The 57,671-nt window shown below is 67.0% G+C and carries 49 protein-coding genes and 6 pseudogenes (2 of these 55 running past the window's edge); 41 read left to right on the forward strand and 14 right to left on the reverse strand.

Annotation, left to right across the window (positions count from 1 at the left end):
• The 7 genes from ABLE53_RS13545 to ABLE53_RS13575 all read left to right on the forward strand — a co-directional run.
• Positions 1 to 484, forward strand: partial view of a helicase-related protein gene (locus ABLE53_RS13545; RefSeq protein WP_348859481.1) — the 3' end only. It extends 2,927 nt beyond the left edge of the window; the window shows 484 of its 3,411 coding nt (coding positions 2,928–3,411); its start codon lies beyond the left edge, outside the window; the stop codon is at positions 482 to 484.
• A 135-nt stretch (positions 485 to 619) separates the two neighbouring features.
• On the forward strand, positions 620 to 3,391 hold the full coding sequence (locus tag ABLE53_RS13550; RefSeq protein ID WP_348859482.1) for a DUF1156 domain-containing protein: 2,772 nt from the start codon (positions 620 to 622) through the stop codon (positions 3,389 to 3,391).
• Positions 3,391 to 5,067: a DUF262 domain-containing protein gene (locus ABLE53_RS13555; protein WP_348859483.1), complete on the forward strand. Its 1,677-nt coding sequence runs from the start codon at positions 3,391 to 3,393 to the stop codon at positions 5,065 to 5,067. Before ABLE53_RS13550 ends, ABLE53_RS13555 begins: the two co-directional genes overlap by 1 nt.
• A gap of 1 nt (position 5,068) precedes the next feature.
• A complete protein-coding gene (locus ABLE53_RS13560; protein WP_348859484.1) occupies positions 5,069 to 8,428 on the forward strand; it encodes a Swt1 family HEPN domain-containing protein in 3,360 nt (1,119 codons plus the stop codon).
• A 69-nt stretch (positions 8,429 to 8,497) separates the two neighbouring features.
• Complete coding sequence (locus ABLE53_RS13565) at positions 8,498 to 9,886, forward strand: hypothetical protein (RefSeq protein WP_348859485.1); 1,389 nt, start codon at positions 8,498 to 8,500, stop codon at positions 9,884 to 9,886.
• Positions 9,887 to 9,944: 58 nt separating this feature from the next.
• Positions 9,945 to 10,127, forward strand: a complete 183-nt coding sequence (locus ABLE53_RS13570) for a hypothetical protein (RefSeq protein WP_348859487.1) — start codon at positions 9,945 to 9,947, stop codon at positions 10,125 to 10,127.
• Complete coding sequence (locus tag ABLE53_RS13575) at positions 10,112 to 10,678, forward strand: plasmid pRiA4b ORF-3 family protein (RefSeq protein ID WP_348859488.1); 567 nt, start codon at positions 10,112 to 10,114, stop codon at positions 10,676 to 10,678. Before ABLE53_RS13570 ends, ABLE53_RS13575 begins: the two co-directional genes overlap by 16 nt.
• Before the next feature lie 7 nt (positions 10,679 to 10,685).
• Here ABLE53_RS13575 and ABLE53_RS13580 read toward each other — a convergent pair.
• Positions 10,686 to 12,007, reverse strand: a pseudogene (locus ABLE53_RS13580) (ISL3 family transposase).
• Between the two features lie 233 nt (positions 12,008 to 12,240).
• Between ABLE53_RS13580 and ABLE53_RS13585 the strand changes: the two are divergent.
• The 3 genes and pseudogenes from ABLE53_RS13585 (at position 12,241) to ABLE53_RS13595 (ending at position 13,683) form a co-directional block, all read left to right on the forward strand.
• On the forward strand, positions 12,241 to 12,699 hold the full coding sequence (locus ABLE53_RS13585; protein ID WP_348859490.1) for an AMP-binding protein: 459 nt from the start codon (positions 12,241 to 12,243) through the stop codon (positions 12,697 to 12,699).
• Positions 12,700 to 12,824: 125 nt separating this feature from the next.
• A pseudogene (locus ABLE53_RS13590) lies at positions 12,825 to 13,175 on the forward strand (transposase); the annotation flags it as partial.
• A gap of 361 nt (positions 13,176 to 13,536) precedes the next feature.
• Positions 13,537 to 13,683, forward strand: a complete 147-nt coding sequence (locus tag ABLE53_RS13595; RefSeq protein ID WP_348859491.1) for a hypothetical protein — start codon at positions 13,537 to 13,539, stop codon at positions 13,681 to 13,683.
• Between the two features lie 11 nt (positions 13,684 to 13,694).
• Here ABLE53_RS13595 and ABLE53_RS13600 read toward each other — a convergent pair.
• The 3 genes and pseudogenes from ABLE53_RS13600 to ABLE53_RS13610 form a co-directional block, all read right to left on the reverse strand.
• Positions 13,695 to 13,835, reverse strand: a pseudogene (locus ABLE53_RS13600) (transposase); the annotation flags it as partial.
• A 21-nt stretch (positions 13,836 to 13,856) separates the two neighbouring features.
• Positions 13,857 to 14,018 (reverse strand): hypothetical protein, encoded by a 162-nt coding sequence (locus ABLE53_RS13605; RefSeq protein WP_348859492.1) that lies wholly within the window; start codon positions 14,016 to 14,018, stop codon positions 13,857 to 13,859.
• A gap of 108 nt (positions 14,019 to 14,126) precedes the next feature.
• Positions 14,127 to 14,498 carry a cytochrome P450 family protein gene (locus ABLE53_RS13610; protein ID WP_348859493.1) on the reverse strand — a complete coding sequence of 124 codons (372 nt, stop codon included), beginning with the start codon at positions 14,496 to 14,498 and terminating at the stop codon, positions 14,127 to 14,129.
• Positions 14,499 to 14,655: 157 nt separating this feature from the next.
• On the opposite strand from ABLE53_RS13610, the gene ABLE53_RS13615 reads away from it, so the two are divergent.
• From ABLE53_RS13615 to ABLE53_RS13655, 10 genes and pseudogenes are all read left to right on the forward strand, one after another.
• Positions 14,656 to 14,877, forward strand: coding sequence for a helix-turn-helix domain-containing protein (locus ABLE53_RS13615; RefSeq protein WP_348859494.1), 222 nt, complete (start codon positions 14,656 to 14,658; stop codon positions 14,875 to 14,877).
• Between the two features lie 413 nt (positions 14,878 to 15,290).
• Positions 15,291 to 15,446, forward strand: a pseudogene (locus ABLE53_RS24840) (acyl-CoA dehydrogenase family protein); the annotation flags it as partial.
• The gene (locus tag ABLE53_RS13620; RefSeq protein WP_348859795.1) at positions 15,440 to 15,760 is read left to right on the forward strand and encodes an acyl-CoA dehydrogenase family protein; all 321 of its coding nucleotides are present in this window, start codon (positions 15,440 to 15,442) and stop codon (positions 15,758 to 15,760) included. The pseudogene ABLE53_RS24840 and the gene ABLE53_RS13620, both read left to right, overlap by 7 nt.
• Before the next feature lie 79 nt (positions 15,761 to 15,839).
• Positions 15,840 to 17,654 carry an acyclic terpene utilization AtuA family protein gene (locus ABLE53_RS13625; RefSeq protein WP_348859495.1) on the forward strand — a complete coding sequence of 605 codons (1,815 nt, stop codon included), beginning with the start codon at positions 15,840 to 15,842 and terminating at the stop codon, positions 17,652 to 17,654.
• Positions 17,651 to 19,231 carry an acyl-CoA carboxylase subunit beta gene (locus ABLE53_RS13630; protein ID WP_348859496.1) on the forward strand — a complete coding sequence of 527 codons (1,581 nt, stop codon included), beginning with the start codon at positions 17,651 to 17,653 and terminating at the stop codon, positions 19,229 to 19,231. Before ABLE53_RS13625 ends, ABLE53_RS13630 begins: the two co-directional genes overlap by 4 nt.
• The gene (locus ABLE53_RS13635; RefSeq protein WP_348859497.1) at positions 19,228 to 21,264 is read left to right on the forward strand and encodes an acetyl/propionyl/methylcrotonyl-CoA carboxylase subunit alpha; all 2,037 of its coding nucleotides are present in this window, start codon (positions 19,228 to 19,230) and stop codon (positions 21,262 to 21,264) included. Before ABLE53_RS13630 ends, ABLE53_RS13635 begins: the two co-directional genes overlap by 4 nt.
• Before the next feature lie 58 nt (positions 21,265 to 21,322).
• Positions 21,323 to 22,852, forward strand: a complete 1,530-nt coding sequence (locus ABLE53_RS13640) for a class I adenylate-forming enzyme family protein (RefSeq protein WP_348859796.1) — start codon at positions 21,323 to 21,325, stop codon at positions 22,850 to 22,852.
• Complete coding sequence (locus ABLE53_RS13645; protein WP_348859498.1) at positions 22,845 to 23,642, forward strand: enoyl-CoA hydratase-related protein; 798 nt, start codon at positions 22,845 to 22,847, stop codon at positions 23,640 to 23,642. Before ABLE53_RS13640 ends, ABLE53_RS13645 begins: the two co-directional genes overlap by 8 nt.
• Entirely contained in the window at positions 23,639 to 24,808 is a 1,170-nt protein-coding gene (locus tag ABLE53_RS13650; protein WP_348859499.1) for an acyl-CoA dehydrogenase family protein, read from the forward strand. The genes ABLE53_RS13645 and ABLE53_RS13650 overlap by 4 nt, the downstream gene beginning before the upstream one ends.
• Positions 24,805 to 25,869 carry an MBL fold metallo-hydrolase gene (locus ABLE53_RS13655; RefSeq protein ID WP_348859500.1) on the forward strand — a complete coding sequence of 355 codons (1,065 nt, stop codon included), beginning with the start codon at positions 24,805 to 24,807 and terminating at the stop codon, positions 25,867 to 25,869. The genes ABLE53_RS13650 and ABLE53_RS13655 overlap by 4 nt, the downstream gene beginning before the upstream one ends.
• Positions 25,870 to 25,892: 23 nt before the next feature.
• Here the strand turns inward: ABLE53_RS13655 and ABLE53_RS13660 are convergent, their stop codons facing one another.
• Positions 25,893 to 26,570: a TetR/AcrR family transcriptional regulator gene (locus ABLE53_RS13660; protein WP_348859502.1), complete on the reverse strand. Its 678-nt coding sequence runs from the start codon at positions 26,568 to 26,570 to the stop codon at positions 25,893 to 25,895.
• 120 nt (positions 26,571 to 26,690) lie between these two features.
• On the opposite strand from ABLE53_RS13660, the gene ABLE53_RS13665 reads away from it, so the two are divergent.
• Positions 26,691 to 28,238: an acyl-CoA synthetase gene (locus ABLE53_RS13665; RefSeq protein ID WP_348859504.1), complete on the forward strand. Its 1,548-nt coding sequence runs from the start codon at positions 26,691 to 26,693 to the stop codon at positions 28,236 to 28,238.
• Between the two features lie 29 nt (positions 28,239 to 28,267).
• On the opposite strand, the gene ABLE53_RS13670 is transcribed toward ABLE53_RS13665, so the two are convergent.
• Both ABLE53_RS13670 and ABLE53_RS24845 read right to left on the reverse strand, forming a co-directional pair.
• On the reverse strand, positions 28,268 to 28,588 hold the full coding sequence (locus ABLE53_RS13670) for an SDR family NAD(P)-dependent oxidoreductase (RefSeq protein WP_425474881.1): 321 nt from the start codon (positions 28,586 to 28,588) through the stop codon (positions 28,268 to 28,270).
• Positions 28,567 to 28,638, reverse strand: a pseudogene (locus ABLE53_RS24845) (hypothetical protein); the annotation flags it as partial. The gene ABLE53_RS13670 and the pseudogene ABLE53_RS24845, both read right to left, overlap by 22 nt.
• 454 nt (positions 28,639 to 29,092) lie before the next feature.
• Here ABLE53_RS24845 and ABLE53_RS13675 point away from each other — a divergent pair.
• The 11 genes from ABLE53_RS13675 (at position 29,093) to ABLE53_RS13725 (ending at position 41,637) form a co-directional block, all read left to right on the forward strand.
• Positions 29,093 to 30,769 carry an AMP-binding protein gene (locus ABLE53_RS13675; protein WP_348859505.1) on the forward strand — a complete coding sequence of 559 codons (1,677 nt, stop codon included), beginning with the start codon at positions 29,093 to 29,095 and terminating at the stop codon, positions 30,767 to 30,769.
• A gap of 70 nt (positions 30,770 to 30,839) precedes the next feature.
• Positions 30,840 to 31,796 carry a phosphate acyltransferase gene (locus tag ABLE53_RS13680; protein ID WP_348859506.1) on the forward strand — a complete coding sequence of 319 codons (957 nt, stop codon included), beginning with the start codon at positions 30,840 to 30,842 and terminating at the stop codon, positions 31,794 to 31,796.
• Between the two features lie 10 nt (positions 31,797 to 31,806).
• A complete protein-coding gene (locus tag ABLE53_RS13685; protein WP_348859507.1) occupies positions 31,807 to 33,159 on the forward strand; it encodes an acyclic terpene utilization AtuA family protein in 1,353 nt (450 codons plus the stop codon).
• Positions 33,156 to 33,461: an AtuA-related protein gene (locus ABLE53_RS13690; protein ID WP_348859509.1), complete on the forward strand. Its 306-nt coding sequence runs from the start codon at positions 33,156 to 33,158 to the stop codon at positions 33,459 to 33,461. The genes ABLE53_RS13685 and ABLE53_RS13690 overlap by 4 nt, the downstream gene beginning before the upstream one ends.
• A gap of 78 nt (positions 33,462 to 33,539) precedes the next feature.
• Positions 33,540 to 34,169 (forward strand): TetR/AcrR family transcriptional regulator, encoded by a 630-nt coding sequence (locus tag ABLE53_RS13695; protein WP_348859510.1) that lies wholly within the window; start codon positions 33,540 to 33,542, stop codon positions 34,167 to 34,169.
• Positions 34,170 to 34,277: 108 nt separating this feature from the next.
• A complete protein-coding gene (locus ABLE53_RS13700) occupies positions 34,278 to 35,831 on the forward strand; it encodes an acyl-CoA carboxylase subunit beta (protein ID WP_348859511.1) in 1,554 nt (517 codons plus the stop codon).
• Between the two features lie 5 nt (positions 35,832 to 35,836).
• Positions 35,837 to 37,831 carry an acetyl/propionyl/methylcrotonyl-CoA carboxylase subunit alpha gene (locus tag ABLE53_RS13705; protein ID WP_348859512.1) on the forward strand — a complete coding sequence of 665 codons (1,995 nt, stop codon included), beginning with the start codon at positions 35,837 to 35,839 and terminating at the stop codon, positions 37,829 to 37,831.
• Between the two features lie 74 nt (positions 37,832 to 37,905).
• Positions 37,906 to 39,060 (forward strand): acyl-CoA dehydrogenase family protein, encoded by a 1,155-nt coding sequence (locus ABLE53_RS13710; RefSeq protein WP_425474874.1) that lies wholly within the window; start codon positions 37,906 to 37,908, stop codon positions 39,058 to 39,060.
• Positions 39,061 to 39,068: 8 nt separating this feature from the next.
• On the forward strand, positions 39,069 to 39,851 hold the full coding sequence (locus ABLE53_RS13715) for an enoyl-CoA hydratase/isomerase family protein (RefSeq protein ID WP_348859513.1): 783 nt from the start codon (positions 39,069 to 39,071) through the stop codon (positions 39,849 to 39,851).
• Between the two features lie 47 nt (positions 39,852 to 39,898).
• Positions 39,899 to 40,684: a TIGR03084 family metal-binding protein gene (locus ABLE53_RS13720; protein ID WP_348859514.1), complete on the forward strand. Its 786-nt coding sequence runs from the start codon at positions 39,899 to 39,901 to the stop codon at positions 40,682 to 40,684.
• 89 nt (positions 40,685 to 40,773) lie between these two features.
• Positions 40,774 to 41,637, forward strand: coding sequence for an alpha/beta fold hydrolase (locus tag ABLE53_RS13725; RefSeq protein ID WP_348859515.1), 864 nt, complete (start codon positions 40,774 to 40,776; stop codon positions 41,635 to 41,637).
• Positions 41,638 to 41,867: 230 nt separating this feature from the next.
• Here ABLE53_RS13725 and ABLE53_RS13730 read toward each other — a convergent pair whose 3' ends face one another.
• Entirely contained in the window at positions 41,868 to 42,914 is a 1,047-nt protein-coding gene (locus ABLE53_RS13730; protein ID WP_348859516.1) for a helix-turn-helix domain-containing protein, read from the reverse strand.
• Between the two features lie 104 nt (positions 42,915 to 43,018).
• Here ABLE53_RS13730 and ABLE53_RS13735 point away from each other — a divergent pair, with 104 nt between their 5' ends.
• The 4 genes and pseudogenes from ABLE53_RS13735 (at position 43,019) to ABLE53_RS13750 (ending at position 47,647) form a co-directional block, all read left to right on the forward strand.
• The gene (locus ABLE53_RS13735) at positions 43,019 to 43,339 is read left to right on the forward strand and encodes a 2Fe-2S iron-sulfur cluster-binding protein (RefSeq protein ID WP_348859517.1); all 321 of its coding nucleotides are present in this window, start codon (positions 43,019 to 43,021) and stop codon (positions 43,337 to 43,339) included.
• 19 nt (positions 43,340 to 43,358) lie between these two features.
• A pseudogene (locus tag ABLE53_RS13740) lies at positions 43,359 to 44,738 on the forward strand (cytochrome P450); the annotation flags it as partial.
• Between the two features lie 11 nt (positions 44,739 to 44,749).
• Positions 44,750 to 46,006, forward strand: coding sequence for an NAD(P)/FAD-dependent oxidoreductase (locus ABLE53_RS13745; RefSeq protein WP_348859519.1), 1,257 nt, complete (start codon positions 44,750 to 44,752; stop codon positions 46,004 to 46,006).
• 96 nt (positions 46,007 to 46,102) lie between these two features.
• On the forward strand, positions 46,103 to 47,647 hold the full coding sequence (locus ABLE53_RS13750) for a GMC family oxidoreductase (RefSeq protein ID WP_348859520.1): 1,545 nt from the start codon (positions 46,103 to 46,105) through the stop codon (positions 47,645 to 47,647).
• A gap of 160 nt (positions 47,648 to 47,807) precedes the next feature.
• On the opposite strand, the gene ABLE53_RS13755 is transcribed toward ABLE53_RS13750, so the two are convergent.
• Positions 47,808 to 48,953, reverse strand: coding sequence for an acyl-CoA dehydrogenase family protein (locus ABLE53_RS13755; protein WP_348859521.1), 1,146 nt, complete (start codon positions 48,951 to 48,953; stop codon positions 47,808 to 47,810).
• 237 nt (positions 48,954 to 49,190) lie between these two features.
• Here ABLE53_RS13755 and ABLE53_RS13760 point away from each other — a divergent pair, with 237 nt between their 5' ends.
• Entirely contained in the window at positions 49,191 to 49,781 is a 591-nt protein-coding gene (locus ABLE53_RS13760; protein ID WP_348859522.1) for a TetR/AcrR family transcriptional regulator, read from the forward strand.
• Between the two features lie 5 nt (positions 49,782 to 49,786).
• Here ABLE53_RS13760 and ABLE53_RS13765 read toward each other — a convergent pair whose 3' ends face one another.
• The gene (locus tag ABLE53_RS13765; protein WP_348859523.1) at positions 49,787 to 50,248 is read right to left on the reverse strand and encodes a PaaI family thioesterase; all 462 of its coding nucleotides are present in this window, start codon (positions 50,246 to 50,248) and stop codon (positions 49,787 to 49,789) included.
• Between the two features lie 215 nt (positions 50,249 to 50,463).
• Between ABLE53_RS13765 and ABLE53_RS13770 the strand changes: the two genes are divergently transcribed.
• The gene (locus ABLE53_RS13770; RefSeq protein ID WP_348859524.1) at positions 50,464 to 51,168 is read left to right on the forward strand and encodes a lysophospholipid acyltransferase family protein; all 705 of its coding nucleotides are present in this window, start codon (positions 50,464 to 50,466) and stop codon (positions 51,166 to 51,168) included.
• Positions 51,169 to 51,272: 104 nt separating this feature from the next.
• Here the strand turns inward: ABLE53_RS13770 and ABLE53_RS13775 are convergent, their stop codons facing one another.
• Both ABLE53_RS13775 and ABLE53_RS13780 read right to left on the reverse strand, forming a co-directional pair.
• Positions 51,273 to 51,893, reverse strand: a complete 621-nt coding sequence (locus tag ABLE53_RS13775) for a transglutaminase-like domain-containing protein (RefSeq protein ID WP_348859525.1) — start codon at positions 51,891 to 51,893, stop codon at positions 51,273 to 51,275.
• Positions 51,890 to 52,972: a BtrH N-terminal domain-containing protein gene (locus ABLE53_RS13780; RefSeq protein WP_348859526.1), complete on the reverse strand. Its 1,083-nt coding sequence runs from the start codon at positions 52,970 to 52,972 to the stop codon at positions 51,890 to 51,892. The genes ABLE53_RS13775 and ABLE53_RS13780 overlap by 4 nt, the downstream gene beginning before the upstream one ends.
• Positions 52,973 to 53,097: 125 nt before the next feature.
• Here ABLE53_RS13780 and ABLE53_RS13785 point away from each other — a divergent pair, with 125 nt between their 5' ends.
• Positions 53,098 to 53,757, forward strand: coding sequence for a TetR/AcrR family transcriptional regulator (locus ABLE53_RS13785; RefSeq protein ID WP_348859527.1), 660 nt, complete (start codon positions 53,098 to 53,100; stop codon positions 53,755 to 53,757).
• 42 nt (positions 53,758 to 53,799) lie between these two features.
• Here ABLE53_RS13785 and ABLE53_RS13790 read toward each other — a convergent pair whose 3' ends face one another.
• On the reverse strand, positions 53,800 to 55,143 hold the full coding sequence (locus tag ABLE53_RS13790; RefSeq protein WP_348859528.1) for a tyrosine-type recombinase/integrase: 1,344 nt from the start codon (positions 55,141 to 55,143) through the stop codon (positions 53,800 to 53,802).
• Positions 55,140 to 55,520, reverse strand: coding sequence for an excisionase family DNA-binding protein (locus ABLE53_RS13795; protein ID WP_348859529.1), 381 nt, complete (start codon positions 55,518 to 55,520; stop codon positions 55,140 to 55,142). Before ABLE53_RS13795 ends, ABLE53_RS13790 begins: the two co-directional genes overlap by 4 nt.
• A gap of 61 nt (positions 55,521 to 55,581) precedes the next feature.
• Between ABLE53_RS13795 and ABLE53_RS13800 the strand changes: the two genes are divergently transcribed.
• Both ABLE53_RS13800 and ABLE53_RS13805 read left to right on the forward strand, forming a co-directional pair.
• Positions 55,582 to 56,223: an HAD family hydrolase gene (locus tag ABLE53_RS13800; protein ID WP_348859530.1), complete on the forward strand. Its 642-nt coding sequence runs from the start codon at positions 55,582 to 55,584 to the stop codon at positions 56,221 to 56,223.
• A gap of 160 nt (positions 56,224 to 56,383) precedes the next feature.
• On the forward strand, positions 56,384 to 57,671 hold the 5' portion of the coding sequence (locus ABLE53_RS13805) for an ABC transporter substrate-binding protein (RefSeq protein ID WP_348859531.1). Its footprint extends 329 nt past the window's final position; only the first 1,288 of its 1,617 coding nucleotides appear in the window; the start codon lies at positions 56,384 to 56,386; its stop codon lies beyond the right edge, outside the window.

A 57,671-nucleotide genomic window follows, 5' to 3' on the forward strand; every position in this document is an offset into this window, starting at 1 on the left:
GACCAAGCCGCCTCACATCGTCACTGCGGCACTCGTGCTGCCCATCGGCATGCTTGAAGGCGAGATCCCGCCGACCGCACCGATCCACGCGAAGGAGACCAAGGAGGTCGAGCGCCGCGGTGTCGACTTGGTTATGGCGCGCGAACGCGAACTCGGCCGCAAGCCCGTCGAGCAAGCCTTCAACAACAAGGGCTTCGACGTCCTGTCGACCGACGCCAACGGCGACACTTACCGAATCGAGGTCAAGGCTCGGATCGAGGGCTCGAAGGACTTCTTCGTGACCCATAACGAGGTCATGACCGGTAAGAACGCCGTCCCGCGCTACCGGCTCGCGCTTGTCAGGGTCGACCCGCGCGGCGCCCAGTACGACGAAGTCCGCTACCTCGACGACCCGTTCGCTACCACGGACCTCGGCGACTTCGAGGCAACCGGCATCCGCGGGGACTGGGCCAGGACGTGGGCCAAGGGAACGAGCCCTTTCTGACCTCGGGCGGTCCCCGGGTTCACTTCCGTTTCGGCCCATCTGTCGGGCCCCGACGGTAGGTTTCTGTACGCATCATCACGCGCCGCATCTGCGGCGAGGTACGCCCGTTCTCGGGCACGGAGGGTCGAGGAACTAGTGCACAAGCGCAAGCTGATCGAGGTGGCTCTGCCGCTGGAAGCCATCAACCGGGAGTCCGCCCGGGAGAAGTCGATCCGGCATGGGCACCCGTCGACGCTGCACCTGTGGTGGGCGCGCCGGCCGCTTGCCGCTGCCCGGGCCGTCCTGTTCGCCCAACTCATTGATGACCCGTCGTCGCGTCCCGACGAGTTTCCGACAGAGGATCTGCAGCGCCAGGAGCGCGAGCGCCTCCACTCGATCATCGAGCGGCTCGTCGTCTGGGAGAACGTCAGCGATGCCGGATTGCTGGCCGAGGCGCGCGCCGAGATTGTGCGCGCGACAGGTGGTAACCCGCCGCCAGTACTCGATCCCTTCGCTGGCGGCGGAACAATTCCGCTAGAAGCGCAGCGGCTCGGACTCGAGGCGCACGCGTCGGACCTGAATCCGGTGGCGGTGCTGATCAACAAGGCTCTGGTTGAGATTCCGCCGCTCGTTAGCGGACGACCCCCCGTTTTCCCGGGTCTCGCCGACTCGCGAATGGGCTGGTCTGGAACGGACGGGCTCGCGGCGGATGTCCGCGCGTACGGCGACTGGATGCTTGAGCAGGCTCGTTCGCGCCTCTCGGACCTGTACCCGACGGCGGTCACGAGCGACGGTCGATCGGCGCGAGTCATCGCCTGGATTTGGACGCGGACCGTGTCGTGCCCGAACCCGGCCTGCGCGATCGACCTACCGCTTGTTCGGTCATGGTGGCTTGGTAAGAAGAAGGGGAAGGAGGCGTACGCGGTTCCATCGGTTGTATCCGACCCGACTCATCCGAGTGGGAAGCGTGTGGCCTTTTCAATCGGCCATGGCCTCGCAGGCGGTCCGAAGGCGGCCACCGACGGGACGGTTGGCCGCACGGGTGCGACTTGCGTCGCCTGTCAATCCTCGGTTCCCTTGAGCTATATCCGTGACCAGGGACGCGCTCGGCAGATCGGCCAGCAGTTGATGGCAATCTGCGTCGAGGGTAATCGGCGTCGCGAATATCTCCCGCCGACGGAGGATCAGGAGCGACTGGCGCTGGGTGTTGTCGTTCCCGACGACACGATCAGCGGCTCGCTGGGCTTCTACCCGCGAGACCTCAAGGCGCCTACGTATGGCCTGACGGAGTTCGCTGACCTGTTCACCAAGCGGCAGTTGGTCACCCTCACGACGTTCAGCGACCTGGTGGTCGAGGCGCGTCAGCGCGTGGTCGCCGATGGTGGCTCCGATGAGTATGCCGACGCCGTCGGCACCTACTTGGGCATGACGGTCAGCCGCCTCGCCGACCTTGGCAATGCCTTGTGTCGGTGGGAGCCGAATGCCGAGTGCCCAAGGCAGCTGTTCGCGCGGCAGGCCATTCCGATGGTTTGGGACTTTGGCGAGGGCAACCCCCTCGGCGAATCGTCGGGGTCCTGGAAGGTGCTCCTGGATGGCGCTACTCGCGCATTCAAGAGCCAAGCGTTCAGCCGCGGAGACGTCCTGGCCGGGCCCATCGCACAAGCCAGCGCACTCGACAGGCCGCTCGATGGACTGGTGATCAGTACGGATCCGCCGTACTACGACAACATCGGCTACTCCGACCTGTCTGACTTCTTCTACGTCTGGCTCCGCCGATCCCTGCGTACCATTCACCCAGAATTGCTTTCGACGCTTTTGGTGCCGAAGGCTGAGGAGCTGGTCGCAAATCCGTACCGTCACGACGGCAACGGGAATGCCAAGGACTTCTTTGAGCAGGGTTTTCGACGAGTGTTTGAGCGCGCCCGTGAGGTCGCCTCTACAGAGTTCCCAATCACGGTCTACTACGCGTTCAAGCAGAGCGAGTCGGACGATACAGGCGAGGCGTCTACTGGTTGGGAGACGCTGCTCGAGGGCATGATCCGATCGGGCTGGGAGATTACGTCTACCTGGCCTCTCAGGACTGAGACCAGCTCCCGGATGACCGCGCAGGGACAGAACGCGCTCGCATCGTCCATCGTTCTGTCGCTGCGCCCGAGATCCAGAGACGCCGGGTCGATGGACAGGCGGGGATTCGTGGCGGCGCTGGCCGCAGAACTGCCAGATGCGCTGAGGAAGCTTCAGCAGGGGCAGATCGCTCCGGTCGACCTTCCACAGGCCGCGATTGGGCCTGGCATGGCCGTTTTCAGTAGGTACAGCGCCGTTCTGGAGCCCGACGGATCCAAGATGACCGTGCGCGCGGCGCTCGCGCGTATCAACGAGATCCTCGACCAGGTGCTCAACGAGCAGGAGGGCGATTTCGACTCCACTTCGCGATTCGCTATCGCCTGGTACCGCCAGCATGGCTACGGCGTCGGCAAGTTCGGGGACGCAGACAATCTCGCGCGTGCGCGGAACACGAGCGTTGAGGTAATGGATCGCGACGAGATCCTGACCAGCCGAGCAGGGAACGTCCAGTTGATCAAGCCTGCCGATCTGTCGTGGGACTACGACGTCCTCAAAGACCTGCACACCAGCAATTGGGAGGCGCTCCATCATCTTGTCAAGACTCTGGAGCGGGACGGCATCGCGCCAGCTGGTGACTTCCTGCAAGCTGCGCTGAGCCGGACGGATGGCGCCGTCGATGCTGACCTGGTCAAAGAGCTCGCCCACCTCTTGTTCCGGATCGCCGAGGGCAACGGCTGGACGAAGGACGCGCTGAGCTTCAACAACCTCGTCACCAGTTGGCCCGAGATTGTGGAGGTGGCGCGTAGCGCAAAGAAGCCGATTGTCCAGCAGGGGGCCTTCGAGTTCGACGAAGGAGACGAATGATGAAGCTGCTCGACGCAGGCGAGGTCCAGGTCGGCAAGGTCTTCTCCGCCGAGTATGACTTCACGATTCCGGACTATCAGCGCCCCTACGCCTGGGGAAAGGACCAGACCCTCCAACTCCTCGACGACCTCAAGGACGCTCTCGCGAACACGAACGACGAGCCGTACTTCCTCGGCTCCATAGTCTTGGTCAAGCAGAAGGGAAACCCGGCCGCCGAGGTGATCGACGGACAGCAGCGGCTGACGACCCTCACCATCCTCTGCGCGGTGCTGCGCGACCTCACCGCGAATGCGTCTTTGCGCTCGGACATTCATAAGTTCATCGAGGAACCGGAGGTGGTCTGGGACGACAAGCCGGCACGCCCTCGTCTACGACTGCGCGCGCGGGACGCCGCTTTCTTCCGCGAGCACGTCCAGACCGACGGCGCCATCGGCGGCCTCATCGCGCTTCCCGAGCAGGCGCTTGGAACCGACGCTCAGACGGCGATCCGCGACAATGCGAAGCATCTCCACGATGCGCTCACGGAGTGGAGCGAGGACGAGCGGACAGCGTTGTTCAAGATGCTTGGCGGTCGGACGTACCTGGTCGTCGTCAGCACGCCTGACCTGACAAGCGCGTTCCGGATCTTCAGCGTCATGAACTCCCGCGGACTGCCGCTGACCGCGCCCGACATCTTCAAGTCCATGGTCATCGGAGATATCCCGGAGGCCGACCGTTCGTCGTACGCCAACAAGTGGGAGCAAGAGGAGCAGGACCTCGGGCGCGACGGCTTCGCGGAGCTGTTCGGCCACGTCCGGATGATCTATGCGAAGGAGCGCGCCCGGAAGGAGTTGCTGCAGGAGTTCGACGAGCAGGTGCTGAGGGGCTACCTGCCAGGGAAGGGCAAGGCGTTCGTTGATGACGTCCTGATCCCCTACTCCGACGCCTATGAGCACCTCATCACCCAGAACCTGCCGGCTGCTGGGGGGTGGGGCGCCGTCAACAACTGGCTCGCGCGACTCACCCAGCTCGACAACAACGACTGGCGTCCGCCTGCGCTCTGGGCGATGCGGCATCACGCCAGCGACCCGGAGTTCCTGACTGAATTCCTTCGTCGCCTCGAGCGGCTCGCGGCCAGCCTGCTCATCCGGCGCACTTACTCGACGCCGCGAACCACCCGCTACGGCGACCTGCTCAAGCAGCTCGAGGCCGGGGACGGCCTCCACGCATCCGCCTTCGCGCTCAGCAACGAGGAAAAGGAAGCGACCCGGACACGGCTCGACGGCGACATCTACCTGGTCAACCCGGTGCGTAAGTACGTGCTGTTGCGCCTCGACGAGCTTCTGGCCAATCAACCGGGTGTGAGCTATCAGCACAAGATGATCACTGTCGAGCATGTGCTTCCTCAGAACCCGAAGCCCGATAGTGACTGGGTCGCCAACTTCACGGAAGAGGAGCGGGCGAAGTGGACGCACCGGCTCGGAAACCTCGCGCTCCTGAACCGGGCGAAGAACAGCGAGGCGCAACGCTATGACTTCGAGAAGAAGAAGTCGAAGTACTTCACCACCGCCAACGGGGTGGCAATCTTCGCGCTGACGACTCAAGTGCTCGGACAGGACGCGTGGACACCGAGCGTCGTCCAAGCGCGTCACGAGGAACTCCTCGGGAGACTCATCAAGGAATGGGAGCTCGACTGACATGGCCCTGAGCAACCGCGACCGCATCGACCGCATGTTCCAGGTGCTGGCACCAGCGCTGGACGACTTCATCTCCACGGTCGTTGGTCAAGGCGACCCGTCGCTCGGTGCGGTCTGGACCAAGCTCGTCCAAGCGAAAGACAGCAAGAACGGCGCGCCGTCGACCAAGACCTACGACGCACTCGATCCCCAAGTGCAGTTCAGGATCCTCACCGAGGGCAACATCACTGCGGGGTTCAAGCCGGGCTGGTACCCCTTCAACGAGGCCATTGGCCGCACCGGTGAGACGTTCGCCAGTGAGCTTCGGGAGGTGCGAAACGAGTGGGCGCATAACGGGACCTTTACCGATGATGACGCCTACCGAGCCCTCGACACGGGTGAACGACTTCTCAAGCTGATCGGCGCCGCTAAGGAGGCGGACGAGGTCCGTGCCATCCGGTTGAACCTGCGCCGGGTGACGGCCGACAAGGACGACAAGAAGGTTCTCAAGGCCGCCGTCGATAACCCGGAAGCCGCAGGGCTCCGCCCCTGGCGAGAGGTGCTCCAGCCGCACGACGACGTGGCCACCGGCAACTTCCACGCCTCCGAGTTCGCCGCCGACCTCTACAAGGTCGCGACCGGGGGAGAGGTCGATTCCGATTACGCCGACCCGGTCGAGTTCTTCCGCCGTACCTACCTGACCGAAGGTCTCCGTGACCTCATCGGTCGCGCGGTCCGCCGCCTCTCAGGCGACGACAACGCCTCGCCGGTCATCAACCTTCAGACCAACTTCGGTGGCGGCAAGACCCACTCGATGCTCTCGCTGTGGCACGTGGCCGCCGGCCTGCCCGTCGGCAGCTTCCCTCAGGAGACCCAGGAACTCCTCACCGCCAACGGCTACGCGGCCACCTCGGTCAACCGTGTCGCGATCGTCGGCAACCACTTCAGCCCGTCCGGCGTGACCAAAGACGACGGCACCCACGTCAACACCATCTGGGGCGAGCTCGCCTGGCAGCTCGGCGGACCGCAGGCGTACGCCGTGGTGGCCAAGGCCGACCGGGACCGCACCCACCCCGGCGACGCCCTGCACGAGCTGCTCGCCAAGTACGCGCCCGCGGTCATCCTCATCGACGAGTGGGTCGCCTACGCGCGCTCCCTCGTCGGTCGCGACGACCTCGCCGGCGGCACCTTCGACGACCAGTTCACCTTCGCCCAGTCCCTCACCGAGGCAGCCAAGGGCACCAAGGGCGTCCTGCTCGCCATCTCCATCCCGGCCTCGGAGACCGGGGACGCGAGCGACAAGATCGTCGCCGGAAACGCTGAGGAGGTCGGCGGTCAGAACGGCCTTGAAGCGCTCAAGCGTCTCCAGAACGTCGTACGCCGCGTGGCCGACCAATGGCGTCCCGCGTCCTCGGACGAGGCCTACCATATCGTCAAGCAGCGGCTCTTCAAGCAGCCCGATGCTGCAGCGCTCGCGGCCATCGGCGCCACCGCTCGGGCGTACGTCGAGATGTACCGCAAATACTCCGACGACTTCCCGCGTGAAGCGCGCGACGCGGCCTACGAGGACAGGATCAAGCGGACCTACCCGATCCACCCGGAGCTGTTCGACACCCTCTACGAGGAGTGGTCGTCACTGGAACGCTTCCAGCGGACCCGTGGCGTGCTGCGGCTGATGAGCACGGTCATCCATGCTCTGTGGACTGGAGAGGACCAGTCGCCGCTGATCATGCCCTCGTCGATCCCGCTGGCCACGTCGAATGTGAACTCCGAGCTCACGCAATACCTGCAGGACTCGTGGAAGGCGATCATCGACGCTGATGTCGATGGCCCCAACTCAGAGCCGGTTCGCATTGACAAGGAGAAGCCGCTCTTCGGCCAGCGCGCGCTGACCAAGCGGCTCGCCCGAACGGTGTTCTTCGGTGCGGCCCCGACGATCGCTCCCGGGTCGGTGCACAAGGGGATCGGCACGCAACGTGTGTTCCTGGGCACCGCGATCCCGGGCGACATCCCCGGCAACTTCCATTCCGCGCTCACCCAGCTCGGCGACCGCGCGACGTACTTCTACTCGGGTTCGGGCAAGTACTGGTACGACGTTCAGCCCAACATCACGCGCACCGCCAAGGACCAGGCCGAGCGCCTTCACAAGGAGGACGTCTGGGCCGAGATCGTCCGCCGGCTCCAGGACCAGGGTCGCAAGCGCGGAGACTTCGCCGGCGTACACGTGTGCCCCGAATCCAACGCCGACATCCCCGACACCGACGAAGCTCGACTCGTCATCCTGCACCCGAAGTTCGCTCACAAGCGTGGTGCGGAGTCGGCTGCCAAAGAGTTCGCGCACAAGGCCACCGAGCACCGCGGCAGCTCGAACCGCACCCACCGCAACATGCTCGTCTATCTGGCGGCCGACGAGGCCCGCCTTGAAGAGCTCGACAACGCGACCCGCGACTACCTGGGCTGGAAGCACGTCCTGTCGAACGAGGCGGACCTCGACCTGACGCAAAACCAGAAGAACCAGGCGTCGCAGCGGGCGACTCAGGCCGACCAGACGGTCACGTCACGCCTGCTCCAGACGTTCACCTGGGCGCTTGTCCCGGCCCAGCCCGACCCCGGTGCCCCCTTCGTCATCCGCGAGACCAAGGTCGAAGGGCAGTCCGACGCGCTTGCCGACCGAGTGTCCCGTCGACTCGGGAACGACGGCGATCTGTCCACGCGCCAGGCAGCGGCGACCATCCGGCTCGCCATCGGGAAGGTGCCGCAGATCTGGAAGGACGGCCACGTCTCGCTCGGCGCGCTGTGGGGGCTCTACTCGCAGTACCCGTACATGCCGCGACTGCGCGACCGGTCCGTGCTGGACGCCGGCATCCTCGACCTGCCGATGATCTGGCAGACGGATGCTTTCGCTCTGGCAGCTGGATATGACGAGGCGGCCGGACGCTACATCGGACTGTGGACCCCGGAGGACAAGGAGAGCGCGCCGGTCGCGACCGACTCCCTCCTGCTGGTCCGCCCGGATGTCGCGCAGAAGCAGCGCTCTGACGAGCCTGGGCCGGCGCAGGCTCCGGGCCCCGACGTGGAGCCAGGCCCGGGTCCTTCGCCCACTCCTCAGCCCGGTCCCAGTCCGGCGCCGAAGGTCGACATCGTCTGGCCGACGCGGTTCTACGGGGTCAAGACCCTCAACTCCGACAAGATCGCGCTCGAGTTCAAGAACGTCGCCGATGAGGTGCTCGCGCATCTCCGCTCTGGAGAGAACACGAACGTCACCGTGCGGATCGAGATCGAGGCCACGGACTCGGAGGGCTTCAACGAGAGTCGTGTCCGGACGGTCTCAGAGAACGCTCGGACCCTGAAGTTCGACCAGTCAGGCTTCGAGGAGAGCTGAGGCCGTGAATCTTAAACCTACGCTCGGCGCGCACCTCGCGGCTGGCTCTACTTCGACAGGGTGCGTGTGATGGCGAACCCGTTTCCTCGTGGTTCCGAGTGGCGCAAATGGGATCTGCATGTTCATGCCCCTGCTACGAAGCTCAGCAACGGCTACCCCTCAAAGGACGGAGCGCCCGATCTGGAGCAGTTCTGCGAGATTGTCCACGACTCCGACGTTGCGGCAATCGCAGTCACCGACTACTTCTCGCTCGACAGCTACTTCGCAGCCAAGGCCAAGTACGACGAGCTGTACCCAGGCGACCAGAAGCTCTGGCTCCCGAACTTGGAGTTGCGGCTACCTGTCGCGGTGAACAGGCAGGAACAGAACGTCAACCTGCACCTGATCTTCCGGCCGACGTTGACACAGGTCGAGGCCGATAAGTTCTTGGGCCATCTGAAGACCGAGGGCACAACGGGCACGACACGCAACCGTGTGACCTGCAAGGACCTGTCCTCGAAGCAGGACTTCGAGAGTGCGACAGTGTCTATCGAGAGCATCGAGCACGCGATCAGAGAGACGTTCGGCGAGCACGCGGTTCATCGCAGCGAGCGTTCGCAGCACCTCATAGTCGTGGCCTCAGCCAAGGGCGACGGCATACGGCCGGGCGGTACCAGCGGCCGTCAGCGCAAGAACCTGCTCAGCGACGAGATCGACAAGTACTCAGACGGGTTCTATGCCAGCGGCACCGCTGGCTCGCGCGAGTACTTCCTCGACACGACCCGCCTCGAAGTAAATGAGCCGGTCGCGCCCAAGCCGGTCTATGACGGCTGCGACGCGCACAACTTCGACGATCTGCGGAAGGGCTTGGGCAAGCATGTTGCCGATGGCAACGCGCATCGGAGCATCACTTGGATCAAGGCCGACCCGACGTACGCTGGCCTACTTCAGACGCTGGTCGAACCGGCCGAGAGGGTAGCCATCCAGGCTGCGGAGCCCGACCAGAAGGAGCCCTACAAGGTCATCAGGAAGGTGACCTTCAGCGGGGCAACCGACTTCCCGTCTGAAGTTCTCCTCAATCGGAATCTCAATTCGATCATCGGCAGTCGATCCTCAGGCAAGTCGGCGCTCCTTGCGTTCATCGCCTACGCGGTCGACCCTGTCGAGACGGTCCGCATCCAGGCGGAGACAGCCGGGTTGCGCGACGAGAGCGACGCCGGGCCGGCGGCCGGCTTCACTTGGAGTGACGTTGCTGACGTGACCTGCCATGTTGAGTGGGAGTCCGGCGGAAGCACCTCCGGCAAGGTCATCTACATCCCGCAGAACTCCCTGTACGCCCTCAGCGAGCAGCCCGACGAGATCACGAAGAAGATCGCCCCCGCGCTGTTCCGCACGTACCCGACGGTCAAGACGGCCTACGACAGTGCCAAGAGCAAGGTTGACGCTGCCAATACCGGCTCATCGCAATCGGGGGTGTAGTTGCTGCCTGAAGCCGCCGGTCTCGAGCAGCGGTCGAGCGGTCTGGTTGGCTGGGGGTGTGCCGAAGAAGAAGCGGAAGAGTAAGAGCGGCGTGTCCAGGGTCGGTGCGGATCTGGCGTTGCTTCAGACGTTGACGGCGAATGCCGGCCGCGACATGTTCGCTGGGATGTTCGATGAACCGACGCCGGAGGTGCGGGAGGTGCCGGAGCGGGGCGGGGCTTCCGGGTGCGGGTCGACCTGATGTACGCCAAGCCGCCGATCTGGCGTCGTCTCGACCTGCCCGCCGACCTCATGCTCGATGAGTTGCATGACGTGTTGCAGGTCGCGATGGGCTGGGAGGACGGCCATCTGCACAAGTTTGGTGTCGGTGTGGACCAGCATACTCGTGCCTATTTCGTCACTGGATCCGATCTGAGCGAAGGCGACGAAGGCGTCGCCGAAGACGACGTACGGCTTGACCAGGTGGTGTCTGCCCAGGGCGACCGGCTCTTCTATGACTACGACTTCGGCGACGGATGGGAGCACGTGCTGGTGGTCGAAGAAGTTCTCAACGATCCGCCAGCGGATCCGGTCTGTCTGAAGGGCAAGATGGCCTGCCCGCCGGAGGACTGCGGCGGCCTGGGCGGCTACGAGGAGCTCGCCGATTGGGTTCGTGGCGGATACGACCCGGCGGCGACGCCCATGGGGCTCGGTGCCGAGGAGATGCGGGACTGGCTGCCCCAGGACTGGCATCCGGACCGCTTCTCGGTGGACGAGACCAACGACGCTCTGGCCGCCCTGACTACGGGGTGAGGGCTCTTCACTGCTGAGGGTGAACGAGCTGGGATCTGAAGCCGCCGGTTTCGAGCAGTGATCTGGCGATGTAGTTGGTCAGGTTGCGGAGCCCGAGCGCTGAGCCACGCAGATGCTCGAGCCGTCCGTTGATCGCCTCGGTGGGGCCGTTGGATGTGCCGGGCCGGTCAAAGTAGGCGAGCACGTCGCCGGCGCGCTTCTTTAGCGTTCGGCCCAGCGTGACGAGCTCGGTCGGTGCCTTCGGGACACCGGCGCTGAGGGAGTCGATGAGCTTGACCATCAGCTCGCGACCTTGGCGTCGGTCTTCGTGGCGGTAGGCGGTGATCATCCGTTGGTAGATGCCCCAGGTGGCTTCGACCTCGACGTGGGTCCCGTCGGCGAACAGCGCCCTCAGGCGGGCGGCCTGCTTGTCGGTGAGGAGGTCTGCACCGGTGTGCAGGGTGCGGCGTGCGGAGTAGAGCGGGTCGCCCTTGTGGCCACGGTGGCCGTGGATCGCCAGCTGGACACGGCGGCGGCACTCGTCGAGTGCCTGCCCGGCCAAGCGGACGACATGGAAGGGATCCACGACAGCGACGGCCTCGGGGAGTTCCTCGGCGGCGGCGGTCTTGAAGCCGGTGAAGCCGTCCATCGCCACCACCTCGACGGCGGCGCGCCACGCGTCGGGACGTTGGTTGAGCCAGGTCTTGAAAGCCTGCTGGGAGCGGCCTTCGACCATGTCCAGCAGTCGCGCTGGTCCGGCGCCGTCGCGGATCCCGGTGAGGTCGATGATCACAGTGACGTACTTGTCGCCGCGCCGGGCGTGTCTCCAGACGTGCTCGTCCACGCCGATCGCGGTGACGCCGTCGAACCTGTTGGTGTCCTCGATCAGGACCCGCTTGCCCTCGGCCAGGACCGCGTCGTTGGCGGTGTTCCAGGCGATCCCGAGGCCTTCAGCGATGCGGGCGACGGTCAGGTGCTGGACCACGATCGCCTCCAGCGCCCAGCGCAGCCCGCGGCGCGACAGCTTCGCCCGCGGCTCGGCCGCCAGGCTGGTGTCCTGGCGCCACACGTGCCCGCAACCGGAGCAGCGGTAGCGGCGCACGACCACCTCCAGCGTGGTCGGCCGCCAGCCAGAGGCTCATGCGCCAGCCGCCGGACCACGGTGTCGCGTGGCGTGCCTTCGCAGCCACAGCGACGGCACCACTGGTCCGGTTCGACGACCCGGCACGCGAGCACCGCGCGGTCGGGCTCAAGACGCTGGCCCGTGGCTACGAGGCCGAGCTCGTCGAGTCGGCAGAACGTGGTCAGGTCGGGACAGGCGAAGCCCGCCTGCGGGGTAGCGTCAGGCACGTCGCGGTCTTCCGGATGGTGAGCGTGAGAACTTCCATCTTCGGAAGACCTCGACGCCGCCGACCATCTACGCGACGCCGGCTACACCCTCAACTGTGAAGAGCCCTCAAACCGGGCACGCGATGCCGTCGTCCTCACCCGTGAAGCGCGCCGGAGCCGCACTTATGCATTCAGGCAGGTAGCAGGCAGGGTCGCCGAAACGAACATGTGCCCGCCCCAGGTTCCTTGGGGCGATGTCCTCGGCGACACCACCGACGCCGCGGCCATGCGCGACTGCCTCCTGCACCGTTCCGTGGTCCTCGACCGATCGCGTCAAGGAGAAGGCGGGATCCATCGGCCGGGCTGTGTTTCACGTCGAGGCGCGCATCGCCCATGACGCCGACAAGGACGCGCGCACCGACGAGGTGGGGGAGCTGGTCCTTCGCAGACCGAACGTGTTCACCGGCTATTGGGGCCTGCCCGACGCCACCGCCGAGGCGTTCCGCGGCGGGTGGTTCCACACCGGCGACCTGGGCCGCATGGACGCCGAGGGCTTCATCACGCTCGTCGACCGCAAGAAGGACATGATCATCACCGGCGGCGAGAACGTCTACCCGATCGAGGTCGAGCAGCAGGTGGGTGACCCCGCCGCGACCGGCTCGGCAGCCAATGAGCGGCTCATGGCGATCATTCCGCCCTTGCTGGAGCAATGATCAGAACCTGTGGATGGCGCTCGGCGAGGTGACGTGAAGCGGACGTACCTCCCGAGCAGGATCGAAGCAATCACAAGGTTCTGATCAGGGTCGGCGTTGGCGCGCCGGCTCGGGAAGGTACGTCCATGCTCAAGGTAGTTCACGACGCCGAGGTGTCCAACGAGCCCGCCGGTGGGTCGCTGCTCGACGAGATCGTGCGTGACGGGGCCCGGCAGATGTTGGCGGCGGCGCTGCAGGCCGAGGTCGCCGCCTACATAGAGGCGTTCGCTGGCGAGCTCGACGAGGCCGGTCACCGGTTGGTGGTCCGCACCGGCCACCACGTTGAGCGCGAGGTGACGACCGCGGCCGGAGCGGTCCCGGTGCGTGCGCCGCGGGTCAACGACAAGCGCGTCGACCCGGTGACCGGGGAGCGTCAGCGGTTCTCCTCCGCGATCCTGCCGGCGTGGGCGCGGAAGTCGCCGAAGGTGGCCGAGGTGGAGTCCGCCGCGGACTTGCCCCGCCGGGAGAACCCCCGGATTCCGACCCCGGATCGGTGGTGTTGACCTTCTTCTGCTGGTGCCCCGCCTTGTCCGCAGGTGCCTTCGGCTTGCGGCCGCGAAGCTTCGAACCGCGCCGGCCTCCTCGGCCGCACGCCGAGCCAGATGCTCGGCATGGGCTGCCGTCTCGGCCTCAAGTTCGGCGTCCAGCCGCTGCTTGGCGGCCTTGAACCGGCGCCGGCGATCGGCCCGGCCCCGCAGCACCGCCGGCGGCTCACCGCCACGATCTGGGCCGTGTTCGGCGTCCTCGGCCGCATCGGCAGCCTCCGCGTCGGCGAACATCTCATCGACCGCCTTGTCGATGGAGTCCTGGGTGCGGTTGCGGGCCATCGATGCCGGCGCGGCCATCTTCGTGCCGTCCACCGCGACCAGCCCCACGCTGGTCATCCCCGCCTTCGCGCACAGCCGCAGCGAGGCAGTGAACAGCGACTTCAACGCGGTCTCGTGACGCGACCGGAACCGGGCGATGGTGGTGTGGCCAGGTGCCGCGTTGCCGCACACCACCCGGAAAGCGACATCGACATAGCAGGCACGCTCGATCTTGCGGGAGGAGACCAGCCCGGTGCAGTAGGCGTACAACAACAGCGCCACCATCGTCTTCGGGTGACGTGCCGCGCCACCCTAGCCATCAGCGCGGTAGCCGGCGTAGAACGTGGTCAGGTCCATCTCCTCGACTGCGTCCAGCACGAAGTAGGCCAGGTCATCCTCAGGCAGCCAGTCGGTGATCGAGGGAGGCATCAAGAACAACTGGTCATGGTCCTCGGCTACGAAGTTGTACCTCACGAGAAAGAATCCTGCCGCCTCACCCCGACGGACTCACCGACCGACACCCATGAGCTACCCCGGAGGTTCGCGCAACAGGCTCGAGGGCAAGCGAGTAGGCAGGCTGACCTACGAAGATCTCTTTGCGCGAGCTGTCAGGGTCTGGACGTGGGGCTCGAGTGCTGCGATGCGCCGGGGGGTGAACGCCCGGCTGACGAGGCCGCGCAGCTGGGTGTGCCGAGGGGGGTCGGTCATGATCAACATCGGCAGGAAGAGCTGGGTCATGTCCACCCCGGGTGGCGTCGGGAAGATCCCCGAGGCCGAGGAGTACCTCGCCGGGTCGCGGAGGGCGACGGCCACGTCGTCGTAGCGGCTGAGCACCCAGCAGCCCGCCGGCGACCAGTACGCGGGAGCGTGTCGACGCAGGTCGCGGTAGACCGGGTAAGGGTCTGCGATCACCTCGGCGTCGAAGGGGCTGTAGGTCAATTGTTGCTGAGTCATCGGGGCCTCCCTCGCGGGTGTCCTCGGTCATGTGGCTGCGCCCGCACGGGGCTGCGGCGACCTTGAATTGGTGGTTTGTACTCGCAGTACAACATGGGATGCTCGTCAGGTCGAGCCCCAGCGACGGCATGGCTGGGACGCAGAACAGGAGACGCGGATGAGGAAGCTTCCGTCGAAGCTGGCCAGCAAGCTCTACGGTGCGGCCGAGCTGATCGCCGATCGCGGGCTCGACGCCACCAAGATCGAAGACATCGCCGAGGCCACAGGCATCCCCAAGGCCACGCTCTACTACCACCTCGAAGGCAAGAACGCGGTCCTGGACCGCAGAGGGTGGAGACCTTCAGTTGGCCACCGGCGGGGACCGCAACTTGGCCGCTGACACCGCTGGACAGAGCCTGCGGAAAGTCCTCCGCCGGTGCCGGCCTTCTCAACGAAGGCGCTCAACCCTGAGCAAGGCCGGGTTGAGCACGTCCTCAGGAAGACGTCGCGCCACCTGGCGAGGTCGTCGGCGACCAGGTCGACAGCGGGCGAGCGAGGAGCACGCCTGGTGGTTGGACCGGGCCGCATGCTGTGGGGCTTCGCGTTCCTCGGTCTGAGGGAGTTGCGCTCGTGTCCATTTTCGGTGGTTGCAGGCCATGCACGTGGGGTCTAACCTGACGACACCGTCAATTCCTTGACGGCCCGCCGCCGGTTACCACAGGAGCCCCCCTTGCGTTTCACTGACGACCACCTTGCCTTCCGGAAGCTGGTGCGCGACGTGGTCGACGAAAGGATCGCGTCGCGCGTGGACGAGTGGGAGCGGGACGGCACGTCCCGGCGCACGATCTGTTCCCCGAGCTCGGCGAACGCGGTTTGCTCGGTGTGGAGTACGACCCCGACTACGGGGGGCAGGGCGCCGACCACCTGTACTGGGTGGTCCTCGCCGAGGAACTTAGCCGCTGCTGTCCAACCAATACATCGGGTTCCGCCTGGCCGAGTTGTCTGCCCAGGTGGAGCTGTTGCAGTCGCACAACTACGCCTGCGCGCAGGCGTATATGGACGGCGAGGACATCAGCCGGGCGGCCACGGTGGCCAAGCTGACCGCGGGCCGGCTGATGCGCGAGGTGGCCGACACCTGCCTGCAGTTCCACGGCGGCCTGGGCTACATGGAGGAGACGTGGACCTCCCGGTTCTTCCGCGACACCCGCCTGGCCTCCATCGGCGGCGGCGCGGACGAGGTCATGCTGCAGGTGCTGGCGAGGATGGACGGGTTCGTGGCATGACGGTGACGGCTGGCGCACTGCTGGAGCAACTCGTCGGATGCTTCGCCGCCCCGTCTGGGGCCGGCCGGGAACCGCTGCGATGAGCACGCCGTTGCGGGTGGCCAACGTCTCCGGCTTCTACGGTGATCGCCTGTCAGCGATGCGCGAGATGCTCGACGGCGGGGACGTCGACGTCCTCACCGGTGACTACCTCGCCGAGCTCACCATGTTGATCCTCGGCCGCCAGCGTTCCGCCGACCAGGCCGCGGGCTATGCCCGCTCCTTCCTCACCCAACTGGAGGACTGCCTCGGTGATGCACTCAGCCGCGGGGTGCGGATCGTCAGCAACGCCGGCGGGCTCAACCCGCGCGGGCTGGCCGACGCGGTCGGCGAACTCGGCGCGCGGCTCGGCGTCCAGGTCCGGGTCGCCACTGTCAGCGGTGACGACCTGATGCCTCGGCTCGCCCAGCTGGGCTCCGCCGGTCGCCTGCGGGCCGGTGAACGACCACCGGCGGACGGTGACGGAGCACCGGTGGACGGAGAGTTCCCCGACGTACTGACCGCCAACGCCTACCTCGGCTGCTGGGGAGTCGTGCGGGCACTGCAGGCCGGTGCCGACGTCGTCGTCACGGGGCGCGTCACCGACGCCAGCCTCGTCGTCGGCCCAGCCGCCTGGCACCATGGCTGGAGCGCCGACGACCTTGACGCTCTGGCCGGCGCCACCGTTGCCGGACACGTGCTCGAATGCGGCACGCAGGCCACCGGTGGCAACTTCAGTTTCTTCACCGAACTGCTCGACGCCGACCCCGGCTGCCTGGACCACATTGGTTTCCCGCTCGCCGAGATCGCCGCCGACGGCACCGCCATCATCACCAAGCACCCCGGCACCAGCGGAGCGGTGACCGTCGAGACGGTCACCGAGCAGCTGCTCTACGAACTCACCGCCAGCCGCTACGGCGGGCCGGACGTCGTCACCCGGTTCGACGGGCTGCGGTTGCGGCAGGTCGCGCGCGATCGGGTCGAGGTCACCGGGGCGCGCGGGCTGCCGCCGGGGGATTGGCTGAAGGTTGCGACCAACCGTCTGGGTGGCTTCCGCAACGCCATGACCCTGCCGCTGGCCGGGCTGGACGTAGACCGCAAGGCCGATCTGCTGCGTCGACAACTGGCTCCCGTGCTGGCGGACGTGGCCGAGGCTGTGGTGACCCTGGCGCGGACGGACTCTCCCGACGCCGACGCCGAGGAGGAAGCAAGTGCCCTGCTGCACGTGACCGTGAAGGACCCCGACCGGCAGAAGGTGGGCAAGGAGTTCACCGTGCCCGTGATCGAGCTGGCTCTGGCCACCGTCCCCGGCTTCTTCGCCTCAGGCGCCCCGCCCAGCCCCTCGGCCTACGGCGTCTACGCGCCGGCATGGGTGCGGGTCGATGAGGTCGACCACCTGGTGGGCCTGCCCGACGGCGGCACCGAGACCGTACCCGCGGCGCGACCGCAGCCGGCCAGCACGCCGGAGGATGAGCGTGCGGGACCGGTGGAGCGGGCGGGCGACAGCACCGGTCCGGCGGCCGCCGGACCCACCCGCCGCGTCCCGCTGGGCTGCGTCGTCGGCGCCCGCAGCGGCGACAAGGGCGGTGCCGCGACGCTTGGCGTGTACGCCCGCAGCGACGAGGGCTATGCCTGGCTGTCGAGTTTCCTCACCGAGGACCGGCTGCGTGAGCTGGTGCCCGAGGCCGCGGACCTGCCGGTGACGCGCGAACTGCTGCCCGGGTTCCGCGCGCTGCTTTTCCAGCTACCTGGCCTGCTCGGCGAGGGCGTGGCCGCCAGCACTCGGTTCGATCCCCAGGCCAAGGCCGTGGGGGAGTGGCTGCGATCTCGCCTGGTCGATGTCCCAATGTCCCTGCTAGCGGAAGGAAGAACGTGACCGTCCTCGCCGACCGCGCCGCAGAGAACCGTGCCGCGCTCCTCGATCGCCTCGCCGAACTGGGCGAGCTGCGGGCACAGGCCAACCTGGGCGGTGGCGAGAGTGCGGTGGCCCGCCACCGGGCCCGCGGCAAGCTCACCGTCCGCGAACGTATCGAGCTACTGCTGGACCGGGACAGCCCCTTCCTCGAGCTGTCGCCGTACGCGGCGTGGGGCACCGACTTCCCGGTGGGGGCCAGCGTGGTCACCGGCATCGGTGTCGTAGAAGGCGTGGAGGTGATGATCTCGGCGAACGACGCGACGGTGCGGGGAGGAACGAGCAACCCCTACACCTTCCGCAAGACCCAGCGCGCGCACGAGATCGCCGAGACCAACCGGCTGCCGTTCATCAGCCTGGTGGAGTCCGGGGGCGCGGACCTGCCCACCCAGTCGGAGATCTTCATCCCCGGCGGCCGCGCGTTCCGCAACCTGACCCGGCTGTCCTCGCAGGGCATTCCTACCGTCGCCCTGGTCTTCGGCAACAGCACCGCAGGCGGCGCGTACGTGCCCGGGATGAGCGACCATGTCGTGATGATCGAGGGCCGCAGCAAGGTGTTCCTCGCCGGGCCGCCGCTGGTGAAGATGGCCACCGGGGAGGACGCCGAGGACGAGTCCCTCGGTGGAGCGTCGATGCACGCCCGCACGTCCGGCAGCGCCGACCACCTGGCCCTCGACGAGCTCGATGCGATCCGGATTGGGCGGCAGATCGTACGCAATCTCAGCTGGCGCAAAGCCGGCCCCGGCCCCACCGAGCCGGCCGATCCCCCGCTGTTCGACCCAGAGGAGCTACTCGACCTCGCCCCCGCGGACCTGCGCCAGCCGCTGGACCCCCGCGACGTGCTTGCCCGGATCGTCGATCGCAGCCGCTTCGACGAGCACAAGCCGCTCTACGGCACGTCGTTGGTGACCGGGTGGGCAAGCATCCACGGCTATCCGATCGGCGTGCTGGCCAACGCCCGTGGCGTGTTGTTCAGGGAGGACGCGCAGAAAGCCGCGCAGTTCATCCAACTGGCCAACCAGGTCGACACCCCGCTGCTGTTCCTTCAGAACACGACTGGCTACATGGTCGGCACCGAGTACGAGCAGAACGGCATCATCAAGGCTGGCTCGCAGATGATCAACGCGGTTTCCAACAGCACGGTGCCGCACCTGACGATGAACATCGGCGCCTCCTACGGCGCCGGGAACTACGGCATGTGCGGGCGGTCCTACGATCCTCGTTTCCTGTTCGCCTGGCCCAATGCCAAGAGCGCGGTGATGGGGGCGGCGCAGCTGGCAGGAGTGCTCGATATCGTCGGAAGAGCCAGCGCGCGGGCCCGGGGCCGCGACTACGACGAGGAGGCCGCGGCAGCGATGCGGGCCGCGGTGGAGCAGCAGATCGAGGCCGAGTCGGTGGCGCTCTTCCTCTCCGGCCGGGTCTACGACGACGGGATCATCGACCCGCGGGACACCCGCACCGTCCTCGGGCTGGCGCTGTCGGTGATTCACAACGCGCCAATCAGAGGACTGCACGACGGATGGGGCGTGTTCCGACTGTGACCGACCAGCGCACACTGCGAAGCGTCCTGGTGGCCAACCGCGGCGAGATCGCCCGGCGGGTGTTCGCCACCGCCCGGGCCATGGGGCTGCGCACCGTCGCGGTATACGCCGACGCCGACGCCGACGCACCGTACGTCGCCGACGCCGACCTAGCCGTCCGGCTGCCGGGCAACACTCCGTCCGAGACCTATCTGGATGCCGACCTGGTGGTGGCCGCGGCGCTGAGGGCGGGCGCGGACTGTGTCCACCCGGGCTACGGGTTCCTGTCCGAGAACCCAGATTTCGCCCGGGCGGTGCAGGCGGCGGGACTGGTCTTCGTGGGCCCCGGCGTCGAGGCCCTCGAAGCCATGGGCAGCAAGCTTGCCGCCAAGGAGCTCATGCAGCGGGCCGGGGTGCCGACCCTGCCCAGCGTGGACGCCACCGGCCTCTCCGGAGCGGAACTGGAGAAGGCAGCCGACGACGTCGGCTACCCGCTCCTGGTCAAGGCATCCTTCGGGGGTGGCGGTCGCGGCATGCGGGAGGTACGCGACCCGGGCGAGCTCGCGGAGGCCGTCGCGGGTGCTGGACGCGAGGCAGCGTCCGCCTTCGGCAACGGCACCGTGTTCCTGGAGCGGCTGGTCGAACGGCCCCGCCACGTTGAGGTTCAGATCTTCGGCGACAGCCACGGGCACACAGTGGCGCTCTTCGAGCGTGAGTGCTCCATCCAGCGCCGCCACCAGAAGGTGGTCGAGGAGGCGCCGTCCCCCGCGGTCGACCCGGACCTGCGGGAGCGACTGCAGGAGGCGGCCGTCGTCGCCGCGCGCGCCATCGACTACGTCGGCGCGGGCACCGTCGAGTTCCTGCTCGACGACGGGGGCGACTTCTTCTTCCTCGAGGTCAACACGCGCCTGCAGGTGGAGCACCCCGTCACCGAGGCCGTCACCGGGCTGGATCTGGTCCGGTTGCAGTTCGACGTCGCGGCGGGTCGGCCGCTGCCGGCCGAGGCACTGACGCCCACTCTGACCGGCCACGCGATCGAGGTGCGGCTGTACGCTGAGGACCCGTCCCGCACCTGGCTGCCCCAGTCGGGGCGGCTCGAGGACTTCCACGTCCCCGCCGAGACCGAGTTCCGGCCGCCGATCGGGCCGGGAGTCCGGCTGGACAGCGGCGTCGCCTCCGGTGTCGAGGTCGGGGTGCACTACGACCCGATGCTCGCCAAGGTGATCGCCTGGGCGCCGGACCGGACTTCAGCAGCGCTGGCGCTGGCGGGCGCACTCCAAGGCGCACGCCTTCACGGGCTGACGACCAACCGTGACTTCCTCGTACGCGTCCTGCGCAGCGAGGCCTTCATCGCCGGCGAGACCGACACCGGGTTCCTGGATCGGCACGGCGTCGACGTTCTCGCCGCACCGCTGGTCGATGACGAGGGGCGTCGCCGGCATGCCGTCGTGGCGGCGCTGGCCGGCGCCGCCCTACGGCGAAGCGCCGCGCCGGCGCTCGCGGGCCTGCCATCGGGCTGGCGCAACAACCCGACAGCGCCGCACACGACGGTCTTCGACGTCGGTACGGTGGGCTACCGCGTTGACCGGAGCGGGCTCACCGCCGAGGTCGAGGCAGTGCCGGTGCAGCTGACCGTGCTCGGCACCGACGTCCTGCGCCCTGGCCGGGTACGGCTGGAGGTCGAGGCCGACGGGCTGCGCGCCACCTACGAGGTGCACGTCGAGGGCGACCGCTCGTTCGTCGACGGGCCGGACGGTTCGACGACGCTGGTCGAGCAGCCGCGTTTCCCGGAGCCCACCGTGAAGGTGGCCCCCGGGTCGCTCACCGCTGCGATGCCGGGCACCGTTAGCCGGGTGGCGGTGGCCGAGGGCGATCGAATCGACGCCGGGCAGCTGGTGCTGGTCCTGGAGGCCATGAAGATGGAGCACCCTGTGGTGGCGCCCGCCGCCGGACTGGTACAGGCCCTGCACGTTCGCGTGGGCGCGCAGGTAGAGACAGGCACGGCGCTCGCCGTCGTCGCCGACACTGAGGAAGGGAACAGCGATGCGTCCTGATCTATCGGGGGTCGATCCCCTCGCGTTCAACCTGGCGACCAGATTGTCCGTGGGCGACATGCTCACCCGCTCGGCATTCCAGTTCCCCGACCGCACCGCGATCGTGCAGGACGGCGAGGAGATCACCTACGCACGCCTCGACGCCGCCGCCGAGGCCTTCGGGCGGGGCATGCTCGACACCGGCCTCGAGCGCCAGGAGCCCGTAGCGTTCCTGCTCGGCAACTCGTGGCGATTCGTGGCCACGTTCTTCGGCTGCGCCAAGTCCGCACTCGTCGCCCTGCCCGTCAATCTGATGCTGCCCCCAGACGAGGTGGCGTGGATCCTGGCCGACGCAGGAGTGCGCGCGGTGGTCGCCGACCCCGCATTCGTTCCGCTCCTCGAACAGATACTCCCCGATCTGCCGCAGGTCACCACCGTGGTGGTCACTGGGGAGACGTCGGACTCGGTGGCCGGGCGCACCGCTTTGCGCTGGGACGATCTGATCGTGGACCCGACCCCGTTGCAGGTGGTGGTCGAGGACCGCGACACTCTGCACTGCCTCTACACCTCGGGCACCACTGCCCGGCCCAAGGGCGTACTGACCAGCCATCTCGCAGTTCACGTGGCGGCACTCAGCAGCGCGCTCCAGGTGGGGCATCGGCATGGGCACGAGTTCTCCGTAGCCCCGATCGTGCTGCCGCTGTTCCACACCACGGCACTGGACACGCTGCTACTGCCTGTGCTGCTCACCGGCGGCACCGCGATCCTTCCTCAGGGGTTCCAGCCCGAGGCCTACCTCGACATCGTGGAGAGCAGCCGGGCCACGCACCTGCTCCTGCTGCCCATGATGTGGGCTGCGCTGCTCGCCACGCCGAGGCTCGACGAGCGGGACCTGTCGTCAGTGCGGCTCTGCATGTACGCCATGGCACCGATGCCGCAGGAGCGGATCGGCCAGGTCGCCGCCGCCTTCCCCCACGCCGACGTGCTGCTCGGCTCAGGGCAGACGGAGTGCGTGCCGGCAACCGTGCTCCAGTGGCCGGCACACCAGGAGACCAAGAGCGCCTCGTGGGGCCCGTCGGTCGTGACCGTCGACACCCGGACGATGGGACCGGGCGGAGACCTGCTGCCCCGGGGAGAGACCGGGGAGATCGTCTACCGCGGTCCGCACGTGATGGGCGGTTACTGGAACAACCCCGAAGCGAACACCGCCGCCTTCGCGCACGCCTGGTTCCACAGCGGCGACATCGGGCACCTCGACGAGGAGGGCGTGGTCTGGTTCTCCGACCGACTCAAGGACATCGTGAAGACCGGCGGGGAGAACGTCTCCTCCGTCGAGGTCGAGCGGGTGCTGCTCAGCTCCTCGGAGATCACCGAGGCCGCGGTCATCGGCGTACCAGACGAACGATGGGGCGAGGCCGTGACAGCCGTCGTCGTCGCCGTCGACCCCGCCGTCGACCCGACCGGCCTCTCGGAGCGGCTGACAGCGCTGTGCCGCGAGCACCTGGCCGGCTTCCAGGTCCCGAAGCGGATCGAGGTCCTGACCGGCTTGCCCAAGACGGCCACCGGCAAGATCCAGAAGCACGAACTGCGGGAGCGTTTCCGTGGCTGACAAGGAGCTGGTCCACGTCCGCCACCGCGGCCCGGTCGCGGAGGTCACCCTCGACTCCCCGCACAACCGGAACGCCCTGTCGCGTGACCTGGTCGAACAGCTGCATGCGGCCTTGGCGCTGGTCATCGCCGACGATCGGACACGAGTCGTCGTGCTGACTGGAACCGGCCCGGTGTTCTGCTCCGGCGCCGACCTCAAGGAGCAGCGGGCAGGTGTGGCGCCGCCGACGGTCGGCCTGCCGGACATCCTGACACTGATCTACGAGAGCCCCGCACCTGTCGTCGCTCGGGTGAACGGAGCTGCACGCGCGGGCGGGTTGGGCCTGATCGCGGCATGTGACCTCACGGTCGGACTGGCCGGGGCGACGTTCGGGTTCAGCGAGGTCCGCATCGGCGTGGCCCCGGCCATCATCGCCGTTCCCTGCCTGCGCCGGATGGACCGCCGCGCCGCCCGAGAGCTGTTTCTCACCGGAGAGAACTTCGACGGGCTGCGCGCCCGCGACGTCGGCCTGCTGGATCGCGCGGTCACCGACGAGGAGCTGGACCTGACGGTCGACGGGCTGACCGGGCAGCTGGGCCGGGGAGCCCCCAAAGCACTGGCGATCACCAAGCGTTTGCTGCAAGACCTCCCCGGCCCGGATCTGCAAGAGGACTTCCGGCGGATGGCTGCGGTCTCCGCCGAGAGATTCGCCTCGGACGAAGCGCGGGAGGGCATCGCCGCGCTGCTGGGCAAACGCTCGCCGGCATGGGTGGCTCCGGCGGACGCACTGAATGGAAGAGGACTACCGTGACGCAGACCGACATCACTGCACCCGCCGGCGACCCGTGGAGCACACCGGAGCGGGTGGCGCTACGGCGGCTGGCGCGTGACTTTGTCGCCCGCGAGATCGCACCCCATATGGACGAGTGGGAACAGTCCGGCGAACTGCCTCGCGATCTGCACCGTAAGGCCGCCGACGTCGGTCTCCTCGGCGTCGGGTTCGCCGAGGAGGTGGGCGGCAGCGGCGGCGACGCGATCGACTCCGCGATCATCACCGAGGAGATCCTGCACGGCGGCGGATCCACCGGGGTGTGTGCCGCGCTGTTTACCCAGGGCATCGCGCTTCCGCACATCGCCGCCAACGGCAGCCCCGAGCTCGTCGACCGCTATGTCCGCCCCACGCTCGCCGGGCAGCTGATCGGATCGTTGGCGGTGTCCGAGCCGGGCGGGGGTTCCGACGTCGCCAACCTCCGTGCCAGGGCGGTCCTCGACGGCGACGAATACGTGGTCAACGGCGCGAAGACCTTCATCACCAGCGGCGTCCGCGCCGACTTCGTTACCGCCGCGGTGCGCACCGGCGGACCCGGCCACACCGGGATCTCGCTGCTGGTCATCGACAAGGCGACGCCCGGGTTCACCGTGTCCCGCCGGCTGGACAAGATGGGCTGGCGGTGCAGCGACACCGCCGAGCTCTCCTTCGACGAGGTCCGGGTGCCGGCCGCGAACCTCGTGGGCGCGGAGAACTCCGGCTTCGTGCAGATCATGCAACAGTTCCAGAACGAGCGGATCGGCCTCGCCGTTCAGGCGTACGCCACCGCGGCCCGCGCCTTGGATCTGGCCATCGGATGGGCACGGGACCGGGAGACGTTCGGGCGACCTCTGTCCTCCCGCCAGGTGATCCGGCACAAGCTCGCCGAGATGGCCCGCCAGGTCGACGTCGCGCGGTGCTACACGCGGGCGGTCGCGCAGCGGTACCTCGCCGGCGAGGACGTCGTCACCGAGGTGTCCATGGCGAAGAACACCGCCGTCTACGCCTGCGACTTCGTGGTGAACGAGGCGGTGCAGATCTTCGGCGGTATGGGCTACATGCGCGAGTCCGAGGTCGAGCGGCACTACCGGGACGCGCGGATCCTGGGCATCGGCGGCGGAACCAACGAGATCATGAACGAGGTCATCAGCAAGAGGTTCGGCTTGTGACCGCCGGGGCCGCCCGCCCGTTTCGGGTCACCGGCGCCGCCCAGAAGCAGGCGTGGGCGGAGAGGGTGCTGCCACCGGTGGAGCAGGTCCAGCAGGGGCTGTGGTCCATCCCCGTCCCCATTCCCGACAACCCGCTGCGGTATGTCCTGGTCTACGCGCTCGAACTGGACGACGGGCTGGCATTGATCGACGCCGGGTGGGACACCGACGACGCCTGGCAGGCCCTGACCGACGGCTTGGCGGCGGCCGGATACGCCATGAGCGACGTCCGCGGCGTGATGGTGACGCACATCCATCCCGACCACTACGGCCTGGCGGGGCGAATCCGTGAGGCCTCGGGTGCGTGGGTGGGACTACATCCAGACGACGCGGCTCTGCTGCCCGCCCGTTATGGAGCCGGCATCACCGACCTGGTAGAGCACATGGACAGGCTGCTACGGGACTGTGGCGTACCCGAGGACGAGTTGCGGGCCCTGGCCCGCGCCTCGCTGCCGATCGCCGCCTACGTCCGCCAGACCGAGCCCGACCGCCTCCTTCGGGACGGCGACCGGATGCCGTTGCCCGGCTGGGATCTCCGAGCGGTCCACACGCCCGGTCACTCTCCCGGCCACCTGTGCTTCCACGAGCACCGGCGTCGCCTCCTCTTCTCCGGGGACCACGTCCTTCCTCGCATCACTCCCAACATTGGGGTGCACGCGCAGTCGACCGGAAACCCGCTGGCCGACTTCTTCGACTCCCTGGCACGCGTCGGTGGATTGGATCATGAGCTGGACGAGGTGCTGCCCGCGCACGAGTACCGCTTCGCCGGCCTCGCGGCGCGCGTGTCGACACTCCTGGGCCACCACGACGAACGGTTGGAGGAGATTCACACCGCTCTGACGACGGCACCGACCACGTGGGAGCTGACCGCGGCGCTCACCTGGTCTCGCCCCTGGGACCAGGTCTCCGGTTTCATGCGCAGGGCGGCTGTCGCGGAAACTCTGGCGCACCTGGTCCTCCTGGAAAGCAGGGGACGGGTGGCGCGCAGCCGCGAAACCCCGTGGCGCTGGGAGCAGCGCTGACGGGTTTCGCGGCTGCGCGCCGCTCACTCGTTGAGCGCTCCGATCGGCGCTGTGACTGCTCGGTCTCCCCCCGGCCAGGCCGACGGCGCCAGCCCGATCGCCCCGGCCCACAGGCGAGTGAGGACGTCGACGGCCTCCGCCTCGTTCAACCCTTCGACCGGGTCCTGCCACAGGTGGGCGAAGGACTCCACCATGGCGCCCAGAGCGCTGGCCGTCGCCCGCGGCGGCAGCAGCGGATCGGCCAGGCCCAGTTCCTGCATGCGGACCAAACCCTCCATGCCGCGCCGGACGAAGGACTCCCGGATCTCCAGTCGCAGCTCCCGGAAGTCCTCCCGGACATCCGCCTGGGAGTCCAGCACGCGCAGGATCCGGGAGTAACGGGTAACGGCCCTCAGGAAGGACCGGTTCGCGGCCTCGATGCGGGCGTACGCCGCGGCCGGCGGAAGGCGGGCGCCGATCGAGGTCGCAGCGAAGATGTCAGCGGCGACACCGGTGACGATCTCGCGCAGCAACGCCTCCTTGGAGTCGAACCATGTGTAGAACGTCCCGTGTGAGACCCCGGCTCGCTGGGCCACCGCATCGATGCCGACGGCGGAGAAGCCGCACTCCTCGAACAGCTCTCGCCCAGCCTGCAGCAGCGCTGACCTGGTGCGCCGGCCACGTGCGGTGGCCGGCGGGGATACTGGTTCGGCTGACGTCATGCGATATTCCTCCGTCCGACGGTGCCGCGTAGCCCCTATCTTGACGCCATGGTCAGGTTTGACCAAACTGGCGTGACCTGGGTCACCGCAAGATCGGGCCCCCTTCCGTGAGGACGATGCATGGACACAGGAATCGGCAGTTGGGTGGCAACGAGGGCGTTCCTCTCCGGGGACCGGATCGCGGTGGTCGACGGTGAGCGGCGCCTGACCTACGCCGACCTGGACAGCAGCACCAATCAGCTGGCCCGGTCACTGAGTGCGTTGGGGGTTCGCCAGGGCGACCGCGTCGCCGGGCTGCTGGTCAACAGCACCGCGTTCCTCGAGACGATGCTGGCCACGGCCAAGCTGGGCGCGGTGTTCGTCCCCATGAACGTGCGTCTCGCACCGGCGGAGATCACCTACCTCCTGGCGGACTCGGGAGCTGATACCTTCGTGTACTCGGCGCCCCTGGCGCCGGTAGCGCGCGCGGCTCTGGACGGTGACGGGGTTCGCGTCCGATCGCGACTCGTCGTCGGCGGCGAACCCGACGAGGGCGAGCTGGATTACGACCAGGTGCTGGCCAGCGGCGAGCCCCGTCCTGTGAACATCGACGTCGACCGGCGCGACCTGTCGTGCTTGATGTACACATCCGGAACCACAGGGCGACCCAAGGGAGCGATGCTGACTCACGACAACCACCTGTGGAACGTCGTGAACAGCCTGTCCTTCGGGCGCGGCCTGCGGGAGAGCGACGTCACCGTGACCGTGGCGCCGATGTTCCACATCGGTGGCCTGGGGATTCACACCCTGCCGCTGCTGTACGTCGGCGGGACCAACGTCCTTCTGCCCTCGTTCGACCCGACCCAGACGCTGGGCGCGATGTCCCGAGAGCGGGCTACTGTGCAGTTCATGGTCCCGGCCATGTGGGCGGCTCTCATGTCGGTGCCCGGTTTCGACGACTTCGACCTGTCCTCGCTGGAGCTCGCCGTCTCGGGGGGAGCGCCGTGCCCACTCCCGGTCATCGACTTCTACCAGGGCAAGGGACTTCCCTTCCAGGAAGGGTTCGGCATGACCGAGACCGCTCCGATCGTATCGGTCCTGGACGCCGATCACGTCAAGGAGAAGGCGGGATCCATCGGCCGGGCTGTGTTTCACGTCGAGGCGCGCATCGCCGATGACGCCGACAAGGACGCGCGCACCGACGAGGTGGGGGAGCTGGTCCTCCGCGGACCGAACGTGTTCACCGGCTATTGGGGCCTCCCCGACGCCACCGCCGAGGCGTTCCGCGGCGGGTGGTTCCACACCGGCGATCTGGGCCGCATGGACGCCGAGGGCTTCATCACGCTCGTCGACCGCAAGAAGGACATGATCATCACTGGCGGCGAGAACGTCTACCCGATCGAGGTCGAGCAGGTGCTCTACCGGCATCCCGCGGTCCGCGAGGTGGCCGTGGTCGGGGTCCCCGACTCCCGCTGGGGCGAGACGCCCGTGGCCACGGTCACGCTCGAGGAAGGCGCGGATACGACGTCCGAGGAGCTCATCGCGTACGCCCGGGACCGACTCGCCCACTTCAAGTGCCCCACCCGGATTGAGTTCGTGCCGGAGCTTCCTCGCACCGCCACTGGCAAGGTGCTCAAGACGGTGCTGCGACAGCAGCACGGTGGAGGAGAACGAGCAGTGGACCGCTGAGTCCCCCGCCGACCGAGCGGTTGTCCTCGTTACCAGGTCGCCGAGATGCCGCCGTCGACTACGAGGGTCTGTCCGGTCATGAACGCCGATCCGGGACCGGACAGGAAGACAGCGGCGGCGGCCATGTCGGCGGGCACCCCCCAGCGCCGGACCGGGGTACGCCGCACGATGCGCTGCTGGAAGCGCTCGTCGGAGTGGAGGTCGCTGACGAGGTCCGTCTCCACCCGGCCCGGGCACAGGGTGTTGACGGTGACCCCGCCGCGACCGGCTCGGCAGCCAGTGAGCGGCTCATGGCGATCATTCCGCCCTTGCCGGCCGCGTCGGCACTGGAGTGGGTGTCGCCCACCAATCCGATGGCGCTGGCCACGTTCACCACTCGACCCCAGCCATGGTCGGCCATCGTCGGGGCCGCTCGCGCGTGAGTGCGAAGGCGACGGTGAGCTTGGTCTGGATGGTGCGGGCCGAGCTTTCGTCGTCCACGTCAGTGAGCGTGGCTCTCCCCGAATCGTGGAGGGCTTCCCGATGCGGCTTCCCGGTTGGGGGCCACTCGAGGTACAGCGTGATCGAGGGCAGGGTCCCTGTGAGTAGGTCCAGCAGGCGGAGCACCGTGGACCTGTCGTGGGCGATGACGAGGCGGTCCAGTTCCGGGTCGCGGGTGTGTGCGGTGGCTGTGAGCCCAATGGTGAGGCCGCTTCCGTAGAAGCCGTAGACGTACGTGCCTCGATGAGGACGCTCCGAGCGCCAGCGCCCCCTTTTGCAGCGTGCACTCGCGGCGAGGGGAAAGCACCGTTGACAGCGGACCCGACCGCCAGTAGGTTTTCAAACGCCGGTCGAAAGTTCATGAAGGAGCGCACGTGCACGACGTCAAGTACAACCCGCGTGAAGACACCCTGACTGACCGACTTGTCGTGGCGCGAGGTCACGCCCCCCAACGGGAAGCAATCGTGTGTTTCGAGGACGAGGGCAAGCGAGTAGGCAGGCTGACCTACGAAGATCTCTATGCGCGAGCTGTCGACGTTGCGAAGGGCCTGAACGCCCGGGGCATTCGCCACGGGGACCACGTGGTGGTTTGGCTCCCAAACAGCGTCGAGTGGGTCGTGTTCCAACACGCGACAGCGATGCTTGGCGCCGTGTTTGTGCCGGCGAACTCCTTCTATCGCCACGCCGAGTTCGAGTACATGTTGCGTCAGTCCGACTCCGTCGCATTGATCTACACGCCGAGATTCCTCAACGTCGACTACGAGGAAGCCCTTCGTGAGCTGCTCCCGGAGTTGGCGGCCAGCAAGCGCGATGGCTTTTCCCGGTTCCCGTACTTGCGGGATGTGATCTGCGTCGGCGACTCACGCTTGCCGGGAGCCCTTTCGATGGATGACCTCATTGATGCCGGGAGCGCCGTGGGAGAGGACGAGATCCTCGAGTGTGCTGCGGAGGTCAAGCCGAGTGACACGTTGATGATCATGTACACGTCCGGCACGACAGGGAACCCGAAGGGCTGTCTGCTCTCGCACGCGAACCTCCTTGAGAACGCCTGGCACTTCAGCGAGGCGCTAGAGCTCGACGACTCCAGCCGGTACCTGATCCCCATCCCCTTCTTCCACAACGGCGGATGCGTGCTGGGGCTGCTCAGTGCCCTGCAAAGGGGCTCCACCCTCATCTCCATGGACCGGTTCGTTCCCTCGCTAGCGCTGCGCATCCTCGCGGATGAGCGGTGCACTCACACCGGCGGTGTGCCGACCATCTACATCACGATGCTGCACGACCCGACACTGCACGAGCTGGACTTCAGTCGAATGAAGATGGCATTCATGGCAGGTGCGCCATGCCCCATCAAAACCGCCCGGGCTGTGGAGGAGGCTTTAGGGCTCACGTTGATCATCGGTCTGGGTATGACCGAGACCTCGCCGCTGATCACGATCTCCCGCCGCACGGACCCCTTGGACAAGCGGGTCGGCTCGGTCGGCCGTCCCAAGGGCTGTGAAGCGAAGGTCATCGACCCGGTCACGGGGGAAGCCGTGGGACCGGGAGTGGACGGGGAACTATGTACCCGCGGGCCGAACGTGATGCAGGGCTACTACAAGATGCCCGAGAAGACTGCCGAGGTCATCGACCAGGACGGCTGGTTGCACACCGGTGACATGGTCAGACGAGACGAGGACGACTATTACTTCGTCACCGGGCGCCTCAAGGACCTGTACATCGTGGGGGGAGAGAACGTCGCGCCGGCGGAGGTGGAGGCCTTCATGCGAACCCACCCCGCAGTCCAGGACGCCTACCTCATCGGAGTTCCGGACGAAAAGTACGGCGAAGTGGGCCTGGCCGTCATCCAACTGAAGCCCGACCATCGGGCGACAGAAACAGAGCTCATCGACTACTGCCGCGGAAAACTGGCCAGCTTCAAGGTCCCTCGCTACGTCCAATTCGTACCGGAGTACCCGCTCACCCCGGCAGGTAAGGTGAAGAAGTTCGTGCTGAAAGACCAGTACGTCGAGGCGCTCGGCCTCAAGTCGGTGGCCAGTGAACCTACCGCCTGAACCTCCAACGGCACCATCGAGTCGGGGCAGCACCTGGAGGACCTTCCCCAACGTGCCGTCGGCGCGGGTCGTGTTCATCGAAGGTGAAGAGCCCCGGATGCTGCGTGCCGCGGTGTCCCTCGCCCAAGCGCAGTCGTGTCGACCGATCCTGATCGGTAGGCCTTCCGCCATTCGGACAGCTGCGGGCCGAGCCGGCCTGGACGTCAGCGGGATCGAGTCGCTGGACCCCCACGATGCTGCCCTGCGCGGGCGGCTGGTCGACGACTTCCAGAGCCACAGCGGTCAGGCAGTGTCCGATGTGCCACATGATCGCGCCTCGTACGGCGCGATGCTGGTGCGTGCAGGCTGGGCGGAGGCAGCCATCGGGGGCGCTGACGTGAGCAGCGCGGACATGCTTCGCGCTGGTTTGAGATTCATTGGTCGGTCGGAAGACCGGACCACCGTCAGCGGGGCAATCCTCCTCGATACTCAGCGCCCAGAGGTCGGGTCGGCTGGGACGCTAGCCTTCGCCGACGCTGTGGTCACGCCCCTGCCCGATATCGATCAGCTCGTGGATATTGCCGCGGCGACCGCGCAGACATGGCGGTCTCTCATGAGGACCGAGCCTCGCATCGCGTTCCTGTCGTTCTCCACCAAGGGAAGCTCCAAGTCGTCCTTCGCAGACAAGGCGCGCCGAGCAGCTGACTTGTTCCAACAGCGATTCCCGGGCGACGTGGCGGACGGGGAGCTGCAGTTCGATGCTGCGGTGTCGAGGTCGGTCGCGGGTCGAAAGTCTGCCGCGGGTCCTGTCGCCGGATCAGCGAACGTCTTCGTGTTCCCCAACCTCGACGCTGCCAACATCGCGTACAAGGTCGCGGAACAAGTAGGCGGGGCACGTGCGCGTGCCGTCCTGCAAGGACTGGCGCTGCCTTTCGCGGACGTCTCGCGCGGATGCAGTGTCGACGACATCGTGACGACCGTCGGGATGCTCTTGTGCACCAGTCTGCAACGACAGACTGCTGCGGCCCAACACTCCCTGGAGGCCTGAAGTGAAGACTGTGAGGATCGCGAATGGACAAGCCTTCTGGGGTGACAGCCCCGCGGCTCCCGTGGCCCAGGTCAGGGGCGGCCAGATCGACTACCTGACTCTCGACTATCTGGCTGAGATCACCATGTCGGTCCTGCGAAAGCAGTACGAGCGCGATCCTGCTGCCGGTTATGCGACGGACTTCATCGACTTGATGGCAGAGATCATGCAGGACTGCCTCGAGCGCGACGTCAAGGTCGTCGCCAACGCTGGCGGCATCAATCCCCTGGGCTGCGCGCAGACTCTCTTGAAGGTGGCTGAAGACAAGGGGATCAGCGGCTTACGCGTCGGGGTGGTGACCGGCGATGACGTCCTCGGCAAGCTTGACGACCTGTGCTCGGAGGGTGTCTCACTGCAGAGCCTCGAGACCGCAGAGCCGTTCGACCAGGTCAAGGCGCGCGTTGCGAGCGCGAACGCCTACCTCGGGGCGGGGCCGATCGCCCAGGCCCTGGGAGAGGGCGCGAACGTCGTGATCACCGGACGATGCACCGACCCGGGCCTTGTGCTCGGCCCGCTGGTCCACGAGTTCGGGTGGCAGTGGGACGACTGGGACCTGCTGGCGGCCGGCACCATCGCCGGCCACATCATCGAGTGCGGGGCCCAGGCGACGGGCGGCAACTTCCAGGGCGGCTGGCAGCAGATGCCCGACTTGGCACATGTCGGGTACCCCATCATCGAAGCCCGTGACGATGGCGTCTTCGTCGTCACTAAGCATCCCGGCACCGGGGGTGCCGTGACCAGCGCGACCGTAACCGAGCAGCTCCTGTACGAACTGGGCGACCCCACCGCCTATTTGTCCCCCGACGTGATCGCCGACTTCACCAGTATCCGGTTGCGGGAGGCAGGAGAGGACCGGGTCGAGGTCTCAGGCGCGCGAGGTCGGCCTCCGACGGACTCCCTGAAGGTCTCCATGGCATACCCGGACGGCTTCCGCGGATCGGCCATGATCACCTATGCGTGGCCCGACGCGCTTGCCAAGGCAGAACTGGCCGACTCCATCCTTCGGACGCGACTGCGGGAGCTGGGGCTCTCGTTCCGCGACATCCGCACAGACTACGTCGGCCACAACTCGGTCCACGGCCGTCTTACACCCCAGGAATCGGATCCTTCGGAACTCGTCCTGCGAGTCTCGGTGTGGGCCGACGAGCACAGCACGGTGAGCAAGTTCGCGGCCGAGATCGCTCCCTTGGTGATGGGCCCCCCTGGTTTCACCGGTCTGCTGGCCGGGGGACGGGTGCAGCCCAGCCGCGTCATGGCGTACTGGCCCACTCTCATCCCGAAGACCGCGGTCGAGCCCCACGTCAGCCTGTTGGAGAACCCATGAAACTCATTAACATCGCTCACGCCAAGTCCGGTGACAAGGGCGACTCGGTCAATATTGGCCTCATTGCACGAGACCGGTCGCACTATGCACTCCTGGAGCGTGAGGTCACAGCCGCCCGTGTCGCCGATCACTTCGCCGGCATCTGCCTGGGCGAGGTGACGCGGTACGAGCTGCCGAACCTTGCGGCGCTCAACTTCGTCTTGACCTCCGTGCTCGGTGGCGGAGGAACGACCTCACTCCGGGTCGATGCACAGGGGAAGGCAATGGGCGAGGCGCTGTTGCTGATGGAACTCGATGCGTAGATCGGTCTCCCACCGTTGCGTGCGGGGCCGGCTGACTGTCGACGCCGGAGGTGCGATGCGCGCCGTTAGGGTCGCGCCGTGACTGAGAATGCGAACCACCAGCGCAAAGAGATGCGGCAACTCCGACGCCGCCAGGACATCCTGGAGGCAGCGGCAGAGGAATTCGCTGAGCATGGCTACCACGATGCGAGTTTGCGGCGAATCGGCGACAGGGTCGGCCTGTCGAAGGCCAGCTTGTACTACTACGTACCGTCCAAGAGCGACCTGCTCGCCGAGCTGTTGAGCGATGCCGCCCACGCCCAACCGATCCAGGCGGGGCACGGCGAACCTGCCGAGCGGATGCGGGTGTTCATCCGGACACACGTGAACCGGGTGTTGAACACCGTGGAAGGCAGGGCTCTCGCAGAGACCAGCGCGGTGCTGATGTCGAAGTCGGCTGATCCCAGTCTGGCCGACGCCCGGCGAAAGTACGAGGACGTCTTGGTGTCCATTCTCGAGGCGGGCATCGGGTCGGGGGAGTTCAAGAACGTACCGGCACGACCGGTGGTCAAGTTCATCTTCGCCGGGCTCAATTCCATCCCGCAGTGGTACGAGGCTGCAGGCGAACTGCCCCTCGACCGGATCGTCGAGGACATCATGTCGATCATCCTCGAAGGCGTCCTCGAAGGCGCTCCCGAAGCTCTTCCCGGACCAGCAGGGACGCCCTGAACGCCCTGGCCGTGAACGATCCCCAGACCAGGCGGTTGAAGTTGCTAGACGAAATGAGGACAAGTGCAGGTACTTCCTGATCGCGTTGACACCACGACGAGCGAGTTCGTGGCGAACAAGAAACACGTGCTCGGCGAAATACTGGAGCTGGGGGACCTCTTGGCCTCGACGCTCCTGGGCGGGGGCGAGAAGTCTGTGGAGCGCCACCGCGCGCGCGGCAAGATGCTGGCACGTGAACGCATCGAACTGCTGCTGGACGAGGGCTCGGCGTTCTTGGAGCTCATGCCGTTGGTGGGGTGGCACAGTGAATTCACGGTAGGCGCCAGCCTGGTGACGGGCATCGGCGTCATCGAGGGCGTGGAGGTCATGGTGATCGCGCACGACCCGACCGTGCGTGGCGGCACGTTGAACCCCCACAGCTTCAAGAAGGTCTTCCGGGCGATGGAGATCGCCAAGGAGAACCGGCTGCCGATCATCACGCTTGTGGAGTCCGGAGGTGCGGATCTTCCGACGCAGGCGGACGTGGCGATTCCGGGAGGTCGGATGTTCCGAGACCTGACCGATCACTCCGCCGCCGGGCTGCCCACCATTGCCCTCGTGTTCGGCAACGCCACCGCCGGCGGCGCCTACATGCCCGGCATGTCCGACTACGTCGTCATGGTGCGTGACCGTGCCAAGGTGTTTCTCGGTGGGCCACCCCTGGTGAAGATGGCGACCGGCGAGGAGTCCGACGACGAGTCGCTCGGTGGCGCGGAGATGCACGCCCGCACCTCCGGGCTCGCCGACTACCTGGCCGACGACGAGCTCGACGCCCTCCGTATCGGTCGGGAGATCGTGCGACGGTTGAACTGGCGAAAGCTGGGTCCAGGTCCGACCGAACCACCCGACGCTCCTCTCTACCCGGCCGAACAGCTGCTTGGCGTCCCCTCGGTTGACGCCAAGGTGCCGTTCGACCCTCGTGATGTGCTCGCCCGCATCGTTGACGGATCCCGGTTCGACGAGTTCAAGCCGCTCTACGGCACCTCGCTGGTGACGGGCTGGGCATCGATCCACGGCTACCCAGTCGGCGTCCTCGCGAACGCCCGAGGTGTGCTGCTCAACGAGGAGGCTGAGAAGGCCGCCCAGTTCATCCAGCTAGCCAACCAGATCGACACTCCTTTGCTGTTCTTGCAGAACACGACGGGCTACATGGTGGGCAAGAGCTATGAGCAGCGCGGCATCATCAAGGACGGCGCGAAGATGATCAACGCGGTCACCAATAGTCGCGTCCCGCATCTGACCGTCAACATCGGCGTCTCCTACGGTGCCGGCAACTACGGAATGGCCGGTCGCGCGTTCGGCCCGCGGTTCCTGTTCTCGTGGGTCAACTCCAAGACGGCCGTCATGGGACCCCAACAGCTTGCAGGAGTGATGTCGATCGTGGCCAGACAGTCCGCAGCCGACAGGAGCCTGCCCTTCGACGAGCAAGCGGATGCGGCCATGCGTGAAGCGGTACAGGCTCAGATCGAGCGCGAGCAAACCGCGTGGGCGAACAGTTCCAGGGTGTACGACGACGCGGTGATCGACCCGCGCGACACCCGCACCGTCCTGGGGCTCTGTCTGTCCGTGATCCACAACGCCGAGATCCGTGGGCAGCGCGGCTACGGCGTCTTCAGGATGTGATGAAGATGACCTCAATCAATGTGCTGATGGTCGCCAACCGAGGCGAGATCGCGCGCCGGATCTTCCGGACCTGCCGTGAGATGGGTATCGCCACTGCGGCCGTCTACTCCGACGCCGACGCCGACGCGCTCCACGTCGCCGAGGCCGACATCGCCGTACGCTTGCCGGGAGCCACGCCGGCCGAGACCTACCTGCGGTCCGACCTCTTGGTCGATGCCGCGCTGCGTGTGAACGCCGACGCTGTGCATCCCGGCTACGGGTTCGTCTCCGAGAACGCCACCTTCGCTCGTGCCTGCATTGAGAACGGTCTGACCTTCGTGGGCCCGTCGCCCGACGCGATCGAGGCGATGGGCTCCAAGATCGCGGCCAAGACGACCATGGCCCGCGCCGGAGTTCCCACACTGCCATGGGTCGAGGTGACCGACGCGGACGACGACCTGCTGCACCAGGCCGCGGAGGACGTCGGGTACCCGCTGCTGGTCAAGGCCTCCTCCGGTGGTGGCGGTCGGGGCATGCGTACAGTGCTGGACGAGCCCGCCCTGACCGAGGCCGTCCTCGCTGCCAAACGAGAAGCATCCGCGGCTTTCGGTGACGGCACCGTCTTCCTTGAGCGCCTAGTGGTTGATCCCCGACACATCGAGGTGCAGGTCCTGGCCGACGCGCACGGCACCGTCGTCCCGCTGTTCGAGCGGGACTGCTCGATCCAACGGCGATACCAGAAGATCATCGAGGAGTGCCCCTCGCCGGCCGTGGACGATGTGCTGCGTGAGCAGATGGGGCGAGCCGCCGTGGCGGCCGCGCAGGCTGTGAACTATGTGGGTGCCGGCACGGTCGAGTTCGTCATGGACCGTGAGGGCCACTACTACTTCCTCGAGATGAACACCCGACTGCAGGTCGAGCACCCGGTCACCGAGCTGGTCACCGGCATCGACCTGGTGCGCCAACAGCTCTTGGTCGCTCAGGGCGAGCCACTCGCAGGCGAGGTCATCCAGGCGAAGATCACCGGGCATGCCGTGGAGGCGCGACTGTACGCGGAGAACCCGATGCAGCAGTTCCTGCCGCAGACGGGGACCCTCAAGACCTTTGACCTCGACACGGTGCCCGGTGTCCGGGTGGACACCGGCGTGGAGTCTGGATCGTCCATCTCGCAGTACTACGATCCGATGCTCGCCAAGGTGATCGCTTGGGCGCCCAGTCGCAGCGAAGCCGTCCGCAAACTGAGCGCGGTGCTCGCGCAAAGCCGTATCCACGGACTGACCACCAACAGGGACCTGCTCGTCGGGATCCTGCGGCATCCTGAGTTCGCTGCCGGCCGCACCGACACCGGCTTCTTGACGCGCTACTCCCCAGTGGAGCTGAGTCGTCCGCTGGCCGGTCCCGAGGTCGAGCAGTGGCATGCGGTGGCGGCCGCTCTGGCCCGGGTGTCCCAGAAGCGGGCCGAGGCCACGGTCCAGCGGACGATGCCTCTCGGATGGCGGAACAACCCGTCGCAGATGCAGCAGGTCAGCCTCGAAGCGGGACAACGTCACTACCAGGTCCAGTACGCGCTCGGTGATGGGGCTGTCCACGCGCGTGTCAACAACGAGGATCTGGGCGAGCTGGCCCTGGCCGCGGTGAGCCCACACCGGGTTGTCCTCGACATCGATGGCCGACGAACAGCCGTGACTGTCGCCAGCTTCGTCGACAATGAGTCGTGCTCGGTCCACGTCGACAGCTGGCTGGGGTACACAGCGTTCACCGAAGTACCGCGGTTCCCGCTCGCCGGCCCACCTCAAGCAGCCGGCTCGCTCACGGCCCCCATGCCAGGCAGCGTCACACGTGTGCATGTGACGGCCGGTGAGGAGGTCGCCATGGGACAGCCGTTAGTGGTCATGGAGGCGATGAAGATGGAGCACACCGTCACGAGCCCGTATCCGGGCGTCGTCCGCGACGTCATGGTGGAGCGCGGGACAGCAGTCCGCGACGGCGACGTCTTGGTGGTCATCGACCCAAGCGAGTGACCGCAAAACGAACTCAGCCGAACTGAGCGCCTCGGACGTTCAGCGATCCGACGCCAATGAAGGAGATGCATACGATGGACTTTCGCGAGACCGACGAACAGCACGCCCTGCGCGACGCTGTCAGAAAGCTTGGCGGGGCGTACGGCCACGAATACTTCGTCGAGATGGCGAAGTCGGGGGGAAAGTGCACGGAGCTTTGGAAACAGGCCGGTGACTATGGCTTCCTCGGCGTGAATCTCGCGGAGGAGTACGGCGGCGGCGCGGCCGGCGTCTACGAACTGCAGATCGTGGCCGAGGAGTTCGCCGCCGCAGGCTGCCCGCTCCTCATGCTCGTGGTGTCCCCGGCCATCTGTGGTTCTCTCATTCAAGCTTTCGGCACGGACGAGCAGCGACTGCGGTGGCTTCCGCCGATCATCAGCGGAGAGTCGATCATGTCCTTTGCCATCACCGAGCCCGACGCCGGGTCGAACTCTCACAACATCGCTACGGTTGCGCGACGAGACGGCGGCGACTACGTGCTGAATGGGACCAAGTACTACATCTCCGGTGTCGACGAGGCCGACACGGTTCTTGTGGTGACCAGGACGGGGTCCGATGAGAACGGACGCGGACGGCTGAGCCTTGTCGTGGTTCCGACGGACGCGCCGGGGCTGACGAAGACGTTGATCCCGGTGGAGATGACGGCCCCCGAGAAGCAGTTCACCCTGTTCTTCGACGATGTTCGAGTGCCGGCCGAGAACCTCGTCGGCACCGAAGGTGACGGGTTGCGCCAAGTGTTCCACGGCCTCAATCCCGAGCGCATCATGGGGGCCGCAGTAGCCAACGGCATCACTCGCTACGCCCTTGAGAAGGCCTCCGAGTACGCTCGAACCCGTCAGGTCTGGGGTGTCCCCATTGGTTCTCATCAGGGGGTGGCGCATCCGTTGGCGGCCGCCAGGATCAACGCTGACCTTGCCCGACTGATGACCCAGCGCGCGGCCTGGCTCCACGACCAGGGCGACCGCCTCGCCGCGGAAGCGGCCAACATGGCGAAGTTCGCGGCTGCCGAGGCCGGACTGGCCGCACTGGACCAAGCAATCCAGACCCATGGAGGCAACGGCCTGTCGACTGAGTACGGCCTGGCCACACTCTGGGGTCCGATGAGGCTGATGCGGACGGCGCCCATCAGCCGCGAAATGATCCTGAACTACGTCGCCCGCCACAGCCTGGGCCTGCCCAGTTCCTACTAGGAGGCCTCGTGAGCAAGACACATTCGCACGACGACGCGGTCACCTACGACGTCGACAACCACGTTGCCTGGGTCACGTTGAATCGCCCGGACGCACGCAACGCGATCAACACTGCGGTCCGTACCGGCCTGTTCGCCGCCGTCGACCGGTTCAACGCCGACACCGATGCCAAGGTGATGGTCCTCACCGGGAGCGGTCACGTCGCCTTCTGCGCCGGCGGAGACTTGAAGGAAATGGCGGACCAGAGCCTCGGCGTACCGCCCCCGGACTTCATCCCCTACTTCGGTAGGACCGTCGCGGTCGACAAGCCAACCATCGCAGCGGTGAACGGGGTGGCATATGCGGGCGGGTTCCTACTGGCCCAGATGTGTGACCTGGTCGTGGCAGCAGATCACGCCCGGTTCGCGGTGACCGAAGTGAAAGTAGGGCGTGGCTCGCCGTGGGCGGCACCCTTGCCCTGGCTCATTCCCCCGCGCGTGGCCATGCAGCTCCTCGTGACGGGCGACCCGATCAGCGCGGCAAGAGCGCTCGAGGTCGGTCTGGTAAACGAGGTCGTTCCCAGCGACGACTTGCGCGAAACCACCCAGCAGCTCGCCGAGCGGATAGCCGCTAACGCCCCGCTGTCCGTCGCAGCATCAAAGGCCATGGTCTACGCAGCGGCGGACCGAGGATGGCACGATGCCCTGGACGAGGCCGACCGAATCTGGGAACCCGTGTACCGGAGCGCCGATGCCCAAGAGGGACCACGCGCCTTTCGCGAGAAGCGAGCACCCCAATGGCGGGGCCGCTAACCGAAGGGGCGACCGGGACGGTCGCCCCAGCCAGCAGCACGAACAGCGTGGAACTCGACACCCTGCTCCGCGACCTCGCACACGAAACAGGCTCACTGATGGGGCTGCTGCTCTCGCATCCGGTCGCGGACATAGACACACCCACGCCCGCACCGGGCTGGACTGTGCGGGACCAGGTGCGGCACCTGACCTTCTCGGACGACGCGGCCCGGTTGGCGATCACCGACAGAGCCGGCTTCGAGGATCTGCGCAACCGGGCGCTCTCGGACCCCGTCGAGTTCCTCGAGCGCGCGAACCTCCCAGGTCGCGCAATGACTGGCGAGGAGCTGTTCGCCGAGTTCCTGCAGGCACGGATGCGCATGGCTTCTGCTATCCGCTCTGCCACGCCCGGCGCACGTGTCCCGTGGTTCGGACCAACAATGAGCATGACCTCATTTGTGACCGCGCGTCTCATGGAGACCTGGGCGCACGGGCAGGACATCGCCGATGCGTTCGGGGAACGTGCCGTCGCCACACACAGGCTCAAGCACATCGCCGACCTAGGGGTTCGCACTCTGCCGAACAGCTTCCGAGCACAGCGTCGACCGGTGCCCAAGACGCCTGTTCGAGTCGAGCTCGCCGGACCTGACGCCGCGGTGTGGCAATGGGGTCCGCCTGGGGGCGCAAACCGCGTAACCGGGTCAGCACTCGACTTCTGCCTCGCCGTCACCCAACGTCGCCACCTAGCGGACACCCACCTCGACATTGAGGGGGCCGTGGCCACGGAGTGGATGCGCATCGCTCAAGCCTTCGCCGGGCCGCCGGGGCCCGGCCGACGTGCCGGCCAGTTCTAGATCGCGAGGCCAGCCTTCGGATCGTGGCCGCCGACCAACTGACACGGTTCATGCGATGACCTGCATGGTCCCACCGAGAGAGAAGTGAGATGCCTACTTCCACCCCGATCCGGCTCGCCGGAGACGGCGTCACCCTTGCCGGTGATCGATACGACGCTGCCCCGGAGGACGGAGTCGCGATGCTCCTCCACGGCGGAGGACAGACCCGCCACTCGTGGAGAAGCACCGCAGCAGACTTGGCCACACGCAACTGGACCACTGTCACCCTCGACCTGCGCGGACACGGCGACAGCGGCTGGGCCCCTGACGGGAACTACTCGCTCGAAGCCTTCGTCGAGGACCTCGTGGTTGCCGTGGATCAACTGCGGGTCGAGCCGGTCCTCGTCGGGGCGTCGCTAGGCGGCATCACCGCGCTCATGGCGGTCGGCGAACACCGCGTCCCGGCAAGCGGCCTCGTCCTGGTCGACATCGCGCCCCGGGTCCAGGCGGCGGGCGTGGAGCGGATCCAGAGATTCATGTCTGCCCGCCCCGAAGGTTACGCCGACCTCGAGGAGGTGGCCGACGCGGTCGCGGCGTACAACCCGCATCGCCCGCGCCCACGCAACCTCGATGGTCTGCGCAAGAACGTCCGGCAGGGCCCCGACGGACGATGGCACTGGCACTGGGACCCCGCGTTCCTCAATTTCGGGGACGAGCCGACCCGCGCGATCGATCACCACCGCCTGATGACAGCAGCCCGGAACGTTCAGGTCCCGACGCTCATGGTCCGTGGCGCGCAGTCAGACGTGGTTTCGGCTGCGGGCTCGGCCGAACTCGCCGCAGCGATACCGCAATCCGTCGAGGTCGTCACCCCGGGAGCCGGACACATGATCGCCGGCGACGACAACGCCGTCTTCACCCGCGAGCTGGCCGGGTTTCTCGGACGCGTCGCCTCAAACGGCACCACTCCATGAGTGGCGTCAGGTCGGCAGGGACGCCGGCCATCCTAGGAGACAGCTGAACCGGGGCGTGCAACGTCGAGCACCTCAAGGGACGCTGCCTCGCTACGCGCACTTGCGGCGGGTGTGATCGTTGACGCCACCCAACGCGTAGGCCACTTCAGGTTGCGACGAGGTCCCTCAACGATGTTGGTCCCCGTCAGTTCGGGAGAGTGCTCGCAGGCTTTGTCGGAAGTCGGGGCCTGCTACACGATGGGCATGCCTTGCCTGCGCACACGGCCTTTCGTGTGCCGGAATTGGCTCGGGGACTGGCCGGTCCATCGCTTGAAGGCATGTGAGAAGTTGCTGAGATCGCTGTACGAGAGATCCGCGGCCACTTGGCTGATCGTTGTGGTCGGGTCGAGCAGGCGTGCAATCGCCTGTTCGCGCAGCCAGGACTCGCGGACGTCACGGAAGGTCGTGCCCTCCTCGGCGAGTCTTCTCTTCAGGGTGCTGGTCGAGACCGAGAGCTTGTCAGCAACACGGGCGCTGTGAGTCTCTCCGGGGTCCTCCTCGAGCAGGACCCGCACTCGCTCTGCGAAGGAGATCGTGCCGTGGCGTCGCTCGAGTGCTGTGCGTAGGTCCGCGATCGCGACGCGATAAGCAACGGGGTCTGCGAAGCGGCACACCTCCTCGAGCGCGTCCTGGGGGACCTGCACGTACGAGGTGGGCGCGTCGAAGACGACGCGCCCACGTCGGGACTGCTCCCACCCCGCGGCAGACGCCGGCGCTGGCCACTCCAGGTACAGCGTGACCGAGGGCAGGGTCCCTGCGAGCAGGTCCAATAGTCGCAGCACCGTGGAGCCGCCGTAGGCGATGACGAGGCGGTCCAAGTCCGGGTCGCGGGTGTGTGCAGTGAGCCCGATGGTGAGGCCGCTTTCGTTCGGGTGGACGTGGGGGCGCAGGGCGGTGGAGATCAAGGGCAGAAAGGCGAGCAGTTCCACAATTTCTGCGACCGAGCCCGCGCTCACCAGCGGCACGCTCAGCGGCCCGAAGGAGGTCAGCTGGGAGTGTTCGGCGAAGGCGAAACCCAACTGGGTCGCCTGGGCGCTGTCGAGGTCCGGGTACACCTCTCGGAACCAGCGCACCGGTGCCTGCTGGTCCCGGGCGAGAAGTGCGGTCTCGTCGGTCCCTTCCCGCGCCATCACCGTGCGGAACCGGGCGGCAGCTTGACGGTCGATCACGGAGCTGTTGAGCATCTGCGCGAACGCGAGAGGCGGGACGCCGGGTTCGTCCACACGCATCGCACGCATCCCTTGAGCCGAAATCACAACATTCTGACTGACGTGACCATAGCCACACCCCCTCGGAGTCACAAGACTTTTCATCACGCTTTCGATCGTGAGGAGTCAAGCCAATGGGTGTAGTCACCTTTGTTTCCTACGACGGCGAGAAGCATGAAGCGCCGCTGGACGAGGGCCGGTCGCTCATGCAGGTCGCGGTCGACAACATGGTGCCGGGCATCGACGGCGATTGTGGGGGAGAGGCCGCGTGCGGCACCTGTCACGTCATCGTCGACCCCCAGTGGTCTGAGGAGGTGGGTCTATCCGGTCCTGTCGAGGAGGAGATGCTGTCGATGAATCCTGAGCGGCAGCCGACCTCCCGGCTGTCTTGCCAGATGGCGGTGTCGCAGGAGTGGGACGGCCTGGTCGTTCAGCTGCCCGAGTTCCAGATGTGATCGAAAGGAAAGTGGATCGATGATTACGAGCATCGCAGACACGCTGAGCGAGAAGGTCCAGTCGACCCTCCCGATGGAGCTGCAGATCCGGGGCGCCCATCTCTACGACAAGACCCGTCGTTGGGTGACCGGAACGAACGGGCAGAAGATCTTCGTCGAGACCCCGATCCCGCCGGTGGACGAGGTCGAGCTCGCTGACATCGACCTGAGCAACCCCTTCCTGTACCGCCAGGGCAGGTGGAAGTCGTACTTCGAGCGTGTGCGCAACGAAGCGCCCGTGCACTACCAGCCCAACAGTCCCTTCGGTCCCTTCTGGTCGGTCACACGGCACGCCGACATCATCGCCGTCGACAAGAACCACGAGGTCTTCTCCGCCGAGCCCTTCATCATCATCGGCCAACCACCCCGGTTCATGGACGTCGCGATGTTCATCGCCATGGACCCGCCCAAGCACGACGAGCAACGGGCCGCCGTTCAAGGGGTCGTCGCCCCGAAGAACCTTCGCGAGATGGAGGCCCTGATCCGCTCGCGCGTCCAGGAGGTGCTGGACGAGCTCCCGACCGGTGAGCCGTTCAACTGGGTCGACCGGGTGTCCATCGAGCTGACCGCTCGAATGCTCGCGACGCTGCTGGACTTCCCCTACGACCAACGACGCAAGCTCGTCGAGTGGTCCGACCTCGCCACCGCGATGGAGCAGGCCAACGGCGGACCCTCCGACAACGACGAGATCTTCCGCGGCTTCGTCGACGCGGCGCGAGGGCTCAGTGCGCACTGGCACGACAAGGCGGCTCGGCTCGCGGCCGGCGAGGAGCCCGGATTCGACCTGATCACGATGTTGCAGAGCAACGAGGACACCAAGGACCTGATCGACCGCCCCATGGAGTTCCTGGGCAACTTGATCCTGCTGATCGTCGGCGGTAACGACACCACGCGCAACTCGATGAGCGGCGGTGTGCTGGCCCTCAACCAGTTCCCTGAGCAGTTCGAGAAGCTCAAGGCAAATCCGGACCTGATCCCGAACATGGTCTCGGAAGTCATTCGTTGGCAGACACCGCTGGCGTACATGCGCCGGGTCGCGAAGAAGGACACCGTGCTGAATGGGCAGTTCATCCGCAAGGGCGACAAGGTGGTCATGTGGTACGCCTCGGGGAACCGGGACGAGCGTGTCTTCGAACGACCTGACGAGCTGATCATCGACCGCAAGAACGCGCGCAACCACATCTCCTTCGGGTTCGGGGTGCACCGGTGCATGGGCAACCGGCTGGCCGAGCTCCAGCTGAGGATCCTGTGGGAGGAGCTGCTTCCTCGGTTCGAGGACATCGAGGTCGTCGGTGAGCCGGAGTACGTCCAGTCCAACTTCGTCAGGGGCATCAGCAAGCTCATGGTGCGCCTGACCCCGAAGCAGGACGCATGACGCAGGGGACCGCGCTCGTGGTCGGAGCCAGTCACGCGGGGGCTCAACTGGCGGCCAGCCTCCGTCAGGAAGGCTGGGCCGGCGAGATCGTCCTCATCGGTGACGAGGGCGCACTGCCCTACCAGCGACCGCCGCTGTCCAAGGCCTACCTCGCCGGCAAGAGCACGCTGGAGGAGCTGGCGATCCGGAAGGCGGACTTCTACGCCAAGCAGCAGATCCAGCTGGTCGATGCGCGCGTGGAGTCGATCGATCGCACAGAGCGGCGGGTGATGCTGGCCGGCGGCGAGAGCATGTCCTACGACAAGCTGGCGCTGTGCACCGGTGGCCGGGCACGGCGACTCCCCGTGCCGGGAGCCGACCTCCCGGGCGTCCACTACCTACGCACGTTCTCCGATGTGGAGCAGATCCGAGAGTCGGCGCAACCGGGTCGGCGCGCGGTCATTGTCGGCGGCGGCTACATCGGACTGGAGACAGCCGCCTCCCTGCGTGCGCTACGACTGGACGTCACCGTTCTTGAGGCCGCCGACCGTGTGCTCGAGCGGGTCACCGCCCCGGAGGTGTCGGCGTTCTACGACCGCGTCCACCGCGACGCGGGAGTGACCGTCCGCACCCGGGCGCTCGTCGAGGCTCTGGGTGGCGACGACCGGGTCCGAGAGGTCCGGCTGGCCGGTGGTGACGAACTCCCGGCGGACCTCGTCGTCGTCGGTGTCGGGCTCCAGCCCAACACCGAGCTCGCAGCCGCCGCGGGTCTCCTCGTCGACGACGGCGTCGTGATCGACGACCGGGCCCGGACCAGCGATCACGACATCGTGGCCGTGGGCGACTGCACCAGCCACGTGATGGCGCGGTACGGGCGGCGCGTCCGACTTGAGTCCGTGCCGAGCGCGGGGGAGCAGGCGAAGGTCGCCGCGGCGACCCTGTGCGGCAAGGACAAGACCATCGCGGCGCTGCCGTGGTTCTGGTCGGATCAGTACGATCTCAAGCTCCAGATCGCGGGACTGAACACCGGCTACGACGAGGTCGTGCTCAGTGGTGACCCGAGCTGTGATCGCGACTTCACCTGCTTCTACCTGCGCGCAGGGGAACTCATTGCCGCCGACTGCGTCAACCGGCCGCGCGACTTCGCCTTCAGCAAGCGGACGATTGCCCAGGGGCTCCCCATCGACCGAGACGCGCTCCTGGGCGCCCGTCGCAGCGAGCTGAACACGTCCCGTCCCTCACAGCGGGAGGCGACCCCAACGGCTCAAGTGTGAGCCCCCATTGGTGCGGCACCCCCACTACCTGTTCGGACGGCTTGGCCTTGGTCTGCCGAAACTGAACCCCTACCCCTCGTTGAATGGATACCACTCATGAACGACAGATTCGACTACGTCATCGTGGGGGCAGGCTCGGCGGGCGCCGCCTTGGCCAACAAGCTCTCGGCCGAAGCCTCCACCTCGGTCCTCGTGCTGGAGGCGGGAGGCGAGGCGAAGAGTCCAAAGATTGCGATTCCGGCGGCATTCTCCGAACTGTTCAAGTCTGTGTACGACTGGAACTACGAGACGACGTCGCAGGCGGCCCTCGACGGTCGGAGGATCTACTGGCCTCGGGGCAAGGTGCTTGGCGGCTCGTCGGCGTTGAACGCGATGATGTGGGTTCCAGGGTTCGCCGCCGACTACGACAGGTGGGCCGAGCTGGCGGGTCCCGAGTGGGGCCACGCCGCGCTCGCAGCGACCTTCGCATCAACGCAGATCAGCGTGCAGGAGCAGCGGGACCCGCGCGCACTGACCGCGGCGTTCCTCGACGCGGTGCGCCAAGCGGGCTATCGAGTCGAGATCGCCAACGGTCACGAGCCGGATGGATTCACCCAGACGATGGTCACCCAGGCCGAGGGAACACGGCACAGTAGTGCGCGCGCCTATCTGAAGCCCATCCGCAGAAGCCGCCCCAATCTCACCATCCGCACCAAGGCCCACGTCACCCGTGTCGTTTTCGACGGCCGCTCGGCCACGGGAGTTGAGTATCGTCTCGAGAACGGGGAACGCCACACGGCGCATGCCTCGCGCGAAGTGATCCTCTGCGGGGGCGCGGTCAACACCCCACAGCTCCTGATGCTCTCGGGCATCGGTCGCGCGGGGCAGCTGCATCATTGCGGCATCCCGGTAGTCGCGGACTCACCCGATGTCGGTGCCAACTTGCGCGACCACCTCGTCAGCCTTTTCGCCATTCATGTGGACGGCGGCTCCCTCATGGACGCAAAGGGCATCGGCCAGTTGGCTCAGTTTCTGTTCAAGCGGCGAGGGATGCTGACGTCGAACGTCGCCGAGGCGTACGGCTTCGTCCGGACCGATCCCTCGCTTGCGCTACCGGATGTCGAGGTCATCTTCGCGCCTGTGGCCTACGTCGAGGAAGGCTTGAACGGCATACCGGCGCACGGGATCTCTGCGGGGCCGATCCTGCTGCAGCCCGCAAGCCGCGGTGAGGTGCGTCTTGCGTCATCCGACCCATTCACCAAGCCCATCGTCGAACCCAACTACCTCACGGACCCTGACGGAAGGGACCGCGCCACCCTGCTCGCCGGGCTGGAGATCGTACTCAAGATCTTCAGCACCCCAGCAATCAAGAAGGTCGCGAGCGGCACGTACGTCGCACCAGCTGGCGGTGAGAAGATGTCTCGCGAAGAGCTCCTGATCACGGCGCTCGAGCAACTCTCCCACACCCTCTATCACCCGACATCGACGGCGCGCATGGGCATCGACGACGGGTCAGTGGTGGACCCCCAACTACGAGTTCGCGGCGTCGAGCGCCTGCGAGTGGCGGACGCTTCGATCATGCCCGAGATCATCCGCGGACATACGCACGCGCCGTCTGTTGTCATCGGAGAGCGCGCCGCACACTTGATATCAAACAAGTAGCAGCGACGTTCGCACGCTCGCCAAATCTGTAGCACAAATGTCAGAGCGTGCATCGTCCCCGATGACAACAACCCCCGAGGCGGCGAGGGGAGCCGACGCAATGCTCGACGCCCGTCGCGGGAACCCGCTCCGAGCCTGGGATGTTCGGTCGCGGAGGGGCTCACAGGGAGCGGCTGATGATCTCCTTCATGATCTCCGAGCTCCCCGCGTAGATCTGGGAGACGCGCAGGTCGGCCCAGGCGCGGGCGATGGGGTACTCGTTCATGTAGCCATACCCGCCGTGCAGCTGGAGGCACGCATCGGCGACTCGCTGGGCCCGCTCGGAGCACCACAACTTCGCCATGGCTGCGGTGGGGATGTCCAGTTCCCCATCGAGGTGCAGTCCGATGCACTCATCGACGAAGGCGCGCGCGACCCGCGCCTCGGTGGCGACCTCAGCCATCTTGAACTTGGTGTTCTGGAACCCCCAGATCGGGCGTCCGAACGCGCTGCGGTCGCGCACGTAGCGCAGTGTCTCGGTCAGACAGAACTCCATGGCCGCTACGTTCGACACGGCGACGAGCAGTCGCTCCTGGGGAAGCTGTTCCATCAGCTGGACGAAGCCCTGTCCTTCGGTGTGGCCGAGCAGGCTGCTGGCGGGGACGCGGACGTTGTCGAAGAAGAGCTCGGAGGTGTCCTGGCCCTTCATGCCGATCTTGTCGAGGACCCGCCCCCTTGAGAATCCCTCAGTCGCGGTGGGTATGAGCAGCAGCGAGATCCCGGCGGCCTTGTCGTCGGGATCGGTCTTGACGACGGCGAGGACGAGGTCGGCCTGGGAACCGTTGGTGATGAAGGTCTTCGAGCCGCTGACGACGTACTCCTCGCCTTCACGGATCGCCTTGGTCTTGATGTTCTGCAGGTCCGACCCGGTACCGGGCTCGGTCATCGCGATCGCTCCGACGACCTCGCCGGACGCCATCTTGGGCAACCACTGCTGCTTCTGCTCCTCGGTGCCGTAGGAGAGCAGGTAGTGCGCGACGATGCCGCTGTGCAGGGAGGCGCCCCACGAGCTGTCACCGACTCGCGCCTGCTCCTCGATGAGGATGGCTTCATGAGCGAAGGTCCCGCCGCCGCCGCCGTACTCCTCGGGGATGGAGAGGCACAGCAGACCCACCGCTCCGGCGCGGTTCCACAGGTCCCGGTCGACGTGCTTGTCGGCGATGAAGGTCTCGATGTGCGGCCTGATTTCCTTCTCGCAGAAAGTGCGGGCCAGGTCACGCAAGTCGTCGAGGTCATCGTCCATCCAAGGGGAACGGCGCGTGGTCATGGGAGCCTCCGGATCATTGGGTACAGGGTGTACCGCCATCAGACCACGGCCACTGGCCCGGGTACAAGGTGTACCACGTCGGCGTTGGGCGGTGCCCGGCGTTGTGCGGCACCGAGCAGAGCCGTCGCGCCGCGCCTGTAGGCTGCGCGGGTGGTCGAAGTGAGACGATGGGCTGACTCGACCGTCCGACGGCGGTCATCACGCGACGAGCTGGATCGCAACGAGAAGCGCGAGCGGGTGGTCCAGGCCGCGATGCAGGTCATCGACGAGTCCGGGATCGGTGCCGGCACCGCCCTCATCGCGGAGCGGGCTGGCATTCCCAGGCCGCACGTCTACCGCTACTTCACCAGCCGAGACGACCTGGACGACCAGGTGGCCAGGCGAGCAGCGCAGGACCTGATCGCGCGGGTGCGCCCACACCTGACCCGACGAGGCACGCCTCAGCAGGTCGTCGAGGGGTTGGTGCGCGCCTGCGCCACCTGGGCCGACGAGCATCCGCATCTCTACCGCTTCCTGGCAGCCCGTGGGCAGAGTCGGACCCTGCATCGTGCCCGGATGGGGCGGTCGCGCCTCCTCGACGAGATCGCTGCGGCTGCCCGCGGGTACACCAAATCGGGTGTGGCGAGCTTTCCGGAAGGCATCCTGGTCGGGGTGATGGGGATGGTGGATGCCACCGTCATCTGGTGGCTCGACCAGCGAGACGAGTCCTTGGACGTCATGGTCGGACGGCTCGCTGGTCACGTCACCCTCGTGCTCCAGGATGCGCTGGCCGGCCACGGGATCCCGCTCGACCCCGCGGTCGAGCTGGAGCCGTTCGTAGCGGAATGAGGATGTCAGGGACCGGTCGTGGCCGTGCTCTGCTCGAAGTGCTGGAGGTCGACGACGATGAACGTTGCGTGCGCGGTGGCGACCTTGTCGCCGACTTGGTCGACCGCCTCGGCGTCCACGTGCAGTCGTCGTCCCGCATGGTCGCGGACGCGGGCGGTGAACTCGTAGTCAGTCCCCAGTAGGACCGGCCGGAGGTACTCGACGGTCAGTGACCGGGTCACGGCGAGCTCTCCGACGCGGTAGAGGAGGAAGCCGAAGAGGTCGTCGAACGCCGCGGCCACCAGACCGCCGTGGGTGATCCCTGGCGCACCCTCCTGGCGGTGGTCGAAGCGGTGCACGCAACGCACACCGGCCTCGGTGGCGTCGACCTGCAGGGCGAGCCCGGCGGGGTTCTCCGTGCCGCATCCCGCGCAGGTGGGGGAGTGTGAGGGGAGGCGGCCGGATTCAGATGGCTGTGGTCGCGACATGGCACTGATCCACGCTTCCAGCGTCGTCGGCGCAGCGAGATCGTGCTCGCGGTGGCTGCTCATGATGAGCGGTTCGGCTGCGCGGTCGAAGTGGCGGGAAGGTCGCTCATGATCGGCTCCTCGAGGGTCGCGACGGACGGACGGACGGACGGTGACACAAACTCTAGTTTGTCTCCATCCAGGACGTTTACCCGGCACCTGTCTACACTTATCGGGTGATCCGAGAGGTGCTCAGGACCGATCGACGGATTGGTGCCGAGCCCAGGGGCTTCGCGTGGTGGCCCTCGCTCCTGGTGTGCAAGCCGTTCCTGCTCGTGCTGCGACGCCCGGATTGGCGTGGTGTCGAGCACGTCCCAAGGTCCGGCGGAGCGGTGCTCGCCGCGAACCACGTGTCGCACATCGACCCCCTGCTTGTCGCGGAGATGATCCTCGCCCAGCGACGGGTGCCCCGTTTCCTGGCCAAGGACAGCCTCTTCGCGGTCCCGGTCGTGGGGTGGTGGTTCCGCTCCGCGGGTCACGTCGAGGTCGACCGGTCGGCTGGACAGGCTGGCTATCGCAGGGCCGTGGAAGCCGTGGCGCGAGGCCAACTGGTCCTGGTCTACCCGGAGGGCTCCATCACCAAGCGAGAGGACGGACTGCCCATGGCGATGAAGTCCGGCGCCGTCCGCATCGCCTTGGCGGCGTCTGTTCCCCTTCTCCCGATGGCGCAGTGGGGGGCGCAGGAGATCCTCCCTCCCTACAGTGGGCGTCTTCGCCTGGGCTGGCGTCGACGAGTGAGCCTTGTCGTGGGGCCCCCGGTCCCCCTCGACGACCTCCACGAGCTGGGGGAGACCTGGGCTGTGAAGGAAGGGTGTCGGCGGTTGGAGGCCGCCATCACCGCGATGGTCGATCAGCTGGCAGGGGTCCCGGCGGATCGGTGAACCGTGCCCGTGGCGGCATCGATCGAACGGCGTGGTCGCCGATGCCGACTCTCACGGTTCGAAGGCGGGATCCTGGCGGACCAATCCCGAGGTGCCGCTCTGCGTCAGGCCGGGCCGTAGGTCTCGTGCAGGGTCCGCATGATGTCGCCGTACGGGAGGTCGAGGTAGGTCCCTCTCTCTCGTACGTACTCCATGTGTCGACGACCGGCGCCGTCTGCGGCGTGGAGCAGCGCGTCTTGGGTCCCGTCGAAGTCCAGCGGGGGAACGCCGAACCGCTCACACAGCTCGGTGTTGAAGGCCGGCGAGCCCTTGTGCCAGTGACCGTTGACGTGGACGGCGGTCCACCCGTGGTAGACGAAGAGATCGGTGCCCATCACCGACAGCAGTTGTTCGCTGCTCAGGTGGTTGCGCACGTCGGAGAAGCCCAGCACGGCCGGAATCCCGACCGCGCGCAAGCTGGCGGTGAGCAGCACCGCCTTCGGCACGCACCAGGTGGGGCCGCCGTTCAAGATGGAGCTGGCCTTGTAGTGGTCGCGATCGGGCGTGACACCGTACGGGTTGTAGCGAAGGCGGTCGCGGACCTCCGCGAAGAGCCGCCGGACACGCTCGTGTGGGTCGTCCGCCCCCTCCACCACCGATGAGGCGAACCGACGGATTGCCGGGTGGTCGCTGTCGACGAAGTAGCCGGACGCCACCGCATCGCTCGGCTCGTGCTGGCCGCTCACCAGACGACCGCCCGGGTGTGCGTGGCAGCCCCGGCGGCCTCGAGCGCGCGCACGAGCTCCCGCTCCAACTTTGGGAGTGTGGCGGCGACCCGGGCTGCCTCCCGGGCACGCTCGCGGGCCGGCGCCCCGTCGCTGCGCGCCTGGGACGCGACCTGCGACCAGGTCGCGGCGCAGCGACGGGCGCTGTCGGACACTGCGGCGGCCGCAGAGTCGTTGGTCAGCCGGGCAATGTCGTGCGCGCCGCTGGCCAGCAGCTTGCGGAAGAGTCCGCCGCCGGTACCTGCCTTCTCGACGAACGCGCTCAGGCCGAGGAGGAGCAGGTGCAGCACGTCGTCGGGGAATACTTCGGGCCATCGCCGGAGATCGTCTGCGAACAGGTCGACGGCGGCGAGTCCGGTGGCTCCGACCGCCGTGTCGCTGCCAGAGACGATCGACGGTCCGTCCGAGGCGGTCATGGCAGCGGCCGCCTGGGCGAACGCGGCACGACTGGCGACCGTCAGGTCAGGGAGCTTCTGGGGCCACTCGATGTCGAAGAAGGTGTGACGCGTCGGGACCGGGAAGCCCTGCGAGGACCGCGCCTTGGCCAGCGCGTCGTAGGGCACCATCTGCACGTCCTCGCGGTCGTTGTCGACGACGTGCGCGATCTGATGTTCGTCGTCGTACCCGATGACCACGATGTCGTGCCTGCTCATCTGGAGCTGGACCCGCAGGTACGGCAGCTCTGCAATGTCCGCCCACACGAGGGCCGGGCGGCCACGCTGGATGGAGTCACGCACCCACGCCCATCCCTCGCTCGGGTCGTCGGTGGCGTGCACCGAGACCGCTGCCCCCAGGCGCATCGGCAGGTCTGTCTCCAGGTCGCCTCCGCGGCCCACGAGGTAGATCGGGGGCATGAGCTCGGTGTCCCTGACGTAGGCGAGGTCCAGGGAGCCGCTCAGTGCGAAGACGAGTCCTTCGTCAAGAGGGCCGTTCCACCCAAGTCCGGCCCATTCCAGCAGGTCCCGCATCGCGCCGGAGCCGCAATGACCGCCCAGCCGGTGGGGGTAGGGGCTGACGACACGTTGCTGAGAGCTAGCCATGTACTTCATCTTAGAGACAGAAGGTGGAGGTTGTCCGAAAACGGATGTCGGATGGCTATCTGTCACACTGTCGCTTCACGTGTGACACCAGTCCAGAGAGTGACATTCTGGCTAGTCTGTTCGGTATGGCACGTCCAACGATGCGGGACCGGTACCGCGAACACGTCCGCGCCGCGGTCCTCGAGACCGCCCACGACCTGATCGTCGAGCGTGGATGGGATCGAGTCCGCATGGGAGAGATCGCCGACGCCGTCGGCGTCTCACGTGCCTTGCTCTACAAGGAGTTCAAGGACAAGCCCGGGTTGGGCGAGGCCGTGGTCCTCCGAGAGGCGGCGCGATTTATCGACGGAATCGAGGAAGTGCTGGCCCATCACCGCACCGATGCCGGTCGGGGACTCGCGGCTGCCGTCGACTTCACACTGGAGGAAGCCGAACGCAGCCCCCTCCTCAGGGCCGTCCTGATCTCCAACGGCGAGCTCTCCTCGCAGTCCTCGACCGGAATTCTGCCGTTGCTCACAACGTCAGCGCAGCTGCTCGACCTCGCGACGAGGTCACTCGCCAACTGGGTGACCTACAACTTCCCTGACCTGATGACGGAGGAGGTGTCCGACGCGGCGGACGCCCTGGTCCGGCTCACGGTGAGCCACCTGGCACTTCCCACCTGGACGCGTCCGGAGACGTCGCGCAAGATCACCGAGGTGGGTCTGAGGTACCTCGGACTCTCGGTGGCGCCGTTGCCAGGGTCGCTTTCCCAAGAGCGAGTTCGAGTACTAGGAGACAAGTGATGACAGGTCGTAATACAGCCCAAACTTGGCCGACAGGCCCCTCTACGTCGGCGTAGTTCCCGCGCCGCCTGTGCGATCGCCGACGGCACCCGGTGCCGGAGGCCCTCCGGCACCGAGGAGGTCGTCGAGGGCCGCGGCGGCGCGGGACTGAGCGTCGTGCAGCAGGTGCGCGTAGGTGTTCAGGGTGACCTGGGCGCTGGCATGGCCGAGACGCTCCTGGACGACCTTCACCGACTGTCCCGCCTCGAAGAGCAACGAGGCATGCGTATGGCGGAGTTCGTGCACCGTGAGCCGCGGCAGGTCCAGGTCCGGGTGCGCGGCGCGGTAGTGCTTCTGCACCCGGAGGAACGCGCCGTGCAGCCCCGACTGCGTCGCCGTACGGCCCGGCATCGATGGGAACACCGGGTCCGCCGACCGCAGGCCGCGCAGGGGAGTGACGTTGCCGCTCCCGCCTGCGAGCAGGGCGGGAAGTTCCTTGCGCCAGTCCTGGAGGAGCGCAGCGCACGTCTTGTCGAACGTGACGGTGCGCGGGCGACCGCCCTTGACCTGCCCGATCACATACCGCTCGGCGAGAGGCAGGCTCTCGTCGTAGTGCAGCGCCCGTTCGATGCGCATCTCGTTCCTGTTGAAGTCGAGGTCGCCCCAGCGCATCGCCAGGATCTCGCCCGAGCGCAGTCCGGTTCGGGACAGCAGCACGAAGGCTCGTGCCCACGGCTCGTCCTCGGCGAGCGCCCAGTCGCAGAAGCGCGTCAGCTCGTCGACGTTCCAGATGGTGAAGGGCTTGACCCGCTTGGCCTTCTCGCCCTTGGGCCGGCCGGCGTGCTTGGAGTTGGCGGGGTTCTTGACGATCAGTCCCTCGTCGAGGGCGGCCAGGAAGATGGTGTTGACCCAGTTGGCGTAACGGGCGACCGTCGAGGTGGCGAGGCCCTTGCGCCGGCGCTTGGTGGAGGGCTTCTCCTTCAGCCCGTTCTCCAGACCGCGGTATGCGGCAGCGAGGTCGGTGGGCCGGATGTCGGCCAGCCGGAGGTGGCCGATGTAGGGCTCCATGGCGTCGATCGTCCGTTGGATGTACATGCGCGTGCCGTTGCTGCCGCCGTAGCCGTCGACCCACCGCTGGGCGTAGCCGGCGAACGTGTCACGGCCGATCGCCTGCGGGACTCCGCGGATCACGTCGGCCCGGAGCAGCATCAGCTCGGCCTCGGCCTCGTCGTAGGTGGCGAACCCGCCGCGCGACAGCTTCCGGTCACCGTCTTCAGGGCGCGCCGGATCGACGGGCACCGTGACTTCGAAGCGCCACCGGGTCCCGCGCCGCGTGGTGTACGCCGTCACCGATCCGGTTCCATAGGGGCGGGGAGCGCGCGGCGCGGGCTTGCGTCGGCCGGTCATGCGCTTGCTCCGTCATCGACGCCGAAGGTCCGTAGGAAAGGACGGCGAGGGATGAGGACGCGTCGGCCGACATGGATGGCCGGGATCGTGCCGTCCTCGATCGCGTGGTCGATCGTGCGGGGATCGAGGGCCAGCAGTGCGGCGACCTCGGTGCGGTTGAGGACCTCACGATCGCTGCTACGGAGCTCGGCCCAGGTGGTGATCGGGGCGGCGATGGTGTGGTTGGTCATGCCCATCAGGTGCGCAGGACGCGTCGCTGAACGGGTCTGGCGGCATCTGGATGCGGCAGCTTCGCCGCGATGATGGCCAATGCCGAGCGGCCGCCATTTAGGGTGAAACGTCGCATGAAACGTCGCATGGAGTTCTTCGGAGGGCATTCTGAGTACCGATTTTTCTGGTGTTCCTGCAGGTCAGGCACCAGATGGAGAAGAACGCCGGTTGAAGGCCGTCCTGTGGGACATGGACGGCACCCTGGTCGACACCGAGCCGTACTGGATCGACACCGAGTTCGCCCTCGCCGAGAGGTACGCCGCGACCTGGACGCGCGAGGACGCGCTGGCACTCGTGGGCAACGACCTGCTCGAGTCGGGCCGCTACATCAAGGAGCGGATGGGGCTGCCGCACAGCCCCGCGGAGATCGTCGAGGAGCTCCTCGACGGCGTCGTCGAGCGGGTGCGCCACGAGGTGCCATGGCGGCCGGGCGCGCGAGAGCTGCTCGCCGACCTGCGTACGGCGGGGGTCCGCTGCGGGCTCGTCACGATGTCCTACGAGCGGTTCGTGGCGCCGATCCTCGCCCACCTGCCGCCGGAGACGTTCGCCGTGATCGTCACCGGCGACCAGGTGAGCTTCGGCAAGCCGCACCCCGAGCCGTACGCCACGGCCGCCGCTGCGCTCGGCGTGCGCCCGGAGGAGTGCCTCGCGATCGAGGACTCCGGAACCGGAGCGCAGTCGGCCGAGGCGGCCGGCTGCGCGGTCCTCGTCGTGGAGAACCACGTCCCGGTGCCGGCGGGGGAGCGGCGGGTCTTCCGCGACACGCTGGAGGGCCTGACGGCGGGAGATCTTGCGGCGCTGCTGCCCTGACGCCGGTCGACGACGCGCGAGGCGGGTAACGAAGCGGTAAATCCGCGGGCACGCGAGGTCCCGGTGGTGGCGGTGCCGGTGACGCCCCGGTAGGTTGCCGGGCTACCGACCCTCCGTCGACCCTCCGTGCGACGGGGATGAGCAAACCCTAGGTGGACACGTGACTCGCAAGAAGCATCTCCTTGCCTGGGCCGGCGCGGCGTCGCTGGCCCTCGCCATGACGGCCTGCGGCTCGTCCGACGACAACGGCGGCTCGAGCGGTGGCGGCGGCGCGACCGGCGCTCCCTGGATCCTCGGCACGACCGACGTCGTGACGTCGCTCGACCCCGCCGGGTCCTATGACACGGCATCGTGGAACCTGCAGTACAACCTCTTCCAGCAACTGGTCTCGATCCCCGCCAACGGGACCAAGCCGGAGCCGGATGCGGCGAAGTCGTGCGACTACACCGACCCGAAGACGGTGAAGTGCGTCCTGCAGCCGAACCTGAAGTTCTCCAACGGCGACGCGCTGACCTCCTCGGACGTGAAGTTCACCTTCGAGCGCAACATCGCGATCAACGACCCCAACGGGTCCGCCGTGCTCCTCGGCTCGATCACCGACAGCTCCGACCCGGACCACCCCAAGCTCAAGGCCGGCGCCATCGAGACGCCGGACGACACGACGGTGATCTTCCACCTCAACCAGCCCGACCTGACGTTCATCAAGGTGCTGACGACCGCGACGGCGTCGATCGTCGACGAGGACGTCTTCCCGGCCGACAAGAAGCTCGCCGACGACCAGGTCATCGGCTCCGGGCCCTACAAGCTGTCGCAGTACAAGCCGAAGGAGCAGGCGGTCTTCGAGGCCAACCCGGAGTACACCGGGCCGCACCCCGGCAAGAGCAAGCAGATCATCGTCCAGTACTTCAACGACCCCTCGCCGATGAAGCAGGCGATCTCCTCGGGCCAGATCGACGTCGCCTGGCGTACGTTCACCCCGACCGACCTGAACTCGCTGAGCAGCAGCGGCGACGTCAGCGTGCTCACCGGGCAGGGCTCGGAGTTCCGCTACTGGGTCTGGGACATGAAGAAGGGGATCGGCAAGCAGGCCGCCGTACGCAAGGCCGTCGCGCAGCTGATCGACCGCGACGCCATCGCCAAGAACGCCTACGACGGCACTGTGACGCCGGCGTACTCCATCGTGCCCCCTGGCTTCAGCGGCCAGAAGGACTCCTTCAAGGAGGTGTACGGCGAGCCGTCGGTCTCGAAGGCGAAGCAGATCCTGCAGCAGGCCGGCATCAAGACGCCGATCTCGATCACGCTCGGCTACCCGCCGGAGCACTACGGCACCAACGCCGTCGACGAGGCCAACGAGGTCGCCGACGAGCTCAAGTCCAGCGGCCTGTTCACCGTGAAGGTCCAGTCGGCGGAGTGGACGCAGTACCAGACGCTCTACAAGCAGGACGCGT

The sequence above is a fragment of the Nocardioides asiaticus genome (assembly GCF_040049175.1).
In the GTDB taxonomy this organism is placed as follows: domain Bacteria; phylum Actinomycetota; class Actinomycetes; order Propionibacteriales; family Nocardioidaceae; genus Nocardioides; species Nocardioides cheoyonin.

Excerpts from the sequence above, each read along its gene's own strand:
- ABLE53_RS13795 (WP_348859529.1), bottom strand. The coding sequence starts at position 55,520 with ATGCCCTCCGAAGAACTCCATGCGACGTTTCATGCGACGTTTCACCCT.
- ABLE53_RS13565 (WP_348859485.1), top strand. The coding sequence starts at position 8,498 with ATGGCGAACCCGTTTCCTCGTGGTTCCGAGTGGCGCAAATGGGATCTG.
- ABLE53_RS13730 (WP_348859516.1), bottom strand. The coding sequence starts at position 42,914 with ATGCGTGCGATGCGTGTGGACGAACCCGGCGTCCCGCCTCTCGCGTTC.
- ABLE53_RS13780 (WP_348859526.1), bottom strand. The coding sequence starts at position 52,972 with ATGGCTAGCTCTCAGCAACGTGTCGTCAGCCCCTACCCCCACCGGCTG.
- ABLE53_RS13785 (WP_348859527.1), top strand. The coding sequence starts at position 53,098 with ATGGCACGTCCAACGATGCGGGACCGGTACCGCGAACACGTCCGCGCC.
- ABLE53_RS13725 (WP_348859515.1), top strand. The coding sequence starts at position 40,774 with ATGCCTACTTCCACCCCGATCCGGCTCGCCGGAGACGGCGTCACCCTT.
- ABLE53_RS13585 (WP_348859490.1), top strand. The coding sequence starts at position 12,241 with ATGTCCTCGGCGACACCACCGACGCCGCGGCCATGCGCGACTGCCTCC.
- ABLE53_RS13745 (WP_348859519.1), top strand. The coding sequence starts at position 44,750 with ATGACGCAGGGGACCGCGCTCGTGGTCGGAGCCAGTCACGCGGGGGCT.
- ABLE53_RS13595 (WP_348859491.1), top strand. The coding sequence starts at position 13,537 with ATGGAGTCCTGGGTGCGGTTGCGGGCCATCGATGCCGGCGCGGCCATC.
- ABLE53_RS13790 (WP_348859528.1), bottom strand. The coding sequence starts at position 55,143 with ATGACCGGCCGACGCAAGCCCGCGCCGCGCGCTCCCCGCCCCTATGGA.
- ABLE53_RS13610 (WP_348859493.1), bottom strand. The coding sequence starts at position 14,498 with ATGACTCAGCAACAATTGACCTACAGCCCCTTCGACGCCGAGGTGATC.
- ABLE53_RS13560 (WP_348859484.1), top strand. The coding sequence starts at position 5,069 with ATGGCCCTGAGCAACCGCGACCGCATCGACCGCATGTTCCAGGTGCTG.
- ABLE53_RS13690 (WP_348859509.1), top strand. The coding sequence starts at position 33,156 with ATGAAACTCATTAACATCGCTCACGCCAAGTCCGGTGACAAGGGCGAC.
- ABLE53_RS13735 (WP_348859517.1), top strand. The coding sequence starts at position 43,019 with ATGGGTGTAGTCACCTTTGTTTCCTACGACGGCGAGAAGCATGAAGCG.
- ABLE53_RS13660 (WP_348859502.1), bottom strand. The coding sequence starts at position 26,570 with ATGACGTCAGCCGAACCAGTATCCCCGCCGGCCACCGCACGTGGCCGG.
- ABLE53_RS13640 (WP_348859796.1), top strand. The coding sequence starts at position 21,323 with ATGCTCACCCGCTCGGCATTCCAGTTCCCCGACCGCACCGCGATCGTG.
- ABLE53_RS13615 (WP_348859494.1), top strand. The coding sequence starts at position 14,656 with ATGAGGAAGCTTCCGTCGAAGCTGGCCAGCAAGCTCTACGGTGCGGCC.
- ABLE53_RS13555 (WP_348859483.1), top strand. The coding sequence starts at position 3,391 with ATGAAGCTGCTCGACGCAGGCGAGGTCCAGGTCGGCAAGGTCTTCTCC.
- ABLE53_RS13750 (WP_348859520.1), top strand. The coding sequence starts at position 46,103 with ATGAACGACAGATTCGACTACGTCATCGTGGGGGCAGGCTCGGCGGGC.
- ABLE53_RS13765 (WP_348859523.1), bottom strand. The coding sequence starts at position 50,248 with ATGTCGCGACCACAGCCATCTGAATCCGGCCGCCTCCCCTCACACTCC.
- ABLE53_RS13710 (WP_425474874.1), top strand. The coding sequence starts at position 37,906 with ATGGACTTTCGCGAGACCGACGAACAGCACGCCCTGCGCGACGCTGTC.
- ABLE53_RS13705 (WP_348859512.1), top strand. The coding sequence starts at position 35,837 with ATGACCTCAATCAATGTGCTGATGGTCGCCAACCGAGGCGAGATCGCG.
- ABLE53_RS13625 (WP_348859495.1), top strand. The coding sequence starts at position 15,840 with ATGAGCACGCCGTTGCGGGTGGCCAACGTCTCCGGCTTCTACGGTGAT.
- ABLE53_RS13665 (WP_348859504.1), top strand. The coding sequence starts at position 26,691 with ATGGACACAGGAATCGGCAGTTGGGTGGCAACGAGGGCGTTCCTCTCC.
- ABLE53_RS13755 (WP_348859521.1), bottom strand. The coding sequence starts at position 48,953 with ATGACCACGCGCCGTTCCCCTTGGATGGACGATGACCTCGACGACTTG.